This window comes from Paenibacillus sp. R-74696 (assembly GCF_055814915.1).
Genome location: NZ_JBPULM010000050.1, coordinates 461,370 through 517,112 on the forward strand (window position 1 = coordinate 461,370; position 55,743 = coordinate 517,112).

Genomic DNA, 55,743 nt, shown 5'->3' on the forward strand with positions numbered 1-55,743 from the left:
AGCCTGCAATTGCGCCTGCAAGCTCAGCTCTGCCGCTTTAAACGTATGCGCCTGCGTCATCGCAAGCTCCGTGCCATTCAAGCAATCAAGAATAAGCGCTCCAAAATAAGGGAATCCTACCTTGTCCTTCACATCAATTTTTTGCTCGCCGCCTCCATTCACGAGGAACAGATGGTCGCTGCCACCTCTCGTCAAATCGACATACTTGCGCAGCTCGATATAGCCTTCTGTGCCGAGAATAATCGTCCGCCCATCTCCCCAAGTAGACAAGCCATCCGGTGTAAACCAGTCCACGCGAGAATAATGCGTAGCCCCGTTGTCGCCAATCATTGTAACGTCACCAAAGTCCTCAAGCTCTGGGTATTGCTTGTTATTGTAATTAGCTATTTTGCTGGATTGCACCGTTGCATCCTTGCAGCCGGCGAAATACAGAAACTGCTCAATTTGATGGCTGGCAAGATCACAAATAATGCCGCCGTACTGCTCCTTATTGAAGAACCAGTCAGGCCTAGCCGCTGCATTCAAACGATGCGGTCCCAACCCCAATACATTCAGCACGCGGCCAACAGCTCCGTCCTTCACGAGCTGCCCAGCGAACTCTGCGGATTCCACATGTAGGCGCTCGCTGTAATAGACTGCATAAATTTTGCCTGTAGCTGCCGTTACTTTACGCGCCTCAGCCAGCTGCTCAAGCGTCGTAAACGGCGCTTTGTCGGTAAAATAATGCTTGCCATGCTTCATAACCTCGACGCCAAGCGGGCCGCGCAAATTCGTAATCGCCGCTGCTGCAACGAGCACCACTTCCGCATCCTGCAAAATTTGCTGCTTCGATTCCGCCGGGCGAACCTCAGGATAGGTACGTACAAACGCTTCTACCTTCTTCGGGTCTGGATCATAAACCCACTTGAGCGTGCCGCCCGCTTCCCGAAGACCATTACACATGCCATAAATATGTCCATGATCGAGCGACAAAGCAGCGAATACAAATTCTCCCTCTTTAACTACTGGCTTTGGCTTGCCTTTCGGGGCATAATTCATTCCATTTGCTGTTGACATAAAATATTGCCTCCCTCTCGCTTGCTCGTTAGTATTTAGTGGGTACCTTTAACATCCAACGTCTCATAACTGTTCACATCTTTGTTCTTATCCGAGCTGCGTATTCTCTCCTGAAGCTTCTCATAAAATAAATCCTCGTTAATCGGAAGATCGACCCATCCATCCGTCCAAGTGGAGAGCAGCATCGCATTGGACAGCTCCAGTCCCTTAATTCCCTCTTCGCCAGGAGCAAGCAGTGGCGTGCCATGCAAGATCGCATTTACCCAATCCTGAGTAATGCCCATGTGATTGCCGCCATCGCTGACCGGAATTTCAAATTTCCAGCATTCCGGCTGGCCGAAGCCGCCTTTAAAGTTAGCATTAAATTCGGTTTCAGACACGCGCAGCCGCCAGAACGTCATTTTGTCATTTTCAATGACAATTTTGCCGCGTTCACCGGAAATTTCAAAACGATTTGTGCCCGGTGATTCAAAGGTCGAGGTGACAAACACACCCGTTGCTCCATTTTCATATTCCACGTAAGCCGTCACATCGTTCTCTACTTCAATGTTCCGATGTTTTCCAAAGGAGCAAAAAGCACGTACGCGCTTCGGCATCATTCCTGTCGTCCACTGCCACAAATCAAGCTGATGCGGGTCCTGGTTCAGCAGTACGCCGCCACCTTCGCCAGCCCAAGTTGCACGCCAGCCGCCGGAATCATAATAGCTCTGCGAGCGGTACCAGTTCGTAATAATCCAGTTCGTGCGGCGAACTTCCCCAAGCTCCCCGGATGTAATCAAATCGCGAAGCTTCGCATACAGCGGATTCGTGCGTTGATTGTACATAATGCCGAATACTTTATTGCTGCGCGCTGCCGCTTCATTCATCTCGCGAACCTGCTTCGTATAAACGCCCGCAGGCTTCTCAATCAATACGTGCAGCCCCGACTCCAGCGCTGCCGCCGCCTGCTGCGGATGGTCATAATGCGGCGTGCAAATGAGCACCGCGTCCACCTCGCCAGAGCTGAACAATTCCTCTGCCGTCGAATACAGCTTTAGTTCTGTCCCCCACTCCTGCGCGGCCAGTTCCAAACGTTCCGAACGCACATCCGACACCGCAGCAAGCACGGCGCCCTCTACTCTTCCTTCAATCAAATAACGGGCATGTCCCGTTCCCATATTCCCAAGGCCTAATATGCCAATTCTGACTTTATCCAATGATTAACATCCTCTCTAAACCTGTTATAAGAAGGATCACTATAGATATATTGTAGCATAGATCGTTATGTAAGCGTTTGATTCAAAAGGCCGAATATCCGTTCATCATTTAACTGTCATTGTACAGTTTGATTCATATCCCTCGCGGCATCGACAAGTGCCCGCACCTAATCTCCTCTCTTACTGCATAATAAAAGCGGCGGTTATGTCCCTCAGGGACACACCGCCGCTTTTCCACCTATACCGAGAGCTGCCTCTGGCACGGGTTTGCCGCTTATTTAATATTTTTCTCTGTTACATAAGCTTGCCATTGTTTCGTGTATTCAGCTTGAATTTTCTCAAGTCCCGCTTGCTTCGCTTTGTCCATGAATGTTTTCAAGCCTTCTTCGATATTGTCTACGAGACCAGCTTGCAGCGGGAACAGATATTGCTTCTCCACTTGCTCAAGTGCTGCTCTCTCGGCTTGGTAAGTGCTGTAATCTTCAGCAAAGCCGTTAAATTTGTCTGGAACTTGGATTTTGTCCAGCTCGTCGAAGATCGCTTTTACGCCGTCATAGTTTTTGTCAAACAGCATGAATTCTGGATTTCTCCATGCCCAGCCGTTCATTCCTTCACGAGCAAAGCCGTTGGAGCTTGCATCGCCGATCATTTGGTAGTAACCATCTTTCACTTCATAGTTTTTGCCTTCAACACCGTATTGAGTCAACAGGTTGTAGCGCTTATCCGTAACCATTTTTTCATAGAATGCCAGTGCACGCTCTGCGTTTTTGCTGCTTGTTGGAATCGCATAGCCGTTGTGAATGGCATGTACTGGTGTTGCAATGCCTGTTGTAAGCGGGAATGGGTAGTATTTTAGCTCCCAATCCGGGTGAGCCGCTTGCACTTTAATAACCGAATCATTAAAACGAGTTGGGTTGTCCCCGAAAATCGTTGCTGCTTTGCCGCTTGTCAGCTGCTCCTGAATAACGTCGTTGATGTTGAGCACGTTTTTCGGGATGTAGCCGTTTTTCTGCCAGCGTTGAATCAGCTCCAAATCCGCTTTTTGCTCATCCGAGCCCCAGTACGTGTAAATGTTGCCTGGCTCAAAGTAGTTCACGCCAAGACCATAAGGCAGCGCGCCAATTGCTTTGTGCTCGATATCGCGAATTTGGTTCACAAGGCTGCCGCGAACGTCTGCGCCAAGTGCGATTGGACGCATGCTCGGCTCATTGGCTTTAATGCCAGCCAAATACTCTTCATACGTTTTCAAGTCTTTTGGCTCAGGAAGGTTGTATTTTTTACGAAGATCCTCCCGCCATACGAAGCCATTCGTTACATACTCTTTGTAAGTTGCCGGAACGGTAAAGATTTGGTTGTCGATTTTAACCGCTTCCCACATATCTTTCGACACAAATTCATTCAGCTTCGGCGCAGCTACAGGAAGCAGCTTGTCGAGCGGCTGGAACGCGCCTTTTTTCGCATAGGACTGGTATTGCGTCCATTCTGCTGTAAAGATCAGGTCGACCTGTTGGCCGGAGCCAAGCAGCAATTTATATTTTTGCTCCCAATCGGTCCATGACGTGTAGTTGAATTTGACGGTTGCATTCAAATCCTGAAGCGCCATTTCGTTGATTTTGTCTTGAATGGCAGCCAAATCCTTCGGCGCATCGCCTAGCATATAAAATTGCAATTCTACTTTTTTGGAAGTATCGATACCCGTTTTCTCGCCTGCTTGCGCATTGTCCGGAGATGCGGTAGCTCCTGCGCTATCTGCTGGACTGCTGGATGCTGCCGTATTTCCGCCACCATTGCCGCTGCAAGCTGCGATCATGCTCATAAGCAGCATTACGGTGAGAAGCATGACTAAACCTTTGCTCTTTTTCTTCATCATGTGAATCCTCCCTTTTATAAGTTGAACCTATATATGTTAGCTGACCCTAGTAGCAAGCTTGTCGCTATGCACTCTGGTACAGTTCTAACCTTTTACAGCCCCAATCGTCAAGCCTTTTACAAAATAACGCTGAACGAAAGGGTAGAGGAACAAAATCGGGCCGGTTACAATAATCGCCATTGCCATCTTGGTCGATTCCATCGGCATGTCGCCACCAAGCGAAACGCCTGTGCCCGCTCCCATCTGTGACAGGAAGCTCATCGCATTGATGATATTGTAGAGATAATATTGAAGCTGGTACATCGTCGTGTCATTAATGAACAGTGAGGATGTAAACCAGTCATTCCAGTAAGCCAGCGCCAGAAACAGGCCGACGGTTGCGATGCCTGGCATCGATAATTGCAGCACGATGCGAGCGTAGATCGTAAAATCATTCGCGCCATCGATTTTAGCCGATTCCGTTACCTCATCGGGAACAGCGGAGCGGATGAAATTTTTCATCAATATAATGAGAAACGGCGTCATAAGTCCTGGAAGAATGAGCACCGCATACGTATCGGTGAGCTGCAAATATTTCGTCAGCATAATGTACCACGGCACAAGGCCGCCCCCGAACAGCGTCGTGAAATAAATAAAGAAGGAGAAAAAATTCCGATATTTAAAATCTCTGCGCTGCAGAACGTAACCGGCCATCGTAATGAAAAACAGACCGAGAAATGTACCGACAACTGTCGTAATGATCGTTACGGTGTAGGCATTGATGACCTGCTGCGGGAATCGCAGTACCGTTTTGTAGCCTTCGAGTGAAAACACCTGCGGGATCAAATGATACCCGTCGCGGAGAATCGATTCGTTCTGGGTGAACGAAGCTGAGACAATGAGCAGAAACGGAAACAGGCAAGCGATTGACGTGAGCAAAATAACTGTGAAAGCAATAATGCGGAACAGCAGCATATAGCTGTCGTCTTTGATTTTCATAAAGTAACCTCCATGTTCTCTTTGTGTCGGTGATTAGAATAAGTGCGCTTGGTGAGGGTAGGTTCGTCGCTGCGCAAAAGGTTTGGCTTACGATCGCCATTGCCCATGGAAATTTTCAACTATACCGCCAGCGGTAAATTTCCACGGACAAAAGCGAACGCATTCGCTTCTCCAGCTCAAACCTTTTACTCCGCTCACCCCCCCTTCACCAACACCCTCCTTCTAAAACACGAACCACAAAGATCGAATTCATACAGCAGAAAACAATTGATTCGACCCTTATAACTGTCTACATCTTTGTGTTTAAGATCTCTTCGCTCCCAAGCTTATGCACTCGCTTAAGCGTAAAACAAATGCACTTGCTCTGGCTCTCGAACGTATAACGCAAACGCAAATACGGTAAAGGGTGAAGTATTTGTTACTGGTCTTACTCTTGGCTCTTGGCTCTTGGCTCTTGGCTCTTGGCTCTTGGCTCTTGGCTCTTGGCTCTTGGCTCTTGGCTCTTGGCTCTTGGCTCTTAAAGGTAAGGCGCAAGCGCAAATGTCTTGGTTCTTGGTTCTTGGTTCTTGGTTTTGAACTAAGGGTACGGCGCAAGCGCAAAGCGGCTAAGCTGCTTTTCCCTCCTCCTAGGAGGGCGATGAAAAAGGCGAAGTGGAATGAAAAGGTTGAGTTGGAGAAGCGTAGCGCTCGCTTTTACCCTTGAATTTCCCCCTTATGGGGACAATTGAAGAAATTCAAGGGTAATGGCGATCGGAAACCAAGCTTTTCATGCAACACAGCCTCTTTTTCATCACCCACCTAGAACAATGCGTATTCGTCGTTGATTTTGCGAATAATATAGTTGACCGTCATAATCAGAATGAAGCCGAACAACGATTGGTAAAGACCCGCAGCAGTCGACATCCCAATATCAAACGTAACTTTCAGCGAGCGGTACACATAAGTATCGAGAATGTCCGTCGCATCATACAGCACGCCGTTGTTGCCGATTAATTGGTAGAACAAGTCGAACTGTCCTTTCATTATGCTGCCGAGAGCGAACAGCAGCAGGACGACGAATGTCGTTTTCAGCATGGGAACCGTAATGTACCAGATCCGTTGAAAAATGTTCGCGCCGTCAATTTTGGCCGCTTCATAATATTCATCGCTGATGCCTGTAATAGCAGCTAGATAGATAACCATGCTGTAACCGAGGTTTTTCCATAGATAGAACAAAATAATGAGTGGCACCCACACCCAAGGTGTATTGTATACATCCACCGGCTCGATGCTGAGCTGCTTGAGCAGCGTGTTCAAGAATCCGCTTTCATAGTTGAACAAATTGTACACGATAACGCTCAGGATAACGAACGATACGAAATAAGGCAAAAACATAACCGATTGGGTCAGCTTCTTGAACCATTTTGTTTTTAGCTCGCTTAGCAGAATAGCCAGCGCGATGGCAAGCACATTGCCAAGCCCGATGAAGGCTATATTGTAGCCAATCGTATTTAAGGTCAGTTTAGTTAAAATGCCGGATTGCCATAAAAACTTGAAGTTCTCCAGCCCAACGAATTCACTATTGAATAAGCTCGTATTATAATCGAACCTCGTGAAAGCGTAATAGATGCCGACCATCGGTAAGTATGAATTGATGATGAAAAATAAAATCGTCGGCAGCAGCATGAGAAATAAAATGCGGTTGGTGATCAGCTCGTGAAAAAAACCTCTTCTGGTATTCATGCAGGCTATGTCTCCCCTTTCAGCTTTCAGCTTTGCTTTTTCTTATTTTCATTTGTACGGTGCTAGCTGCAATTGCCCTCATGCTCACTTGCTTAACTTCTTGGCAACTGCTGATGCTGCGTCGTTCGTTGTGCCCTAAGTGTATAGCAGGCTCGAAACGCTCAGCTAGAGCAACATCCGGCAATTAGTGAAAAAAGCTGCGAAAACACAGGTGAACGAATTGCACCTCTATGCATTTTTCAGCTTTTCACAGGCTGTCTACTACCGCTGCAAAGTGAAAAAAACATAGAGAAAAAGCCGCTTTTCCCGGTGTGAACAGGAAAACGGCTCATTTATAATAACCATGCCTATGTCGAGATTTGAAGAATCATGACGCCATATGGTTCGATCGTTACTGCTCCAGATAAGCGTTCACTGGTCAGCAAATCGGTGTATTCAGCTTTTCCCAGCTCAAGCTTGGATTCAAAAGGATTATGATTCAGTACGAAGGTGTAAGCTTCTTCCCCTTTATGACGCTGCGCAAGCTCGACTCCAGAGGCTGCGCGAAGCGGCGCTTTAATTCCCAGCTTCTCGCATAGCGTCTGCACCAGCCCGCTGAGCAGCTTCTGTTCAGGAACCGTCGCCACATAATAGGCTTCGCCTTTCCCATAGCGATTGACGGTTAGCGCTGGCATCCCCGCATAAAAATCAGAGCCATAGCTGCCTATCGCCTCGGCACCTTCTAAATGAAGCAAATCGCATAGCAGCTCACACTCATAGGAGCCCCCTGCTATATGTCCAAAACGCTCGCCCACTTCGATGGTATTGCGCATATCTGGCGTCAAGCTGTCAATTTCCTCGACCCAGACGCCAAGCAGCTTTCTTAAGGCGCCTGGATAGCCGCCCAGCGTGACCAGATCATTTTCATTGACGATACCGCTGAAAAAGGTCGTTATAAACGTGCCGCCGGCCTGCACGAACGCTTCGATTCGCTCGGCTACGCCTGGCTTCAGCATATACATGATGGGAGCGACTACGATCTTGTACTTGGAGAAGTCGCTGAGCGGGCTGATGACGTCCATTTGAATGTTTTGGTCGTAAAAGGCTTTATAATAGCGCTGCGCCTGATCCAAATAGTTCAAGTCCACGCTTGGACCGCTCGTGATCTCAACCGCATTCCAGTTGTCGATATCAAACAGCAGCGCGGCTTCCGCATGTACCGTGGCATCCAGCAGCTTGTCTCCCAGCGCCGCAAGCTCCTGCCCGAGCTGCGTGCATTCACGAAATACGCGCGTATGCTCATGTCCGACATGCTCGATTAGCGCGCCATGATATTTCTCGCAAGCGCCGATCGAGCGGCGCAGCTGGAAGAACATCACCGTGTCGGCGCCATGCGCCACCGCCTGATAGCTCCACAGCCGCATGACGCCCGGACGCTTAAGGCTGTTGTAGGGCTGCCAGTTTTGCTGGCTTGGCGTCTGCTCCATCAGCATGAACGGCTTGCCCTGCTTCAGGCCCCGCATATAATCATGGCGCATCGCCACATTGCCCATCGGCTCATTCATTTGCGGATAGCTGTCCCAGGACACGACATCCATCGCATCGCCCCATTTTTGCAAATCAAGGCCGTTAAACAGCCCCCAAATATTCGTCGTAATCGGCAAATCCGGGGTAATTCGCCTCAGTTCCTCATACTCCCCTTTGTAGCAGTCAAGCATGGAATCGGACATAAAACGTTTATAATCGAGCGCCATCGGCTGAAAATTGCGGTTGTCGCCGTTTAGATTGTTCGGCGGCACAATATCTTCCCAGTCATACACCGTATGGCCCCAGAAGCTCATGTTCCACTCTGCGTTCAAGCGTTCAATTGTCCCAAACTTCGCCTGCAGCCAGACACGGAAGGCTTCCGCGCAATGATTGCAATAGCAATGTGTACCATACTCATTGTTAATATGCCAAATGAGCAGCGCGGGATGCTCTTTATAGCGCTCGGCTAGCTTCGCCGCAAGAGCACGGGAGAAACGGCGGTACGTTTTGCTGTTCGGACAAAAATTAGTACGTGAGCCATGCGTCCGCTTCCGTCCATCTACATCAACAGGCAAAATATCCTCATACTTGCGCGACATCCAAGCAGGCTGAGCAGCCGTCGAGGTGGCAAGGCAGGCGTAAATCCCATTTTCAGCAATGAGATCCAGCAGCTTATCCAGCCATTCAAAGTGATATACGTCCTCGGAAGGCTGCAGCTTCGCCCAGCTAAATACCGGAAGCGTTACGACATTAATGCCCGCCTCCTTAAATAAACGCATATCCTCCTGCCAAATCTCCTCCGGCCATTGATCAGGATTATAGTCACCGCCATACCATATTTTTGGAAGCTTGGAATGAATCATTTTTTCACTTTCCCTTCGACTTATCGATATTGCACTGCGAATTCGAGGAAAAGTCTAAAGGAAAGCAATAGGTTTGTCATCTGAACGTATTGGTTTTGCCAAAAAGTTCACTCCAGTTCGGTTTGTTCACAGCGTTCAAAGCAAGAGCGTTCAATTTTATGCATAGAATACATTGTACGGTTGGCAGAGTGAAGTTTATAATATGAACATAAGATGTGCTAGAGCTCAGGTGAACAAACTGACATATACGGATATAAAAGCAAACGTTAGCCAAATCACGTAGAAACTAAAAAAACGTAAGCGCTTACTAAAAAGAGGGGGGACAGCTATGAAAGTCACCGCATGGAAAAATAACGGGAAGCTCTACAGCAGGTTTCTGCTCAGCATTACATTATGTATCGTATTGACGCTGCTCATCTCGTCCTTCTTCTATTATCTTGCTTATACACGGCTGGATCTGAAGCAAGCCTATTTATCTGATGTCAGCAGTCTGACCCAGACCAGCCAGGAAGTGAACAGCATGACGGAGAGCGCCCAGTCGCTCACCTTCCAGCTGTATCGGACGTTTACGATTTCTAAGCTGCTTTTTTATACGAAGCCTAATATTTATGATGTGACGGCAGCCATGAATGATTTGACCAACTACTTGAGCTCCATGCCGTTTATTGAGTCGATTTATGTATACAATTCAGCCAACAATCAATTTTACATTGCCAATCGTTCCGGGCAAAGCGGGATTTTTACCAAGGAGGAAATTTCCGATAAAGGCATTTTGCAGACGTTAGACGATTACCAGACGTATAAGCCATTTACTCCGATTCCCCGTTCCTATATTCCGGAGGATACGGACAGCCCATTATTGCCTGGCCAGCCTTCTCCCGTGCATCATGTATATACTTATTTAGGCTACGATGCAGTCGGCAAAAGCCAAACGATAAATTCGGCGGTCATCGTCAATATTTCATCGTCGTGGATCAATAAAGATATTGGAACCGTGGCAAGCGAGTCACTCGGTAAATCCTTTATTATCGATGATCGCCAGCGCATGCTTTCGCGTGATACGCTTGCCCCTAAATCGCTGAGCAAGCAGGATAATGACATGCTTTCATCACAAATTTACGGACAGCAGCAGCCGGGCTATGTTGTGGCGCGATTTGACGGTCAAAAATCGCTCATTTCCTATACATCCTCGGATGCGCTCGAATGGCAATATGTTCGTGTCACGCCTTATGGAGAAATCACTGGAAAAGTAAGTGCCATTCGCAATACGACGCTTGCCATTGCCGCCGCCATTCTCGCCATCGGTCTGCTTATTTCCTGGCTGCTGTCACGTTTGCTCTACCGTCCGATTCATCATATTATGGACAAAATGAATATGCTCGAGACCGAACGGCGCAACAGCTCCTATACGGTTAGACAAAATATTTTACGCAACCTGCTGGAAGGCGCGCAGCAATTGCAGACCAAGACCCAGCTCGACAAGCTGGAGCAAAGCGGCATTACGTTTGATTTTACGAACCATTACCGCGTTGTATTAATTAAAATTGATGATTTGGAAGCGCTCAAGGAAACGCGAGGCAATGATTTGCTCGCTTATAAATTCGCGATTATGAACATTAGCTGGGAAATTGGGCTAAAGCATTACCGCGTCGAAACGGTGGATATGAACGAAGACAGCGTTGTGCTGATGCTGGGCCGCCTCGAATCGACGGAACAGCCGGATGATGAGCTACTGCAGACGATGCTGCTGCAAATTCAGCAATCCAGCCTGGAATATTTGCGAATTGGCATTTCTATGACGTACAGCCCGGAGGCGCAACAGCCTCAGCAGCTTGCCTCTCTCTATAAACAGGTGAAGGAGGCTTCGCTTCACCGCTTATTTTATGGGCAGGGCTGCTTGATCTATTCGCAAAATATTATGGAGCTCAAGGCGAAGGAATATAAATTCCCCGTCGATAAGGAGAAGAAGCTGACCGATGCATTGATGGCTTCCAAAAATGTCGATGCGAAGCAGATTTTCGCCTCTATTGTAGAGGAAACGGCTGAATATCCGATTCACGTCGTGCAGCTCGCCATCTCGCATTTAACGATGACGGTCAATACGATTTTGTACACGATTCATAAAAATAACAGCCTCGAGGTCGAAACCGGGCTGAATACGAATACGCCTTCCCTCGATAAATTCGAGACGGTGGAGGAAATGAACGCCTTATTTTTCGCTTTATTTGATGATATTCAAGCAAGGCTGATGGAGAAGCGCACGCTCAAGCAAAGCGATCTCATTCGTAAAATCAATGAGCTGATTGAGCGCGACTTCGCGAGCTCCAATCTATGTTTGAATTGGATCGCCGAGGAGCTGGATATGTCCTCCATCTACATTAGCCGGGTTTACAAGCAGCAGACGCTGACCGCTGTCGTCGACGTCATTAATCAGGTGCGGCTCGAGCATGCTAAGGATTATTTGGAAAATACAGATTGGTCCGTCGTCGATATTGCAGACAAGAGCGGCTATACGAGCAGCTCCTATTTCCATCGCATGTTCAAGAAGAGCTTCGGCGTCACCCCCGCCGACTATCGCAAATCAAGACTCGCCCAGCATGGCTGATCAACATAGGTGAAAACTATAACCTTTATCTCCATTATATATTAGACCAATAAACAGAATTGTCCTATGATGGGTTGTATAGCGCCGAAGGGAGCGAGCAACTTGTCCATCTATGACTTTCAAGTAAAAACGATGACCGGCGAATGGCTGGATTGGTCAGCCTATCAGGGGAAGGTTGTGCTAATTGTTAATACGGCTAGTCAATGCGGTTATTCCAGCCAATTTGCCGCGCTGCAGCAGCTTTACGAAACTCATCACCACCAGGGATTTGAGATATTGGCTTTCCCCTGCAATCAATTTAACGACAAAGAACCAGGCAGCGACGCTGAAGTAAAAGCCTATTGCGAACAAAGCTTTGGCGTCACTTTCCCTCTGCTCAGCAAGTTGGATGTTCGCGGAGAAACCGCTCATCCTTTGTTTCACTATTTGGTGAGCGAAGCTCCATTTCGCGGTTTCGATACGCTAACCCCAAACGGCAAGTGGCTGGATCAATTTTTAAGTGAAAAATACCCTGAGCTCCACGCTGGAGACGGAATCAAGTGGAATTTTTCCAAGTTTCTCCTTGATCGCAGCGGCCAAGTGTCTGGCCGTTTTGAACCGACTGTGCAGCCACTGGAGCTTGAAGCAGCGATACGAGCACTGCTTTAAAAAATAAAAAGCAAGGCGCCTAGCTCGTCCACCCGAGCTAAACGCCTTGCTTTTTCTTAACCCTTTCAGGCCTATCCGTCTATGTACCTTCGTTTTATTACTTTGGAATAAACTGATTAATCCAGCCGCCAAAGCTTTTCGGATTTCTCGTTTGAATCAAGACGACACCTTCGCCGCGGAATCGGCAGACAACGCCTTCGCCACTTGTAATGCTGGACAACCAGCCATTAGCAGCCTTCTCGATCCGGTAATCCATGTAATCAGGCCATGCAACCAGATGTCCGTTATCGATGATAACTTCCTCGCCCGCGGCCAGCTGCACCGCATGAATCGTTCCGTAGGAGGAAAGAAATACCGTTCCTTTACCGCTAATTTCAACAATAAAGAAGCCTTCGCCCGACAAGAAGCCTTTCGCCAGGTTTTGCATCTTCGTGTTAACCTCAATGCCAGGCGTTCCAGCCAAAAAACCGTCCTTCTGCACATACAGCTTGTACGATCCATCAAGCTCAATCGATTCAATATCGCCAATCGCTGCGGAAGCAAGCAGCGCTTCACCTGGACCACGCGTTGCAGACAGCTCTTGAAAGAAAAATTTCTCGCCGCTCAGCATTCGGCCAAGGCCACGCATAATGCCGCCATCTAGCGTACCCTTCAGCTCAAGGTTTGGCGACATCGATACCATTGCACCTGACTCTGCTTTAATCGTCTCGCCGCGCTCCAACTGCACCTTCAATAATGGAAAAGCGCCGCGGTATAAAATTTCATGTCTCATTTCAATTTACTCCTCCGATCATTCGTACTGCCTCTGGGCGTAGGCGGCGTTGCCACCACGCTTTTAGAAAAGCGGCCCGCCCATCATCATGCTGCTAAGAAAATTCAAGGAAGCACCGCGTAAGTTTAGTATGCTCCATTTTTTCTTCAATAGCTGACGCACGCGAAATAACCGTGATTTTATGGTGCCAACAGGAACCTGTGTTTCCTGGCTAATTTCGTCCAGCGACATATCGTAAAAATATCGCTTCACGACCAGCTCGCGATCCTTATCGGACAAGCCCTTCATCACCTCGGACAGCTCTTCAGACAGCTCCTGCTCTAAATACACATGCTCCGGCCCTTTATCCAGGCTCGGCAGCGTTTCCTTGAGCGGCCATTGCGACATAAAATAATCCGGCTCCGCATCCAAAGAAACGCTGCGGCGCGTTTTGCGTTTTCTAAGCGTATCAATGCATAAATTAATCGTAATTTGAAAAATCCAGGTCGTGAAGTTTTTGGAAGGGTCAAACTTATCGATATTCGTCAGCAGGCGAATAAACGTCTCTTGCAGGACATCTTCGCTTTCCTGACGGCTGCCAAGCATCCTATAAGCAGTTGAAAACAGCCTATCATAATAGACCTTTGTAATTTCCGCGAAAACCAACGGGTCCTTCTCTTTGATCCGAACCGCTAACTGGGAAGCATCCATAATTTCTCTCCAAACTTAAATAGGATAATAGACTTTAATATTGGCATTACCGAATTTTGGCGATGTCCTCGCTCGCCCTCTTATACGCCTTCACAAGCTCCTGAATTTGATTAAATTCACTGTCGCCTGGCCCAAGGCCATCCATAAACATTTTCTGAAGCACCGATTTGAAAAGGGTTGTCCGCTCCTCAATGAAGCTGCGCTCCAGCTCCAAAATTTCATCCAGTGTGTGGCTATTGATGAAATCATCCAGCTCGCTCCGCTCGGCGCGGCCGCCGCCCCCATCACCGCCATAACGCTCGCCCCGCAGCCTCTCCGGCTCCGGCATGGGCTCCTCTTCCTCGTAAGAATTCAGATTAACGGAGGAACGTATCGATGATAAAATAATATTTTCTTTCGCCAGCATAATTTGGAACGATTTGTTTTGAAACAAATCACTCATGACGCTGCGACATAAATCACGATTTTTTAGTAAGATGCCATCGAAGGGATGAATGGTCCAATTATCATTCGAATAAAATAAATTAAATATAAATTTCTCGCTGCCAAAAACGTATTCTACGTTTATTGTATGTTCATCCAGCATCTCAAATGAAAAATCCAACATTATCGTTCCCTCCATACGAGCAGCAGGCCCTAAATCTTCCGATAAGTCAATTTTACCAAATGATCCGCCATTACGCTAATATTATATAAAATTCGACTCTATTCTCTTAGCCAAGGTTAAACGGCTGTCGCCGTCCTTTGGCGGCGCGGCACGTTTCAGTCCGAGAAATATAAAGAAAGGATGGCGAAATCATATGCTTTCCTATATTTTAAACATAACCATCCTTATATTTCGCAAATATAACAATGGCCGCATCTTCTTAAATTACAGAAAATACGGCCCTGCCCACGCTTATAATTGGTTATGCTGCTCAATAATTGCCTCTACCCGTTCGCTGCTAGCAACGATAATCAACGTTACAATCAATAAGCCGAGCGTGCCTACTGCAATCAAAGACAACCATCCTCTCATTCCATCGCTTTTGTTAAGCCTATGAATGAGTGGCGCCATCTATGAGTATTGTTGCCTATGCTTTCCTATATTTTAAAATAGAACGAGCCTCCTGCTATTATTAGCTGAGCAGCCTGTCTATTTCGTTTCCACCAGCAGCTCCACTGGTAATGGCCGATTGCAGTTGTCCGCCAGTCTCCAAGCCTAAACGCTTCGACATATTCTGGTTAATTTGCGCCAGCTTCTCCGTATGCGTTTTGCAGGTCGCGATAATGTCGCGGTTGGATTTCTCCGATGTATCGAGCGCTGTAATCAGATCGGCAATCGCCGTATTGACAGCCTCGAGCGACATCGCTGGCTTTTTGAGCAGCTCCGCTGACTTTTCCGTTGACGTTTTGAGCAGCTCTGCATTGCGCTTGAACTGGTCTTCAATCGTGCTGTTTACACTCTCTACTGCATTGGCGATTTTTAACTGATCCTCGATAGCGAGCGTAATCATCGCCGACACCGTAATTAGATTAGACGCTTTATAAATGCTGTTGTTGACCGCATCAATGAGCTTGTCGCTGTTGTCATTGACGATATCCGTCGCGGCAACCGCCTGATTGAACAGCAATATATCCTCTGTCATCGACTGGATGCGGGTGACGACTTTACGCAATCCGCGCTCCAGATACGTTTTGCGCTGCTCATTTTCCGGCTTGGCAATTTCTGTTTCGAATAACTCCTTGAGCTTGTTGCCCATGGCGATCTTCTCTTGCAGCGAATAAATTTCCTCAAGAGAGCTGCGCTTGAGCGTGCGCATATTTACAATGCTCTCTTCAAGGCCATCCTTGCCGTCACGCAGCCCTTGCACAATTGCATCAATATTCGTCCTTACGGACTGATATTTATAAACGTAATTTTTCACAGGCGACTTGCGTATCAGCTTGCCAATGAAGCCAACGTTTTTACTTTGCTGCAAAGATTCGCATTCATTACGCAGCGACAAAATCAGATTCGATACTTGGCTTGACCCGCCCGACATAAGGGTGGCAACCGGACGCTCCAGCTGCTTCAGCGTCGCACCTGCGCGCTCCTGCGTCTTGGCGCCCAGCTTGCCCATCTCGTCCATCAAGCCATCTAGCGACAGCGTATCGGCCTGTGCTACCTTCTGAATAATAACGGCCGCTTCCTGGACGGCCTTCTGCTCGTCTTCTTTTTTCAATTGAATCGTTTGTATGGACACTTAAGTTCCCTCCCCACGGATTTTCAATCTGACACGCCATTAAAACTCCGAGTAGTTATAGCGTTTGTGAATGACCTCCGCCTTGGTTTGCAGCTCCATCAAATCCTTGTGTTCAATCGTTGCAACAATTTCCGAAATTTTAGTATTAATATCCCGCAAACCATTTAACAAAATTCTGCGGTTCTTCGTCTTGGCGTCGCCGCTCAGCCTTAAGAAAGGATTAATGACGCTGTTCAGCTCCTTGAGCACAAGCCGTCTGACCGTATGATTAATTTCATCATTATTCAGTTCAGACAGGAGCGGCAATACCCGATGCAAACGCAGAAAAAGCGAGCAGGATTTCTCTACAATTTCATTGTCCAGCGTATTTTTCTGCCCTTCGGAGATCACCATATCCTCCAGCACTTCCAAATACTCCAGCACCGGCTCAAATATGGGACTAATCGCTGGTGAAGCTGTCCCGCCTCCGCTAGAGGCAGAGGGCTGCACGGCTGCTTCTGGCAGCTGCACAGGCTCAGAAGGACCACGGCCCGGAGACGGAATCGCATCGATAATATTGGTTTTGCGCAGCAGCCGCTTCTCATCGAGCACCACACCAGCGAGCGTAGCTGCGACTGGGATAAGCACCGTTATAAATTCTGGCAGCAGCCAGCTTGTTGCAGCGGCAATGATAAGTCCGATTGCCGCTCCGATAATCGAGCGTTTTTGAATCACTCTCTCACCCTCCAACCTGCTGTGCCACTCGCTTCTATTCGAATGCTGTCATTCGCATCGGCTGCTCAACATGGCTGGCAAGCACGCCATACTCAGGCGTCAGCTTGCCCACCGTTCCACCTAGCGCCAGCTTGACCGCCAAATAAGGAAAGTTGATGCCGCTCAGACAGGAAACATGGAGACCGCCAGACATCCGCGGATTAATCTCCAGAAGCTTGGGCACTCCATTTTTGTATTTCATCTGTATATTATAATTGTAAGGGATTTTGTACGTTTCTGAAACCCTCTGGGCAATTTCCATTAATTCCGGCACATGATCCAGCAGGCGCAGACGTCCGCCCGCTTTACGGCGCGGAACTGCAGCAAGCAGCTCGCCATTTGGCGCAGCTAGGCAATCAATACTGTATTCAAACCCGTCAAGCAGCTCCATTACCATTAAATCGCCAAACTGCGGAACAGTCGATAAGGTGTGGTACACCTCTTCAAACGACAGCGCGCGTGAAACCGAGCCGAACAAATCCGCCAGCTTGTCGCGCTCATTGTCAATGATGCGAAAGCCTTGTCCGCCTTCGCCATCCGTTGGCTTAAAGCAAACGCGGTGCCCTTTTGAAGCCAAATCGTCGTAGGCTGTCTTAAACTGCTCTGCCGTTGAAACGACATGATAATCGGGAATGACCATAATGCCGCTTTCGCTCACCGATTCATAAAACTGATCCTTGACCATCAGCTTGCCGAGCAGCTCCTCATCTTGACAAACGACGACTTTAACGCCTATTTCATCAAAACGCTTGATGCTCTTCACAATATCCAGCATATTCAGCCTTGGAACGAACACATCTATTTTGTGCCTCAAACAGAAATCAATGCAAAAATCAACGTAAGCCTCGCCTTTGACAGAAGGCTCAACCTCCGCCACATCGCAAGCTTGCAGCGACATATGCTTCGGATCGGCATGCGTGCCGTACAGCTCAAAGGCTGCACCATCACTATTATTGCGAATCGCATTCATATAATGATAAGCGACTGAAAACCAGCGATTGAACCATACTTTTGTTACGTTGCTCATACGTTTGCCTTCCTTTCGAATGCCGCTGCTGTCTTAAACTCAGCCATGACGGTCGATACAAAGTCCAAAATTTGCTGCGAAGCCATAATGCCCGAATTCGTTGTAAAGGTGTAAGCCATGTTTCCCGGCTCACGCTGCTCTTGGCGAAACAGCTCGCCGTGTCTTGGAGCAATGGCATGACTTGCCGCATCAAGCAGACACTGGTCGAGCAAGGAATCACCGGAGGCAGCAACGACCGTCGCGCCAAGCTGCTGCTTCAAATGCAAGAGCGCCGCGCTTTTGCTCACCTCATTTGGCACGAGATAAATTTTGCGTCCTTGAACCGATACTTTCCAGCCTAGCGCCGTAATTCGTTCCACAGCACGGCTAACCTGCTCTACTGGCATCCGCTCCCGATCAATGACGTAGGCGTAAAAAAGCTCGTCGCAATAACGCGCGCCGTGAATCCAGTCGCTACTGGCCACCTCATCGAAAATCGCTTGAATTTCCGCGGCTGGAGCCGCGCTAGCCGCAATAAGCTTCTGGATATGCATGCTCCATGCTTCGTCACGCACCCCATTTACCAGAATATTGCCGCCATTGCTTGTGACCGCATACGTTGGTGCTATATGCTCGCGGAACAGCTCAATCCGGTTGTACTGCTCCATCGTCCGGGTCGTCACCGGTATAAAATGAACCTCCCTCGCAATAGCTTGCAGCAGCGGAAGCATTTCAGTCAAAAAATACGACAGCACTTGACCATCTTTCGTTTCTGCGGGCATCACAAGCCCTGAGCCCTCCGCACCATCCAGCCCCATCGATCTCGTGGAATAAATGAGCGTCTGATCAAGATCACTGGCGAAAATCATACAGCTTCCTCCTCGGCGGAAGCAGCAATATCCGCCTTTTTATTTTTCGGTTTAATAATGCCGCAGCAGGAATAAGTCAATTCGGGAAATACTTCTACCGTAACACCGCGATCGCTTGCCAGCAGCAAAATATGCTGGAGCCCCGGGTTGTCCAGACGATCAACGAGAATTTTCCAAGGCACCCGGCGCAGCAGCACCCGTGTCGTCTCCCCCACGCCCGGCTTCACTAAATTAATATCCTCGATGCCGTAAAACTTCTGAATGGCCTTAATATCTTTCAGTCCTTGCCAAGTTGCTACTGCTTTCTCATCCATCAGCTTTACAGCTTCCTGCTTTGCCTGCTGCGATATTTGGCTGAAATAGGCGGATACCGTATCGATAAAATGATTCGATAGGTCATCCTTCATCCATTCCTTATAAAACTTCGCTCCGTGAAAATCATCCGGCCCAATAATATCGCCCCGTAATACCGTGCGGCTCATCAGCCCGGACACAGTGGAATTAAGGCAAGCACTCGGAATGAGGAAATCCTCGCGGGTACCGAATATACTTGAGCTGCAGGCAGGATCGGCAAGTACTGCCAGCTCCGCATCCAGCTCGATCCCATACTTCTGCTTAAAGGTTCGGCAGGCTTCAATCAGCACCTGTGTAATCGCTCCTTTACCCGTCCAGCCGTCGACGAATTGAAGCTTCGCTTCGGGCCCATGCTGCTGCAAAATGTAGAGCAGCGCATTTTCATCAATGCCCTTGCCGCGGATAATAGAGATGCTGTAATGCGGCACATCGAGCCCGCACGTCTCTGCTATGTAGCGCTTCATAAGAATGCCAATTGGCGTGCCCGCTCTCGCTAAAGAAACAAGTACCGTGTGCTTGCCGCTGCGCGCTACTACCTGTTCGGCAACGATGCCAGCAGCAAGTGCTACCCGCTGCGCAGACTCCGTCAATGTCTGGTGAAACAACCGAATGTATTCCGGTGTTGGCTGATATTCGACGGGCAGCATTTCCGAATAATGCACGCCGGATTGGATCGCTTCCTCACGATCCTCCGTACCCCGCTCCAGCTGCACATCACTCAAATCCTTCAATAGAAAAACGACGTCAGAAGGCTTATAACTGCCAAGTGGCTTCGGAGCTCCGATCGGTTTTTGCAACCGTTGTTCAAGCAAGCTTCTGCTCATGCCATTTCCTCCTTATGACTGCCCTTTGATGGACCGCAAATAATGACGTTGATTTGCCCAAATCCGCATGTATGCAGCGCCGACAGTAAAGGAGCAAATCGTTCCTCTGACCAATCGCGCTCTGCAAAAATAAAACAATCATCGTATTGCGAGACACCGACATTATAAAAAAAGTTCCGCACCTGCTCATCTTCCGGTGATGGAAACGCTTGTCCCGACTTAATCGCATAATCTGGCTTGTCAATCGGATGAACCGGGCTTCTCGTCGTTGAATGGAAAAATACACCTTGCCCCAGCTCCGCCGCTATTCGCATCGGTATATACATAAACTCGCCCGTACCCAGACATAATGTGCGCTCGCCCACCCGCATGCTTCTCAGCTGAGCCCCAGTCTCTGCAATGCTTGCATCAAGCGTTCCATTATCGCTAGAGTGAACGCCGAAGCGTCCCGTTCCTGCCACATAAGGCGAAGCATTCACCCCTCCCGCTGAATCAACCGAGCTGTAGGACGCAAGCTCGAACAGCTCGTCCAAATACACTTTATTCAGGCGAGCGCTTGCTGGCGTCTCAGCCTGCGTCTGCACATTGGCCGCTACCTGCTCGGGCGAGCTTCCTTTCGCCTCTATAGCGCCCTTCATTAGCGACAATACTTCAATCGATACGCCAAGCTCCTGTGCGGCTTCCACAAAACGCTGCTCATCCGCTTCTGTTCTCCAATCGAGCAGTGACGCTACTATATATTGTTGACGGGGAAATTGCCTTTGGATATCCCGTATTATATTCAAGGCTGTTTTACCAGTCGTGAGCTCATCATCGACGAGAACGATCGGCTCGTTACCGTTAAAAAAGGCAGCATCCAAGGCGTAGCAGCGATGTGCCACCGCGTGGGAATGCTCCTCTTCAAAGCTAATGAGCGATTCCATCGCCGGAATCTGCTCCCTGGTCGTGTGAAGATAAGTACAACCCGCACCGAACACGCGAAACATGCTGTGACCAAGCGCAGTTGCTGTTTCAGCAAAACCGATGAACAGCGCCTGTTCAGGCAGCTTAAGCTTTGCGTCAATCACTTGATGATAAACCTGCTCAGACCGCTCCGGTTTAGTCAAACCTTCGATGGCAGCATCAAGCAGTTCATTAGCCAAAACATGCTGCTGCTCATCCTGGGCGTACCTTTTATAAAGCAGCAGAGACAAAGCCGCGCCGCTTAGCAGCGAAGTATAAGGATTGACAGGCAGATGCTTGCCCAGCACTTTGCTGACAAACAGAAAGGCCCGCTTCTTGTTCATCCGCGCTGCCATAGCAAACAGCGTATCAGGCGATAATCCGAATGGGTTTGCTGTCACCGTTACCGTAACCTTAAGATCATCTACAATGTTATACGTATGCTTGCTCCTGGCTTGCGAGTAAGGCGATAAAATGTTGTTCTTCATGCAGCACCCCGTATATTTTTGATCTTGCAATGACTCGATTAGCCCAATTCATATGGGGTTTCACTTCATTCATTTTATTGGCATAATCGCTCTTGAGTACGCCGATATAGCCATTATGGCTAGCAATAATGCTTTGCGCATCAATATATTCCTCATACGTAACTGCATAGAGGGATTGCACCGGCCGAATATGCGACGGGTGAATAATGGTTTTGCCAATAATACCGTTTTCCTTGTCCATCATGACCTCGCGCAGCAAACCATCCGTTTCCGGTGCTGCCGAATGCCGCAAAGGCCAGCGCTCTCCTCTTCCAGACAGCTGCTCTGGCTGCAAAGGAAACAGTGAAGGAACTGGCGCCTGCTTGCTGCTTGAGAAATATTCCCATACCGGTCCCGAGATAACATAAGAGGAATCCATTCGTCCAAATATATTGATAATATCCGCCATACAATCGCGAACAGGCAAAATATCGTATATCGTCATCGTTTTGCTGCGACGCAGCCCAAACAAGCTGGAGAAGTCTGTCGCTCCAATACGGACGTTGAGTACATAACGCTGATAACGATCCAGAAGCTGCTTAATCGCCAGCAATTCCTCCATGCGAGACTCTCGATAAATAATAGCAGGCGTCTCGAGTATAGGCAGCCCATAAAGCACGGGTGTCCCCTCGCTCTGCTGAGAGTTAAAAGCCGCAATTTGACTAAAATAGGCTTCACCGTTTGCTGCCGTAAATTTAGGGAAAATAAAGCCGGTAATCAGGCTGATCTTTTCTTCCAGCCGCTCGATAATGCGGGCAAGCTGCTGCGCGCTGCGAATGCGAATGAACAGGAGAGGAAGATGATCACGCGATAACGAGCCTATTTTCAAAAATGAGGATAACCGAAAAATCTGCTGCAGCAGAGATTCCTCTGCCATTTCCACCAAATGGTCGCCAACCGCATCCTCCAGATCAATGACCATCGTCGTCAAACCTTCATGCTTTCGGTTTAAAATATCTTCGGAAATCGTTTGGCGGGTAGCCGGACAATACAAAGCAGCTCCGACGGCATAAGCGAGAAGCTCTCGCTCCGTCGTATGATCGAATGGGGTAGGTGCCGAGAAGAAAACCGCTTCTTCTTCCTCCCAGGTAAAATAATCAAAGTATCGCATTCCGGTTTCCTCCTGATTCATTCCAGTAATCGACACTGTTCCAATTACTCGGCCCCGATCGCCAAATACGCGATCTACTCATAAAAAAAATAATCCCCCCTTTAACCAGGAGGGATTAAGGGATCATTACCCGCATAAACCGCTATTTAAACATGGTCTAGTTGCTGTTTGAAGTACCCTTCTTTTGTCTCATCAGGCTTAGTACGATTGTACCGCCAAACAGAATACCAATTAGGGCGAAGAAGTAGAGGTGAGGGATTTCGATATGGAAGGCCCCTAAAATCATCTTAACTGCGATTAACGCAATGAGGAAAAATGCCGTTTTTTCCAGCTCAGGAATTTTCTCAATCAGCTTGAGGAATACTTGGGCCACGCCGCGCATCATCAGAACGCCAAGAATACCGCCAAGGAACAATACCCATACTTCCTTGCTGACGCCAAATGCCGCGATAACGCTATCGATACTGAATGCAATATCCATTAATTCTACAGCGATAACCGTTCTCCAGAACGATTGCCCTTTGTTTTCAACACTGTCTTCGCCGCCGCCCTTGAACAATCCTTTATAAGCGATGTACAAGAGATAAGCTGCGCCTAGGAATTTGACGGCTGTGAACGTAACCAAATACGTACCAAAGCCAATCGCCAGAAACCTGAAAATATAAGCGCCCAAAATACCGTAAAACAAAGCTCTCTTCTGCTGTTCCTTCGGTAAATGCTTAACCATAACCGCAAGCACGAGCGCATTATCGGCGGACAAAAGTCCTTCCAATATAATCAGTGTTCCAATAATTCCCCAGCTGACAGGGTCGGAGAGGGTAGTTACTACTGCATTCCAATCAAAGAAATGCCCGTAGTTCTCCACTATGCTTTTGAAAAAATTCGATAGCCAGTCCACTTCATTCTAACCTCCATTTTATTTGCTTCCTGCAACCCAGCTGAGACCCCAATCGAAAGCACTATCAAGCTTCCGATGTCCTTCAAAATACCGAACAATCCGCTCAATGCTGAACGTTTCATTGTTCACATTCGTAATCATCGCAATGGCACACATCGCCTGTCCATTATCGTATTCATCCAGCTTAACGATAATATCCGGGCCGCCTTGCTGGCTAAGCGTGACGACTCCGTCTGCCTCAGACCAGCGCGTCACCCCTTTGTAAATAAAGGTGAAAATGAGCAAGCGTTTGATTTCCTTAATTTTCTCTCCGTTAATCCGGATATTTTCGCCCGTCGTTACTGAGCCTGTCCGATCATCGCCATCCAGCATGACGTATGGCGCTCTGTTCAGGGAACCGAAGCTGTTGCCAAGCGCCTGAATCACGCCCTTGCTGCCATCTTTCAACTCATACATGCAAGCGAGGTCAAGATCAATGCCCGTACGTTTGAACAATCCGCCGCCGGCTTTTTGGTTCCAATTGAGGTTTACCAAAATTTCACCCAAACCGCCGCTTTGCTTCGTCAGATTAATGACGTCGCCCTTCTTTTTCAGCTCAATTTTAGAAAAATTGATTTTCGTCGCTTCAGAAGTCGGCTGCTGCGAAGCAGCAGGAGCAGATGGTGCAGGGGCAGGCGTAGAGCCAGGCCTTGGTGGAATAACGATACGCGAGCCTTGCGTCTCCTGTGGCTTAGGAGGCGCTGGCGGAATAAGCGGATTTCGTGGTGCAGAAGACGTCTGCGGTGCAGGTGGTACTGGCGGCGCAGGAGGAGGAGTTGGCGCAGCAGGAGCTTTGGGCTCGTCCTTTACCTCAATGCCATAGCTTCCGCATAAGTCTTTCAGCCCGCCGGAATATCCGGCCCCTATCGCATTAAATTTCCACTCCTGATTGTACCTGTATAGCTCACCGATGACAATTGCATTTTCCACCGAAAACGGCTCACGCAGGTCATAACGAATAATCTCCTGGCCCGTACTTTCATTCAGGAAGCGTATGTATAGGCCGGCTACTCCGCTAAACTGCTGATTCCGTTTATCGCCATCGTAAATCGTCAACGTAATTGCAATCTTCTCAATCGCAGCATCGGTACGGGAAAGATCGATCTTGAACTGCTTGCGGTCATTGCCGCCCGGCGATTCGACATACGATAAAAAAGCATTCGATGGATTGCCGTAAAACAGCAAATCATTGTCGCTTCGCACCTTTCCGCCTGCAGCTAGCAAAAACGCGGAAGTATCGATTTCGAAGGAGGAAGGGGCTGACCATCCCAGGGCAGCCGTAATCCGGGTCAAACCCGGATTAGACTTGGTTACATCAGCTTTCTGCCCCTTTACGAGCGCTACCGTCATACCTCTAGGCCGTAATTACGGCAAAGATCGGCTAGACCGCCAGCGAAGCCACTTCCAATCGCCTGGAATTTCCAATCGTTCTCATGGCGGTAAAATTCGCAGAATACAACTGCCGTTTCCGTCGAAAATTCTTCACCAAGGTCAAAACGAAGCACTTCATTGTTATTCGCCTCATTAACTACTCGTACGAAAGCGCTGCTCACTTGACCGAAGTTTTGTTGGCGCACAGGAGCATCATGAATCGTAACTGTAATGCCGATACGCACGATATGTGCTGGAACTTTGCTGAAGTCGATAACGACTTGCTCATCGTCCCCTTCACCTTCGCCAGTACGGTTGTCGCCAGTATGCAGCACAGCCCCGCCGTATGTTTCTCTATTATTGTAGAAAATAAAATCTTCGGCTCCCTTGGCCTTTCCATCAGCATGGAGCAAAAATGCAGAAGCGTCAAGGTCAAATTCGCTGCCTCCTGCATATTTATTCGTATCCCAGCCCAGACCGACAACTACTTTGGTCAATCCTGGATTTGTTTTTGTGAGATCAATACGTTGGCCTTTAGACAAGTTAATAGACATATGATTTCCCCGCTTTCTAGAAGAGTTAAGTGATAGAGGTTGGAACGATAGAAAAAAGCTGTAAAGGGGCTTGCCCTCCCCTCCCGCCACATCGCACGCGAGAAAAGAGGACCTGCCCCTGCTTGTATGCTCTTAAAGGTTAGTTCAAGCCGAAGTCGCGAGCCAGACCGCCCAAGCCGTCTTTATAGCCGCTGCCGACTGCGCTGAATTTCCATTCGCCGCTGTGACGATACAGTTCGCCTACAACAACGCCCGTTTCGATGGAGAAATCTTCGCCCAAATCGAATTTGATCAGTTCTTCACTGCTTGCTTCGTTCACAATGCGGATGTACGCATTGGAAACTTGACCAAAGTTCTGGTTGCGCGTCTCTGCATCGTAGATCGTAATAGCGAAAGCTATTTTTTCTACATTTGCAGGCACAGCTGCCAGTTCGACTTTGATTTGCTCATCGTCTCCGTCGCCTTCGCCGGTACGATTGTCGCCTGTATGTACGACGGAACCGTTCTCATTGGATGTATTGTTGTAGAATACGAAGTTTTTCTCGCCTTCTACTTTACCCGAAGCTGCCAAGAGGAATACCGATACGTCGAGGTCAAATTGGCCTCCACCGTCATATTTGTTTGTATCCCAGCCTAGGCCTACCAAAATTTTGGAAAGTCCTGGGTTTGTTTTCGTCAAGTCTACTTTTTGACCTTTGGATAAGTTAATTGCCATTGTCAAAGACCTCTTTTCATTTATATGGGATGGGTATTACTTGTATCGCGCCGCCAAAATATCAATATGTGGCGCTTGAGCTCCTTCACCGATGGCGTTGAATTTCCATTCGCCATTGTGACGGTAAAGCTCACCTGTAATCAGAGCGGTCATTCCGGAATAATTATCCGTCAAATTAAACTTTACCAGCTCTTGCATATTATTTGCATTTAAGACCCGGATATAAGCCGAGCGGATCATGCCGAAATCCTGCTTTCTTGCTTCAGCTTCATAAATGTTGACAACGACTAGAATTTTCTCCACATCGGCTGGCACTTTCGCCAAATCGATGCCGATTTGCTCGTCATCACCATCACCTTCACCCGTGATATTATCACCCGAGTGAATGACCGAGTTGCAGGCACTTTGCTTATTATAGAAGCAGATGAGGCTTTCGCGGCTTGCCAGCTTTCCATTAGCATTCAGCATCAGTGCCGAAGCATCACAGTCAATGTTAGCCGCCTGCTTCCGTCCCATTCCGAAAAAGCTTTTCTTCTCTTCCACCGCTGGGTCCCAGCCAAGACCAACCATAAGCTTGGTAAGACCGGAGGTTCCTTTGGTCAAATCGATCTTCTGTCCCTTAACCAGATTAATACTCATGTTCGAGGTCACCTCCTTCCCACATCAGGCGAAGCAGCTTCGTCATCTGTGGCTTTCGTTTTCATTCTACCTTTTCTACGGATGTAGTGCCCAACAAGTTTCAGAGAATTTTAGCGAATCGTATAAAGATTTTATTAAGGGAAGAATAGGCTGGATTAACCTGTCATTTATTTAGAATAATTGTTTGGCTTTGGCTTCCTTAAGCCATGTTGGGAATTCAACAAGCAGGCTGTCATACAAATCGTCGTCGGAAATTTTATCGAGGTTTTTCACCTTTAGGAAATTCGCATTGTCGATATAACGGCCATCCAGGTTGTCCAGCTCGTCTAGGAAATAGAAGCGCTCATTGCCAATGCCGACAAACTGGAAGAAAATCCCAAGGCGTGACAAGCCGCGAATCAGCTCGCGCGTCTCCTCTTTGTCGGAGTTGTCCCCATCTGTGAAAAACAGGACATACACGGGCGGATCATTTTTAACTTTGGATGCATCTATTTCATATTCCGTCCGGCCGCCCAAGCCGAGAAAACCGCCCTTGCGAGTAAGCTTCAGCGCCCCTGGATAATAAAAGTCCGCGATCTGCTTCATGACGCCCGCATATTGCGTGCCCATCTCAAGCTTGTGCTTGCTCGTAATTTCCCGCTCCACAAATTGATAAAAATTCGCTTGATATATTTCCCCAATTTCATGGTTGCTCAGTCCGAATGCGAATACATCCGCCGCACCGTTATCATCAAAATTCATCGCAAGCGCAAGCGCGCGCTCCGCCGTTTTTTGAATAATGCCGCTTCTGTACAAATTAGTCATTGAGCCGGAAATATCGAACACGGCTGCTACTCGGGCAACCTGCCCATTCAGCCCCCGCTTAGTTAAGGAAATCGTTGCTTTCTTCTTCAAATCAATTAAATGGTCTTCCGCTTGCTTCCTTAGATCAATACTCAAAGAGATCCCTCCTTAGCTTGATACTATTAACTATATCAAATCTAATATAAAATGACAAAAATCCCAAAGTCCATTGCTAGTTTTTTACTTTTTTCGCACAAAACACATACCTGCTATTCATACCCATTTTCCGAACGATTTAATCAGCTCAAGCGAATACTTTTCCCCGCGAATGGCGATACAGCTCTTCATAATAGCCATGCCGTCTCACCAGCTCTGCATGCGTGCCCTGCTCGGCAATTTCGCCCTTGCGCATGACAATAATGCGATCGGCCTTCATTACTGTAGAAAGGCGGTGGGCGATAATAATCGTCGTCCGCCCCTTCGATACGATCGCAAGCGCCTGCTCCAGCAGCTGCTCGCTGTACGAATCAAGATTCGCCGTCGCTTCGTCGAGAATGAGAATTTTGGGCTGAAATACGATAATTCGGGCAAAAGAAATCAACTGCCGCTCACCGGCGGACAAGCCGCTTCCCCGCTCGGACAGCCGCGTATTATAGCCATCGCTCATGCGCTGAATAATTGCATCCGCTCCAACCAGGCGGCATGCTTCGATAACCGTATCCTCATCAATATCTGTATCGAACAGCCGCACATTATCCAGCACACTGCCCGAATAAAGATACGGCTCCTGCTGCACGAGGCCAACGATGCGGTGCAGCTGCGCTTGCTCCATATCGCGTACGTCCGTGCCGTCGATTCGCACGCCGCCAGAGCGAACATCATAGAAACGGCAGAGCAGGCTGATCAGCGAGCTTTTACCTGCACCAGTCGTGCCGACGATGCCAATTCGCTCCCCTGCCCGGATACGCAGCGATAAGCCTTGAATGACAGGAGGCCGCTGCCCATAACCAAATACAACATGGTCAAATTCGATATCGCCACGCACGTGTGCTTTCGCAAGCGCATGCGGCTTCTCCTTGTTCTCCACCTCCGGCTTAAGCGCAAATATACCCCAGATGCGGGTAACCGCAACCGTCGCCGATTGCAGCGTATTCCACTGCTGCGTAATCGTGTTAAGCGGCTGGAAAAACAGACGGATATACGTAATAAACGCGTAAAGCACGCCGAAATCCATTTGCTTGTTCAGCACCGCCATGCCGCCAAGCCACGTAACGAAAGCAATTGACAGATTGCTTAATATATCAAAGGAGCAGCGAAACCATACCTGCGTCTTCACTTCCTTCATATTAGCCCGGAAATAGCCTTCATTGCGCGCCGTAAACTCCCGCTGCTGCTCCTTCTCCTGATGAAAAACCTGAATCAGATTCATGCCTGCTAAATTTTCAGCAGTAAAAGCTATGAGCCGGGAGAGCTGCGTGCGCGCACGCTGATAGGTCCGGCGCATATAAGAACGAAAGCCAATGGCGATGCCCGCGATAATCGGCAGCAGAAGCAAGCAGTAAAGCGCAAGCTGTGCATCCAGCTGGAACATCAAAAATATAATGAACACCAACGTCATGCCATCGCGCAGCACACTCATCAGTACTTGGCTGAACAGCTGATTCAGCGATTCTGTATCGCTGGATACGTGGGTAATCAAGCTCCCGCTTGAGGTGCGGTCAAAATACGACATCGACAGCTTGGAAATATGCTCGAACAGCTGCTTGCGGACTTTCGCCACAATGCTTTGCCCTGTGTATTGCAGCATATTGTTCTGCAAATAAGTGAACAGCAGGCTCATTGCTGCTAAGCCCAGATACAAAGCTCCTATGCCGATAATGGCACGATACTCCCCCTTGCCCGCCATCAAATGATCATCAATTATCACCTTCACCAGATAAGGTTGGAGCAATTCCGCAGCTATAGCCAGCAGCGTACAGAAGAAGATTAGCGCAAAGCTCCATTTATGGGGTTTAGCAAAGGAAGATAGCGCCCGGAATGCCGACACATATTTTATATCCGGCTTCGGCTGGTTTTCGCCCGTTTGCCGCTCAGCCCTCTGGTCAGCCTCCCAATTGCGAATGGAATTAGCCATCTGCTTCTCCCTCCTCCTGAATCGCACACAGCGATGCGTATAAGCCCGGCTTCGCCGACAGCTCGGCATGGGTTCCCTGCTGCGCTATCGTCCCGCCCTTCATGACGATTATTTGATCGGCATGCTTGATCGCACTAATGCGATGGGCCACAATAATCGTCGTTTTTCCTTTGCGCATCCTGCGTACCGTATTCATAATTTCCGTCTCGGTTACAGCATCGACTGCGCTTACACTGTCATCCAAAATCATAAGCGGAGCCTGCTTAATGAAGCCTCTCGCAAGACTCGTTCGCTGGCGCTGTCCGCCTGACAGCGTCACGCCCCGTTCTCCGAGCTTCGTCTCGAACTGCTCGGGAAACGCCATAATATTTTCAAAAATTTGAGCCTGCTTTGCTGATTCCTCAACAGCGTCCATTTCTCGCCTCCGATCCGAAAAAGCAATATTATCGCGAATAGAGGTGCTGAATAGAAAACCATCCTGCGGCACATAGCCAATTTGGCTGCGCAGGCTCTCCAGCGTAATGTCGCGAATATCCGTCTCAGCAAAACGAATGGTGCCTCTCGGCGCCTCATAGGTGCGCAGGAGCAGCTTCATCAGCGTTGTCTTGCCGCTGCCTGTCGCCCCTACGATGCCAATCGTCATACCCGGATGAATATCCAGCCTAATATCCCGCAGCGCAGCTCCGCGAGCCCCCGGATAAGTAAAAGACAGTCCCTCAACATGAATGCTCTTGCCCTGCAAATCAAGCGAAGCGGCAGCCTTGCTTTCCTGAATGTCCGGCGTCTCTGACAGCAGCTCGTTCAGCCTCTCCAGTGAAGCGCGGGAACGCTGCATCGTATTAATAACGGTGCCAATCTGCTGAAGCGGGTTCATGAGCATCCGTATGTAAAGCGTCAATGCCACAAAATGCCCCAGCGACAGCTCGCCGTTCACCGTTAAGTAGCCGCCTAACGAAATCGCTATAATTAAAGATAACGCGCCGAGAAATGGGATGATTGCCTGAAAAATCGATGATACCCGGACCAGACGAAGCTGGTTGTCCTTGATTTGATCCACCGTTGTGAAAAAACGCTCATTCATGACCGATTCAACAGCAAACTTCTTGGTGACACGTATGCCCCCGAACTGCTCCTCAGCTGATTCCGTCATCGTGGCGAGCGAGGCCTGCACTTTTTTGGAGCGCTGCATAATAACAGGACCGAATCTCGTTACGATGAACGGGATCAGCAGCAGCGGCACAATGGACGAGGCTAGCAAAAACAGCGGGATGCCGCTGTAAAGCATCATCGTCACGACGGCGAAAAATAGCGTCACCGCACTCGCCGTCTGATTGACGCCCATCGAGATCGACTCCCTCACTCCAGTGACGTCATTGACGACATAGCTCAGCAGCTTGCCGACGCCATTTTTCGAATAAAAACGTTCGCTGAGTCCTGTAAAATGCATAAACAGCTTGCTGCGCGTCAATCGCTCAAAGCGTCTGCCAATATACATGATGAGAAATTGCGCCACACAAGCCAGCACAACGTAGCTCGCGCCAATGGCGAGCAGCAGCAGGCTGTATTTTTGAATAAGCCCGCTTGATAAACCGTTATTTTGCAGCGCATCCGTAAACCTACCCAGCACCTGCGGGAAGAACACCTGAATGATGCTGGATGCGACATGCAGCAGAACGGCAACGGCATATAAAGGCCAGCTTTGCTTTAGAAAATCGACTAAAATCCGCCCTTTTTTCATTCTGCACATCACTCCTTTGCCGACTAACTATTTACCACTATAGTATTCATTGTAACAGTTTATTCGCTGTTTGGGTCGAAAATGACGAAAGACGGCTCGCTTGAGCCGCCTCCGCCCTGCGTTTGGCCTTTGCCTGCTTTGTGTGCTGTCTACAGCAGTCCTTTGCGATAAAGCACCGTCAGCAAACGATAAAAGTCCAGCGATCCACCTTCCGGCGTGTCGATGATGCCAGCAGCTACCGCAGCCGCAACTGCTGTTTTCGCCCATGCTGGCACCGCCATACTGTGCTTGGCTTCTAACTCCGTTATCCGCTTCACCAGCGCATCAAACTGCAGGCGCTCCGCTTCTGTCATTGGCTCCCCCTCCTCTTCCGGCTTTTCCGGTTCCGGTTCCGGCTCCGGCTCTGGTTCCACGAGATTGCCCAGCAGCGCTTTGATTTGCTGCAAAAAGCTTTCCCAGCCGCCCGGCCGGCTCCGAAACGTATGAGGACAGTTTTTGCCGCTCCAGCGGTTATGCTGGACGACTGCTGTAATCGGCAGCCCAAGCTTGCGCAGCAGCTCGGCAATGAGCGCCGCTGCATTCGCCTCCGCCTTGCTGCGGATGCCATCGCCATTTTCACAAATTTCGATTCCAATTGAGCTGCGGTTACCCGGCCCATTGCCATCGCCTGCATGCCAGCCATGCTCGTTCACAGGCAAATGCTGCACCACCCTCGTATCATCCACGGTAAAATGCCAGGAGACGGGCAGTGCTGCGGCGGCACCTCCTTTTAAATATTTGGCATGGGAAAGCGCATCCGCCCCCTTCGAGCTGTTCGCTGTATCATGTACCGTCACATATTTCGGCCCTTGAATGGCAATGCCAGGACGATTGCTCCTGCCTGCCGGAATAAAATCCTGTATCCTATCAGCCATCGTTCACCCTCCCTTCCAGCGCGAGCATGCTTCGCTCGCTTCTATTAGGAAGTGCGCCAGCGGCACAATTGGTTTGTACACCTGCCTGAGGGCGACAAAAAAGGCGGGGAAAAGAGTGCTGCTCCACTCTTTTCCCCGCCCTGTCCTTCAACCAAAAGCTGGCCCTTTATTTTCCAAGCAATATTTTCGCATATGGCGAGTCGATTGGCAGCATGATGACCGGCTCATTTTTGAGCGTCGTCACATAGCTGTCCAGCGTCCGATAGAAGTTATAGAACGCCGGGTCCTGCCCGTATGCTTTATTGTAGATTTTCGCTGCCTGCTGCTCGCCCTCGGCTACGATTTTTTTCGCGTCAGCCTGTGCCTGCGACATCAGCTCGCTTGCAGTACGGTCAGCCTTCGACGTAATTTTGCGCGACTCCTCATCACCCTCGGACAAGTAACGCGCCGCGATGGATTGACGGTCGGAAATCATCCGATTGTACACGCTTTGCTTATTGCCTTCAGGCAAATCCGTCCGCTTAATGCGCACATCGATCACCTCAACACCATAATCATCACGCTTTAGCGCCTCGGCTACATCGCGCGTAATTTCATCATTTATATTGCCGCGCTCCGTCTGCTCGCTAATAATATTATCGTAATTCACTTCAGACAGCTTGCGCCTGACCGAATTGTATACCGCTTCATCAATACGCTGGACACCCGCGCTTACCGTCTGTGCCGTTTTCAAAAATTGCTCCGGCTTCGTAATGCGCCAAACGGTGTAATTGTCCACGATAATCGGCTTCTTATCCTTCGTCAAAATCGACGTTGGATTGCTCTCATACGTCATTTGGTATTTCGGCAATGGCGATACACTTTCGATAAATGGAATTTTCAGCTTGAGACCCGGCGTTTCGGCAACCCGCACCGCTTCACCAAACTTCAGCACGACCTTGTATTCGCCTTCCTTTACGATGTACATCGAGCCTGCGCCAAGGATGACGACGACCACAAGGCTGACTAGCAAAATCAATTGGTTTTTCTTCATGGTGTTGCTCCCCCTTCCGCCTGCGGAGCAGGGGTTTGTGAATTGCTCGAGCTGCTCGAACCACTTTTGCTGCGCAGCAGCTCATTCAGCGGCAAGTAATTCACCGTATCACCATTGCTATTTGTAATGAAAATTTGCGCATTCGGCATTATTTTTTCCAGCGTCTCGAGGATAAGACGGCTTTGCGTAACGTCCGGATTATTTTTATATTCGGCAAAAATCGCATTAAACTTCGCGACGTCGCCCTCGGCGTTCAATATCCGTGACTTTTTCTCCGCTTCGGCATTTTCAAGCAGCGCCTGTGCTTCACCGCGCGCCTTCGGAATGCGATCATTTTCATATTTTGCCGCGTTGTTGATCTTTGTGTTTTTCTCCTCGCGGGCATTCGTGACTTCGCGGAACGCTTCCTCTACCTGGCCGCTTGGCGGCTCAATATCCTGGAACTTAATGTCCATAATTTGAATGCCGGTTTTGTATTTTGTTTGCAGCTCCAGCAGCTTCTCCCGCACCTTATCCTGAATAACGGTTTTTCCGTCCGTAATCGCATAATCGAGCTTCTCTGAACCAATAACCGAACGGATGGAGGAGCTCGCCGCATTGCGCAGGAAGCGCTCCGGATCATCAATGTTGTACAAGTAATCATGCAAATTGCTTATTTTCCACTGGACGACGGCGTCAGCCGATACAATATTTTCATCCCCGGTAATCATGAGCGCTTCGTCGTCAACGGGTGTGACGCTGTCCCCATTCTGGCGGTACCCGATATGAATGCGCTGCACAAGCTCAGCCGGCACCGTAACCACCTGCTGAATCGGATATGGAAACTTAAAATGCAGCCCAGCCGTCGCTTCCCCCGTATACTTTCCAAATGTCAAAATCGCCGCGCGCTCCTGCTCCTGTACCGTATAAAAAGATGAAAATCCGAGCGTAACGGCTACGATGCCGATGGCTGCCCCGATGATCGCCTTTTTTACCGTTTTTGGATTAAGCGGCTGCTGGCTTCCTTGCGGTCTGTTTATTTCCGTGTTCAATTAAACCTCTCCCTTCTATTTATATGAACAAAATGAGAACAAACCTAATCTGTTCATACGTAAAGGGAGCCTATTAGGTGACAGTTTTTTCCCAGCGATTATAAATCCGCACCATTATGATCTTCAAAAGCAGATAAACCGGGATCGCAACCATGATGCCAACAATGCCGCCCAGCGCCCCTGAAACGAGAATAAGCAGCAGCGTTGTAATGGGATGAACGTCCAGCTTTCGCCCATAAATATACGGGGACAAAATATTTCCTTCAATCTGCTGAGCCAGCATAATGATGACCACCACCCAGATGACAGACGTAGGCTCATCGATAAACGCCACGATCACACAAGGAATGAGCCCCAAAATTTGCCCAATATACGGGATCATATTCATGAAAGCAATGACGAGAGCCAGCACCAGCGGATACGGCAAGCCGATGAGAAGAAAGCCGATGAGCACCATCCCGCCCAGCAGCAGGCAAAGGGTAACCCGTCCGACAATAAAGCCGCTTAGCGCTTTGTCCATCTCCTGCAGCGTTTCTTTCAAACCGCTTTTGTAACGACCGGGAACCCGCTCCAGCAGCTTGCGGACCGCAGCTCGGTCATCCATCAGCATGTAATAAAGCAGCAGCGGCGCCGTAGAAACGACGATTATAAAATTGGAGAGCACAGAAAAGGCATTTTTCACATAGTCGGTTGCCGATGCAATGCTTTTCGTCAAATAGGGCTCCGCTTTATCCATTAAATTAAAGCCTGCAAAATCGAATTTCGACAGATCGACACCAAACAAAATTTTATTTTTCTGCAGCTGCTCCAGCTGCCTTCGAAAGTCATCCGCAAGCTTCGGAAGCTGCTCCAGCAAACCCGTCAGCTGGCGCTGCAATATCGGCCATACGACGATGCCGAGCAGCGTAATGAGCGCAGCCGCAAGCACATAAATGAGCAGAATGCAGAGCGGCTTCGGCAGCTTCAAGCGATGCAGGCGTGCGACCAATGGGCGGAGCAAATAATACAAAAATACCGACAGTACAATCGGTACAAAGATGATTTTCAGCGCGAGCATAATCGGGTCAAAAAACGCGGAGTTTCGCGCAAACAAATACAAGATAAGCAGCACCAATACGATGCTTACAAAAATTTGATTCAATCGGGTTAAACGCATACTGAAGCTTCCCCTCTGTTCCTTAGTCATGCCTATCATCTATGCTTACCCATTGCCCAGCTCCTGAAACCAAAGCCCGGATACTCAACATTTCGGATGAACGTTTCTTGTCAAAGCGTTAGCTTGGCATTATTTATGGTATCCTATCGTTATATAACGATAAGGGGACAGGGAAAAAGATGTTTTATCCAACAGTGCGCTTCAATCATTTAAATATCAAGCTGGCGTTAGGCCATAAAATGCTTAGCGTCCAATACGTCAATTGCGGCTATTTCTACGAATCGATCATTGAGCATCGCCATAGCAACCGCAGCTATGAGCTTCATTATATTCCTACGGGCAAAGGCACATTGATTGCCGAAGGACAGCAATACGAGATTAAGCCTGGCTGTCTGTTTATGACCGGCCCGGATATCGCCCATGAGCAAATTACCGATCTGCTTGACCCGATGGCTGAATTTTGCATCTGCTTTGAGGAACAGCCGCCAGCTGCGGGCAAAAACACCGCTCCCGCAAGCGGCCGCGAGGAGGATTTGACCGGTATTGCGGAAGCTTTTTTGGAAAAATCGTTCTGGTTCGGCGAGGACACGCAGCAAATGCTGCCCCTGTTCCAGCAATTGTTCGAAGAGGCTGAGCAGCAGGCGGTTGGCTACTACGCAGCTATTCACAGCATTATGGAGCAAATACTGATTAGGCTGATCCGCAACTATAAGCAGGGCGAGCCCTCGCGCCTAAGCGCCCCGACCAAAACGCTCGATGACAGCCGTATCGCCATTATAGAGCAGCAATTTCTATCCAGCCCCATCGATCTAACGATTCAGGAGCTCGCTGGGAAGCTCGGCTTAAGCGTCCGTCAAACGGAGCGCTCGATTCGGCAGCTGTACGGCATGTCGTTCACGAATAAAAAAAATCAGGCGCGCATGAGTGTCGCAGCACGCTTGCTCAAATCTACGACGCTGCCGATCGCAGCCATTGCCGAACAGACCGGGTTTGCTACGCTGGAGTATTTCTGTACGATTTTCAAAAAACAATATGGCCTGACAGCAACAGCCTATCGAAAAAGCCCCATTTTTCGCGGGTAAATGAACATGTGAGGTAATGATTATTGCTGGAATCGCTTTCATTCCTTACGATGTGTCCAAGGAGGTTAACTGGAATAAAATACAATTAAAGCGATTACAAAGGAGGAAATAAACGTAATGTCCACCATGTTATTTAAGAAAAAGGGGATTAAACCGCTCGCCTTCCTGCTCTGCTTTTGTCTAGCCCTTCCTTTTACATCTATGCTCGGAAAAGTTCAGGCGGCTACACTCTACAGCGCCGATTTTGAAAGTGGCGGCGCCTCGGGCTGGACCGCCACAAGCGGCACCTGGTCAGTCGTACAGGATAGCGGCTCAAATGTATATACCCAGACTAGCTCCTCAGAAGGCCGCACCTCCGCAGGCAATCAGGCTTGGACGAATTACAGCGTTGAAGCCAAGGTGAAAATTGATAATTTCAATGGAACGAACCGGACTTATGTAGCCGGACGCTACCAGGATGGCAATAATTTTTATGCAGCGTCGCTTTATAACAGTGGCAGCGGCAAGCTTGAATTACGCAAAAAAGTAAGCGGTTCCACTACTACTCTGGCAACCGTTGACTACCCTGTTGCTGCCGGTACTTGGTACACGGTAAAGCTCACGATGTCTGGCTCTGCAATTTCTATGCATTTGAATGGCACGCAGGTGCTGACGGCTACGGACTCCAGCCTCACTTCAGGCGCAGTTGGTCTCGTAAGCTTTAAGACGGCCGCTAAATATGACAATGTGATCGTGTCGGATTCGGCATCGACTCCAACGCCAACGCCTTCGGCAACAGCAACTCCAGCACCGACAGCGACAGCAACTCCGGCTCCTACAGCTACACCAGCACCCACCGCTACACCAACACCAGCTACAGGCGATCTGTTCGTAGCGGCCAATGGTTCTGCCAGCAACAGCGGCACTATCAGCAGCCCGCTTACACTTGCAGCAGCACTGACGCAAATTCAACCGGGCAAAACGATCTATTTGCGCGGCGGCACCTATGCTTTTTCTGAAACGGTAACGATTGAACGGACGAACAGCGGAAGCTCGGTTAGTGCACGCAAAGGACTTGTCGCCTATGGCAGCGAGAAGCCTGTGCTGGATTTCTCCGCACAAGCTTTTGCCTCCACGAACCGAGGTCTGCAAATTAACGGCCACTACTGGTTTGTGAAAGGTCTTGAAGTAAAGGGTGCTGGAGATAACGGCATCTTCATCGGCGGAAATTACAACCGGATTGAAAATGTTGAAACGCATCATAACCGCGACACCGGCCTGCAGCTTGGACGTTATGTATCCACTGCCGGCTACAGCGAGTGGCCAGCTTACAATGAAATTATTAATTCTTATTCCCACGACAACTACGATCCGGATAATGGGGAGGATGCAGACGGCTTTGCGGCGAAGCTGACGGTTGGCCCGGGCAATGTTTTCGACGGCTGTATTGCGGCGTATAACGTAGATGACGGCTGGGACCTGTATTCAAAAACCGATACGGGAGCTATTGGAATTGTAACGATTCGCAACAGCATCGCCTATCAAAATGGCCATACGTCCGACGGTACAACGACAACCGATAGCGATGGCAATGGCTTCAAGCTGGGCGGCGAAAAAATTGCCGTAAATCATATTGTCGAGAACAGCATCGCTTTCCAAAACAAAAAGCATGGCTTCACTTATAACAGCAACCCAGGCTCCATTTCCATGAAAAACAATACCTCGTGGAGCAATGGACAAAGCAACTTCGCTTTTGATTTAGGCACACATATATTCACCAACAACCTGAGCCTCGGTGGTGGCTCCAGTGACAAAACAAGCGGCACCGATGTTTCCAATACCAATGTTTGGTGGAAAAGCAGTGCCAGCGTAAACGGCAAAGGCTTGCTTGCAAGCTCGGCTGACTTCGTGAGCTTGACCCCTTCCGTTACCCGCAATGCAGACGGATCGCCGAATCTTGGCAACTTCCTTAAGCTGGCAACTGGCAGCGATTTAATAGGCTCCGGCACGCCAGCTGGCACAAATGTTGGCGCACGCTAGCATGAAATAAGAATAGGAATTTGCGGCCGCCCCTTGCCTGAATGCGTCAAAACCGCTACCATGGTAAGGGTGCATAAAGGAAATCTGCTTAGCGGCTCCTTATGTGCGATTAACTTTTTTGCCTAAGGAGACTTAACATGTTAAAGCTAGGAAGAAATGATGTATGCCACTGCGGCAGCGGCCGTAAATATAAAAAATGCTGTATCGAGCTGGACCGTGAGGAAGAGCGCCGTTTGGCCGCGGCCCAAGCTTCCGGCGGACTGCAGTCTTACGCGGATATCGAACGCCTGCTGGATCAAGAGCTTGTATGGGAGGCTCCATCCTATGGTGAGCTGGCCCGTGAACTGGCCATGCAAATGAAGGAGGGCTACACGCCTGCCCAAATTAGCCTTGCCCTGTTTATGTGGAAGGAATATACGGATGCGAATAAACCTTCTTTCCGTAAATCCGGCGTCTACTGCGCGGCTTTGGAATATTTGATCTGCGAAATTCAGAGCATTCCAAGCTCGAAAGCCGAGCTTGCCGAGAAGTACAGCGTATCCGTATCTACTCTATCGAAAAAATGCACCGAGCTGACCAGCTTCTTTATGGAGCAATATGCAGAGCTTCAAGCGGAGCAGCCCGAGGCCGTAGCCACTGGCGATGCTGAGAATGCGGAGCAGCTCCAGCAAGAGGAGCTTGTGAAGGTGTAAGCTAGAGCTGGTCTTCGGGCTGAAGCAGCAAGCTTTTTCACTTCAATCTATTACAATTACATGGTTGCCAATAGCAGCAAAAGAGCCCGGCGCCTTCACATGAACGTGAAAGCAGCGGGCTCTTTTCGGTTGTTTTTATGGAAAGCTCTAGTTAACCGCTAGTGCTACTGGGTGGTTATTGCAGCCACACCTTGGTTTCTCCACCGTCGCTGGAATATTCAATATACTCCGGTACCGCTTCTATAATAATGTATTCCGGATCATGAGGTCCTTCAAACCACTGCTTGAAATTTTCATTCCACAGCTTCTCACGCAGCTTGTCGTCCGCGCACAATTCCGCACGTGCCTGAATTTGGACAATATCGGAAGACGGCTTGCCATCGTAACCAACGAGAATATGAACATTCGGGTTAGCCCTCAGCTCATCAACCTTGCTCGTATCGCGATTTGTCGCTAAATATAAGTTAAGCCCATCATGGAAGAGCGCCATATAACGCACCATCGGCTTATCGCCATTTACGGTAGCAAACGAGCATACATGGTTTGCTTGCAGCACATCAATAATTTCCTGCTCCAATTGTTTTGTTGTATTCGGCATCGGTATCTCTCCTTAAAGGTTCATCTTTTTGCCAGTCTTCCCAGCATCGCGCCTGCCATAGATTACCCCTTTTGCCGTTTTTTTAATCGGAGCATGGTTTTGATGTTTGTTTCTATTATGTAATAGACAGCCAGGCACCGTTAGAAAAGCAGGACCAGCTGTATAGCAAACGTATAACAAGATCTATTATTATTTATTGTTCTACGACATCATTTGCCGTGAAGCGGTAAGGCTTCTTGGAATGCCGATTCGCATAAGAAGAAGCGACAATTGCTTCCGGTTTCAGACGAGCTTTCATCCCCATAGCTTCCACACGCAATACCATTTCCGCCACATAGGCAGCCGTCTTGCTGACAGCCGGATCGGTTCCGGCATCGACGTCAATATACGCTTCGAAGGACGCGCCTTTGTATACAAAAGGGAGCACGATATCCTCCATTTGCACCCTGCGTTCGCCACCGAAAAACAGCGCGACCTCCTCGCTGTATGACGTCTCCAGCGACAGCTTCTCCTTGATGGATTTCAGTTCCCGCGGGATGACGACCTGCCGATAGCAGGCCCATGCTCCTTTGCCCTCACGCTGGATAACGACGCCGGTAATCATCGTCGTATGTCCCGCATGCACCTGGCAGTCGGTACCGATCATGAAATTGTAATTTGCATGTGGATCAAGCGACATAAAACGGACAATGCGATCATGAACCTGCTCCAGATTGAGGCGTCTTTCCGATACATTGTGAAACTCCATGTCGTGAATCAATTGAAGATGTTTTCTTATTTTCATCATCGTCACCTGTAAAGCAATTAGGCTTCTTCCCTTCTTTAGTTGGAGTAGTGTGCTTCAAGGGACTTGAACCCTTAGTTGTCTTAATGACAGCGGATTTTAAGTCCGCCGCGTCTGCCATTTCCGCCAGAAGCACAAGGCGATCGTGACGCATGGGGGATTCGAACCCACCGCATCCACTAGTGAAAGTCGTGTGGCTTAGCCGCTTGCCGAATGCGCCTTATTTAACTGCTGCTTTTAAAACAAGGGGCGCGGGTATCGAACCCGCCTCATTCGGATTTGGACTCCGAATCGCCTGCCTTGGACATGTCCCCCTTTATTTAATTGGCTGCCCCCCTTGGAATCGAACCAAGACGCACGGTGTCAAAGACCGTTGCCCTACCGTTAGGCGAAGGGGCATTACTTGGGGAGATTAACCGGACTCGAACCGGTACTTATCAGGACCACAACCTGACGTGTTTGCCTTTTCACCATAATCTCCATAGTGACGCATGGGGGATTCGAACCCGCCGCATCCACGAGTGAAAGTCGTGTGGCTTAGCCGCTTGCCGAATGCGCCTTAATATAAGGACTGCTTATACTTACTTAACTCACAAACATGCGTTCTAATTTTTGCAATAAAAAAACTACTTTCCCCCTCACGGTTCCGCCATGCCACCCCGTCTTCAGCCGATATCAGCCAAATTTCGAGAATGCACAAACGGACCACTCACCTAGGGTGCAAGTAGTCTTCACGTATACAGATAATGATTCATCGGAATAAATTCTACCCCGCGCTTCAAGATCAGGCTGCCGCTGCTCCCCCTTTATTCAGGATGGAGCAGTCCAACTGCGATACGCAAAAACGACGAATATTCGGTTCGATGCAGGCAACATGTAAGTTTTCATTCAACTCTTCTAACGCCGGATGCTGATGTTCATCCGCCTGCTGCTTCGTTATTTCACTCTGCACTTGCTCATACTGATGTAAATCAAGCTCCGCTGGCCAATTCATAAGCTGTTCTGCTGTGTTTTTCATTTCCTGCACCTTCCTTTCGTCTTCGTTATTGGTCTCGCAACGCTATCGGCTTACCGATCACGCATTTCGCTTCAATGCTTTAACGCTTTAATTGATGATCGACTTGATGCTTCTCATACTAGCATATCGACTTTTAATAAGTCAATCCTTTTTATTTAAAAAAATGAAAATAGTTAATTTTATTGATTTTATTACCTTATATTCATGGATATCAAATAGAAAATTGATTCATTTTTCGCTAATTATTAATTTTCACTAGCTGAAGTATTCCTTTAGCAAATAAAAAAGACTACTGCTCAGCGGCAGTAGTCCTTCATCTCCCCATCAACAACCAGCCCATTCATGATTCTCAGGCGGATACCTGATTACCGCCGGCTTGGCGTCGAAAGCATATAGGAGAAAGGCTGCTGCACGGGCTGTACGCATTACCGGCCTGCACAAAAAGATGGCTGCTCTGCTCAGAGCACCACGGTTGTTCAAGCTTGTTATCATGGTTTGATAATAAAATGGTTAACATGCGCCGTGCACTTCCTTTCCTTGGTTGATTAAAATGATACACATTCATAACATAATAAATATTGTTCATTTGAAGCTTATTAATTTTTTCCCATCTTATAGCAAATAATCCTGTCTTGTCAACAACAAATCTGCTGCTGATCGGCTATGCTCGCAAAATCCACACATCATAAGGCCCAATCACTACCTCGCCAACAAGCGTTTGACCTGAAATCAGCTCCGTCAGCTCGCGTTTCAAATGGATGGGCACAGGCTGTGAAGAATAGTTCAAGAGCATATAATAATGCCCTGCCGCTCCGCTGCGCGGCACCACTTCAATCGCAGCTGGAATATCCGCCCATTGCTCCAGCGGATCGGCGATTTGCAGCAAATCAAGCAGCTGGCTCGTACTCTCGCGCGTAAAGAAAGTACCGAAATAAACAACCTTGCCTTTACCTAGCTTTCTGACCGTAACCGCTGGCTGTCCCGCGTAATAATCGTCCGTATATGTCGCCGCAATTTCCACTTCGCTAGCCGCCTCAGCAGCAGGCTCCAGCATTTCGTTAAATACATGGGCTGCGCTCTGACCTCCGCCATTTGTGAAGGATAATGCATTCGTCTCGCCCGGGTTCAGCATCGTAAAATCGCTCACGCTCACGCCAGCAAGCCCGCGCAGCACGCCAGGAAACGGCTCCATATAAGCCTGATTATGCTGGTCCTTATAGCCGCTTCTCGGTCCAAGCACGAGCGTGCCGCCCTGCTCCACATAAACACGCAATTTCTCGGCATCCTCTGAGGTCAGCAGCTGGGCATTAACATAAAACAGCAAATCATATTGGCTCAGCGCCTGGGCCTCCGCCAAATTTTGCTTGGAAAGCATGTCCGCAGCCAAATGGCGCTCCGACAGCGCCAAATAAACCTGCTCTTCGCTATTCCAATAATCATAGCCAATATAACGCTCTATTTTCACATTGCTATCGTTCGCATAGTCATACATAATGGCTGCTTTCGCCATCACATCGGTACCGATAATAACGTCCTCCAGCATCCGCGTTTCCTTCGCCACCCGCTTCGCTTCCTCCAGCCGCCAATGCGGCTGATCGCCATACAAATTCAGCCCATGCCAGAGCGATTCCGCCCCGTAAGGGCATGTCCGCCAGCGGAAATAAAGCACGCCGTCTGCCCCATGGGCAATCGACTGCCACGTCCACAGCCGCATTTGCCCCGGCTTGGGTGTCGCCTGCAAATAATCACCGCGGTCGTTGTTCAGCACATTCCCGACCTGCCCGCCCGGTCCCGCCTGCTGCTCCAGTACCGTAAACTTGGAAGACAACCCCCGCACCCGGCTGAGCTGCTTGCCGCTAAGCCGATCCTTATGCGGATATTGCAGATCAGTACGCATTAGTTGGAATGCCGGATACGAATCATAAGACATAAAATCAACGGTGCGAGCCGTTAGCACATAATTATCAATATTGCCGAATAGTCCATTATGGGTAATGAATTGCTCCTCAGGCAGCAGACGAGTCAAAATCTCATATTGCAGCTCTGCAAATCGAATCGTCGAGTCCGATGTAAATAAATAAAAATCGAGCAGCTGGCTTGGGCTATGGTACGTCACCGTTGGCCTTGGCAAATAAATTTGCTCCCATGCATTGTAGGTCTGGGCCCAGAATGCCGTTCCCCATGCAGCGTTGAGCTCATCCAAGCTATCGTTATATTTCTCCCTGCACCACTGGCGGAAAGCCGTATGATCGCTCTCAGCAAAGCTTACATCTGAATGGCAGTTCAGCTCGTTGTCAATTTGCCAGCCAATGACCGCAGCATGCCCTTTGTAACGCTCCGCCATCATCGTGACGATGCCGGCGCAAAGACGCAAATAGATCGGCGCCGTGTAGTTGTAGTGCCTTCTGGAGCCATGCTCCATCCGCACACCGCGAAAATCTACGCGCAGCACCTCGGGATATTTTGTCGTCAGCCATGCCGGGGGCGCATACGTTGGCGTACCGAGAATAACCTTTAGCCCTTCGGCTGCCGCAAGCTCAATCGCCTCGTCGAACATAGCGAACTGATAGCGCCCTTCTTCCGGTTCCATCACATTCCAAGCGGTTTCGCCCATACGTACAACATTAAAGCCCATTTCCACCATCCGGCGAAAATCCTTCTGCCACATTACGCGGTCCCAATGCTCTGGGTAATAGCAAACGCCGAGCAGAAACTGTCCGCCTTCGTATTTTTTCCGATCCTTCAACAAAACTTCCATCTCCCCTCACCCTATAGACACACTTAGGCGGCAGCCAGATTATGCTGGCTGCCGCTCCTCACTACCCTTTGACCGCACCACCGGTCAAGCCTTTAACCAGCGTCTTTGAACCAAACATAAAAATAATAATGAGCGGCAGCGTGCCAAGCGTCAGCCCCAATATGCTAGCCGAATAATCGGTTCGAAACACCGTAGATAAATTCGCGATGCCCAGCGGCAGCGTGTACAACGATGGCTCGTTCAGCGTAACGAGCGGCAGCAAATAGTTGTTCCATGAGCCGAGAAAAGCAAGCAGCCCCAGCGTGCTGAGCGCAGGCATCAGAAACGGTGTTACAATCCGGAAAAATATCGTCAGCTCGCCACAGCCGTCAATTCGCGCGCTTTCGATGACCTCGGTCGGTACGCTGGATTCACTGAACTGCGTCATGAAGAACACGCCGAACGCATTGTTTAGCGCCGCAATGAGCAGCGGAATATGCGTATTGTTCAGATGGAAAAACTTCATTTCCATAACGAACGCAATGAGACCGAGCTGGCCAGGGACCATCATTGTACAAAGAATGACGAGGTACAGCACTCTTTTTCCTGGAAACCTGAATTTGCCGAAGGCATAACCCGTAATCGACGACATAACTACCGAAATAGCAGTAAAAAGGACGGCAACATAGAAGCTGTTCCAGTAATTAAGCAGAAAATCACCGGACAGCACGGTTTTTAAATTTTCGAGTAAATATCTGCCGGGCAGCAGCGGAAGCTGCTTAAACAGATCCTCAGAGAAATACGTCCCCATGACGACCATAATGTAGAACGGAAGCAGGAACAGGATCGTAATCAGAGACAATATGATGATGACGGACCATTTGGATACTCTCATATTAGCTCTCCTTCCGATTTAGCCATTTGATGCCGACTAGTGAGAACAAAGCGATAAACAGGAAGGTCGAATACGCGATTGCTGCTCCCTTGCCATATTTAAAGGACGAGCCGTTGAACGCAGCATCGAACATGTACCAGATTGGCGTAAACGCCGAGCCTTCCGGTCCACCTACGAGCGACGAGCCCGAAGCCCAACCGCTGAACATCAGCATCGGCTCCTCAACAAGCTGCAAGCCCCCAATGATCGAAGTAATAATCAAAAAGAGATTGATTGGTTTAAGCAGTGGAATCGTAATGTGCAAAAACACATCCTTTGGCGAAGCGCCATCTACAACAGCCGCCTCATAAACGGAAGGCTCCACACTCGCCATGCCCGCGCAGTAGAACATAATGAAATAACCGAGGTTTTTCCAAAAAAGCATCAAAATAATAATCCATCTCGCTGTATCCGGTTCACCCATCCAGTTGATTTTTTCACTGATGAGGCCGATTTGGACGAGGAAATTGTTCAGCATTCCGCCCTGCCAATCGAATACCATTGCAAAAATAATGCCAATCGCGACTGGAGTCGTCATATAGGGGGTGAAAATACCCAAGCGAAAAAAAGCTTTGCGGCGGATGAATTTGCTCTCAATCAGGCTTGCACACAGCATGCCCACAATAATAAGCGCAGGCAAATACGCGACTAAATAAATGAGTACGTTCCCCAATGATTTCCAAAAGTATTTGTCATGCAAAAATAATTGCTTATAGTTGTCCAGTCCAACAAAATCATGATTGCCGAACAAATCCCAATTCGTAAAGCTGATATACAGCGTAAACAATAGCGGGAACAAGCCGAATACGGCATAGCTTAAAAAATACGGAGCCACAAACAGATACGGCCATTTATGTTTCGTTAATGCTTTCATTCTCTCCCACTTCCTCTCTCTGCTGTCCTAAATGAACGATAACCGGCGAGCCTGTCCGCCGGTTATCCATGTCCATACTGCTGCTTAAACGATGAACCTATTTAAAATTGATTTCCGGATGATTTTTCTGCAGCTCCTGCTTCCAGTTCTCAAGCGCCTGCGCTGCGGTATAGGAAGGGTCCTTCGTAAACGTCTGCATCGCCAAGGAAGAAGCGTTATAAATATCTTGGTCGAATCTCGTGTATGGCTTCGTCTTCATAGCCGGCAGCACTTTTTCCGTCCAGAACAGTCCCAGATCTTGACCGCCATAATAGGAGTTTGCTCCAGAAGAGAACAAGGCTTTATCTTCAAACAACGACTTGAGCGGCACTAATGATTCATCAATCTTCATGTTAAGCTCGCCGCCCTCTTTGCTAGCCACAAACCATTCCAAGAACTTCCATGAAATTTCTTTATTTTTCGAGCCTTTCCAAATGCCGAGCGATGTTCCGCCGTAGCTGTAAGCGCCGCCTGGCGGAACCATCAGTCCCCATCTGCCATCGCTGCTTTTGTCATTTGGCTCGATAACGAATTTCGGCGTCCAGTTTGCAGCTGGGTAGAACAATATATTGTCTTGTGCATACGATGCATTCCATGTTGGCGACCACATATCCAGCTTTGCTGTAATATCGGCATTGCGAATGTTTTCAAGTGTGGAGAAAACCGCCGTTACGCCGTTCGTATCCACTTCATCGCCTTTAATAAACTGCTCCGGATATTGCGGATACACAATCGTGTAAGCATCCATCATGCCAGCAAGCATCGCTGTTTTACCGCCGCTCTTCTCTTTAAGCTCTTTGCCTTTGGCAATGAATGAGTCCCAATCCGGGAACATCGCTGCCAGCTCATCCGGATCATCGGTGCCAAAATATTGCTTCGCCAGATCGCGCTTGTAAGCCATCGCTCCCGGTGACACCGACCACTCCATCGATACGAGCTGTCCTTTGTCATTTTGCAAATGAGGCACTACCGCATCAAGCAGCAATGATTTATCGAAATTGTACGGTGCTCCGCCCAAATCATCGAGAATGTCCAAAGCGAACAATGCGCCGCGGAAGCCCGCCTCGCCCCAAATAATATCAGGCAGATCGCCGCCGGCTGCAACGGACGTTTGAATCTTTTTCAAATAGTCCTTGGCCGAAACCTCTACGAAATTGATTTTAATGTTTGGATATTTTTTGCTGAAGGCTTCAACTGTCGGCGCTTGAAACTCTTTGCTCCAGCCCCACATCGTAATGGTGCCGGAATCCGCTGCCCCGCCTTCTTGCGCTCCCTTATCCGAGCCGCCGCTGTTTGAGCCGCAGCCTGCCAGCAAGGCCAACACGATAACGAGTGACAGCATCATTGCCCAAGGTTTTTTTCTCATTTTGCTTTGCATGATTGTACTCCCCCATTTGTAATTTCGTAATCTGCTACTCTCATTGCTTGTTCTAGGGCTCGCGATGAACTTCGTCCCGATGCCTTAGCACTTCTTCAGTGTATAGGGCGTACAATAGCCACACAACGCAACAAATCGATGGTTTTGTATAAAATCCGATGGTGCACCGTCTAGCTTTGGCTACAGTGCCGGCTGCTCGCTAGTGAAAGGAAGACGAAGCAGCAGCTCCGTTCCCGAACCTTTCGTATGCCCCATTTCCAGTCCATAGGCCTCTCCGCATAAATAACGAATGCGTTGATCAATGTTGCGGATACCGATGTTTTTTGTTCCTCTGCCGCTTGCTGCTTGTACAAGCTCCGTATCCTGGTCACGCAGTAGCCCTTCTAAAATCGCCGCATCCATCCCAATGCCATTATCCGTTACAGCAAGCTGCAGCGTTTCCGCCACCCGCCTTGCCCTAATCCGAATCAACCCGCCGCTCTCCATTTCCGACAAGCCATGAAAAATCGCATTTTCCACCAAGGGCTGCAGCAGGCTCCGTGGAAGCCACACCTCAAGCAGCTCTTCCGGCACATCCCACTCCAGCTCGAAGCGCTCCGCATAACGATATTGCTGAATCGTAGCATAATGCTCGATTAAGCCTTTTTCTTTTGCAAGTGTCGTATACAAATCTTGCCCGCCAACATGGACGGCATCCTGCATAATGCCAATAAAAGCCTCGACCATGCTTTCGATTGCTTCAAAGCGTCGCTTGCGCGACAAATAAACGACCGTATTCAGCGTATTGTATATAAAATGGGGATTAATCTGGGCAAAAAGCAGCTCGGCGGACATGCGCCGCTTCCATTTTTCCTGCTCCCGCTGCTCCTCCATTTGCCGTTTAATGCTGTGCGTCATCGATTCAAAGCCATTTTTCAAAACCATCAGCTCATCCCCGCTGTTGAAATCAAGCTGAACGTTGTAATTGCCGAGCGATACCTGCTTCATCGCCCGCGACATCGACGAGATCGGACGTGTCATGCTCGATATAATCGGCGTAAACATCAGGAAGCAAAGGACGATACATATCGCAATGAACACGAAAAAATAAATGCTCGCCGTCTGAATCGAATCATAAAAGCGATCACGCGAAATGAAGGTGATGATGGACCAATCCGCATCTGGCAGGCTTTTGCTCAAATAAAATCCCTTCTGCTCCACCTTCTCGGGAAGCGCCTGGCTAGCTTGTTCAAAAATAATGGCATGCTCCTCATCGCCGAAGCCATGATTTTGCAAAAAGCTCGTTCCCCCGCTCACCCAGGCATAGCGGTCAAAGCTCAGCTCCAAATAATCCAAAATGCTCGTAAAGGCCTCCTGTTTAATATTGAGCAGCAAAATGCCCCCGCCCGCCGATTCATTTACGCGGATAAAAAAGCTGATGACCTGCTTGTTATCAGAATCCAAGGAATTATGGGGCGCGGTGAAGCCGCTTTTGACAGGCTGCTTGATCGCATCCTGGAACCACGGCTTATTCAGCTCTTCCTGGTAATAGGAATCGAAGGAAAGAGAGGACATGAATACCTTGCCATCCGAGCGGACAATGGCGGAGGAATCCAAATAATCTCTTAGCACATTAAACTTTCGGAGCTGCTGTACGACATCCGAATAGGCGGAAAGCTCGCTGTATATCGAATCATATTTCGTCTTGGCTATAAAACGCTGAATGATCTCGTCATTCGTCATATTCGCGGAATATTTGCGAATGTCGTCAATAAGCTGATTCATCCGCACCTCCGTCTGCTGCAAATGAATTTCGCCGTCGTGGACCGTCTGCCGTTCCAGCAGTGAATAAAAATACCCGAATGCCAGCAGCCCGCACGCCGTCAAGGATAAAGTAACGATAATAATAACGCTGCCTAAAATTTTATATTTAATTCTGCGCTTCACCTTTGGCTCACCGTTCCCCTACATGTAATCTTTTGGATGCTTGGACGTCGCCTTCTTGAACACTTGGGAAAAATATTGGCTTGATTTGTAGCCGACCATCTCCGACACCTCGTAAATTTTATATTGTCCTTGCTGGAGCAGCTCCTTCGCCTTCTCTATCCGGTATTCGGTCATGTAATCAGAAAGGGTCTGTCCCGTCTCCTTCTTGAATACAGCGCGCAAATGGGCGCTGCTAATTTGCAAATGCTGGGAGAGCAGCTCCAGCGACAGCTCAGAATGGCTATAATGCTTGCGTACATACTCCATAGCCTTTAGCACCCAGCGGGAGTAAGCCTGCCTGGCAGCTACAGAGGCTTGAATGAGCTTCAGCAACGCGGCTTTAACCTCTCCGCTGCTGCGTCCTAAAGCATAGCTCGTTTCTACTTGGTACCGCTCGCCGAGCTCACGTCCAAGCTCTCGCAAAACATGGCGAAGCGCCTTCTCATCTTGATTTTTGTCAAGCTGCTCGTTCCAAAGCTTGTCCAGCTGGCGCGCAGCCTCCTCCGCCTCTCCCTCTGCAAGCGACTGAAGCACCCGCCTTAACGCCGATTGCAGCAGGCCGAATGCAGCCCCCTCGACTGTGCGCTGCGGAGCTGATGGAAGCTGGGCATTCGGTTGTATTTGAGTCGCCACAACGGCACCTGGCATTTGAAAAATACCGCTCATTGACATTTGGCTCAGCCTGCGGAAGCTGCTGTGCAATGCGTTTCGCTCGGATTGCAGCACCACATACAGATTCGGCCTTGCGGCCTCCTTTTTAAGCGCTTGAAGCTGATTTTGCAGCCAACGAGAAAAGATCTGCACCTCATTCCAGCAATATAAATAGCTTAGATGGACAGGAAGCTTAAGGATAAATACTAGCCCTTCCTCATCGGCCGCAAAAGCAGACAGCCACTGCAGCTCCATATGCTGATCCGCATACAGATTTTCTATAGCTTTTAGCTGATCATCATCAAGCGGCGGCCGTTCAGGCAGCGTCTCTCCTCCTAGCGTGTAAACAGGGGGAGTTTTCATATACAGCATGACAAGGGAACCGCTCAGCTCCTCCAGAAAAGGATGCAGTTCCTCGATTGCATCGATATCGTTCAGCTGCTCTTTGCCCAGCACGACATCCGAAATGACACTGCGCTTCGATCGACTTAGCCGCGTGCGCTCTGAGCGCAGCTCCTCTTTGATGCGCAGCAGCTCACCGAGCAGACGGTTCTGGCTTATTTCATGCTTCAGCACATAATTGGCTGCTTTCATCTCCAACGCCTGCCGCACATAATCAAAATCACGATATGCTGTCAGAAAAAGCAGCCGAGTCCCCGGCTCAGCCTCCTGTATTTTCCGTCCCAATGACAGTCCATCCATATGGGGCATCGAAATATCGGTAATCACAATTTTCGGGCGGTGCTTCAAAAATAGTTCAAGCGCTTTCAAGCTGCTTGTCGTCTTCGCCACAACACGAAAGCCATGCTGCTCCCATGGCACCAATTCATATACATTTTCCAAAGCCAACGGCTCATCATCCACGAGTAATATATCCATCATGCTCACCCTTCTTCGCCAGCTCGCGCATGTGCGGAGCCCTCCTCATACTTTGCTTACATTCAAACATACTAACGGGATATATTCAAACCGCAAAAATGTTTTTTTGCAACCTTTTTTTATTAGTCTCGTCTGATACGATGTAAGCAGCATGCAAAATTTCACATTGAGGTGATGTACAATGAGAATCAAACATAAATTTGTCATGTTATCCGCTACCGCTCTGTTAGCGATGTCTTTTTCCAGCCAAAGCTTCGCGGCTTCCACACCTTTCAACGATGTTAATCAGTCTTCTGTTAAAGATAAAATTGCTTCACTACAGGAGAGGGGAGTTGTTAAAGGCGTGAGTTCTGACGAGTTTAAACCAGATGCTGCCATTACAGCAGCCCAAGGCATTCAATTGATTGTGAATGCACTGAATTTGAACATCGATAACATCAGATTTTTCAAAGCACCGCTAGCGACGGACTACTTCGCCAAAGCCAGCAATGACGCCTGGTATGCAGACGCCCTAATCATCGCGGCGCATAATGGACTTGAGCTGCCAGCCGATCTTGACCCCGCCAAGCCATGGACCAAAGAGGAGTTTATCCAATATTTGATGAAAGCTGCCGAGGTTACAAACAACCTGCCGCTCATCAACATTAAGCCGCTCGAATTCGCCGATGAAGCCGATCTGGACATACAGTATCAAGGGGCCGTTCAACGTGCGCTTGTGCTAAAAATTGCGGAGCTGGATGCGGACGGCAAGCTTCATCCGAAAGAGGAGATTTCCCGCGCCGATGCCGCAGTTCTGACCTATAATGTGCTGGAGTATATCGCTGCGCACCCAGCTCCGACTCCTGCCCCTGTAGAGCCGGAAACAGGTGCTGCTGAGTAGGTTCAAACTTGCCCTCCTCCAAACCTGTTATATCATGAATAATAACTAGCAAAACGAATCATTTAAGCAGCCCATTCTTTCAGGAGAAGCGGGCTGCTTTTGCATTTTCTTTTTCAAATAGAAGCGGACTATTATAAAAGTGGAATATTTTTCCGATATACATATAGGGTTTAGACAGCTTTAGGAGGAATAAGGGATGCAGGAGCCCACTTATAAAATGCCAACGGACGAAGCCGTCCAACAAATGAGCAAAGCGGAAAAAAAGCAATTTTATAAAGATTATTATAATGGACGTTATGCAGCGGTTGGCTTTAAACCAACATTCAAACAGCAAATCGCTTATCGGATTGGCGGCAAAAAAGGGCTTTTTATCGGCATTGGTGCCATGATTATATGGTTTTGCATCAGTCAGGCAATCATCGATCGCTTCTCAAAGGAATCCATGATACAAGAGCGAATGCTTGAGCTTGAAAAGTCCATTAATTGGTCACAACAGCAGCTTAGCCAATACGAGATCCGCGTACAAAACGGGGAGCTGACCAAGCTGGAGCAAAAAAATTACAACGAGCTAATAACTAAATATAATCAGCAGGTCGAGCAATACAATTCGTGGGCTGACGGAGTAACGAAACATTTCTATTTCGATGATTAATCAGCTAGTTAATTCTTTTTCATGCACCAAACAAATAAAAGCCTTGATGTTTCCGCCCCTTATGACAAGGAGCAGATACCATCAAGGCTTCTTTTACATGTAAATTAAATTAGCTATAAGCCTGCATTCTTCGCAAGGACACAACTGGCTCCACCGTAATTTCAAAAGCGCGGTCCCAAATAAATTTAGGATTTTCCCGTTTCAAAACGACACGGGTATATGGCGCAAGCGACCATCTTCCATCACGGATTTGACGAATCGCGCAGGCCGGAGCTGCTGAGCCAATGCCGAAAGCCTTTTGCTGGGCAAGGGTTGTCGTATTCGTCTGCATCCGGCCCTGCAAAAGCGTGGTCAACAGCTCGTAATCGCTAGCGGTATTAAACAGCCGCATGTTTTGGTCAGCCGTAACATTCGTATATGGCGAGCGCCCTCGCGACTCGGTGCGCACCTCGGCAATTGTGATGACCTTGTAATAATAGTCTTTCAGAAAACGCTTGAACAGCAGCGAGCCGTGTGCATTCATTGCCTCGTCGAGAGCAGCAGCACGCGTCTCCATCGTCAGGCAGGCATAGCGTGACTGCGCCATGCCTAATGCCATCCCCATTTTATTGCCTGCTGTATTCCAGCCGCTATAGCCAAGCAGACTGCCTGTGTACTTACAATCCAGCAGCTTAGTCGTAACGGCCTCATTCGCCGCACCGCCGCCGGTAAAATCAATGACAATCGTCGGCAGCATACTCGAAGCATTTGCCGCTACACGGCTCACCGCATTCTCCGCCTGATCAACCGCCGTAATCGCGATAATTTCCATATCGCTTTCGACGCCTTCCCCGCAGTCCACCGCTTCCCCACCCACGATATCGATATGGCGCAGCAGGTTTTGGTGTACATCCATATATTCATAGGGGTTCACGATCGTTGATCCATCCGGGCCAAAATATCGAATCGCAAAGCGCGGCTTGCCGTTCACGCAATAGAGCTTCTTCGCCATTCGCGCCAGCAAGGAATGTCCTAAACCATCGGCATCTGGCAAAATAATAGCCCGCTCCGGATTTTGCCCATCCGTGCCGCCCAGCCACTCATTAATCCGGTTTTCCACAAAAGCGATCTCATTCGCCTGAATCCCGTCAATATAAGCATCGTCAACACCAATAGCGAGAAAGTCGATATACCCTTGACGCGCAAGCTGATCCAGCATGTAATACGTCGTCGTCAATTTGTGGCGTTTCGCATTATAATACTGCTCCTTATCCACGTAGACGGTGTCAGGAAAGTTTGTGCCATCCGGCTGAATATCATAGCCATTCAAAATATCCAGCAGCTCACTCTCCGGCTTGCGCGGCTTCTGCATGAGCGTACGCGTCTCCGTGTAAGCCGGCATCGCCAGCCCTTCTACAAAGACGGTAGATGCCAGCCTCATGATCGTGTCGAGCACATAGATTGGCTTATACGGATAAGCCTGCTTTACCTCGCGAATGACATCCAGCAGCTCAGTCGACTGGGCATCGTAGGCTGGATACGTTCCGTCAGCAGTAGCGCGCATGCGCCTGCTCCCAATAAGTCCGCCATACACGAGTATATCCAGAGAGATAATAAAACCGTCCACCTTGGAGGCATGGTGTAAAATAAATCGGCGAATATGCTCCGGCTTGCCAAATGTCGGGTCAGATGTACCGATCACCAGTGTTCCGTCTGTCGTCATTTGCGAATCGAGCCGATTGCGAACATCTCCTGCAGGTGGCACAACCACTTGAATGCCAGCAGCTTTGCCTTGCAAAATAATATCGTCCAAATTCGCTGGACGGTCGTCGAGCGGAATGTATAATACCTTTTTCATTTCAATCACTCCAACAAATAAGGGTAGGCACATCTCATTTCAATGTCTTGTACCTTCACTTATGTAGGTAACCATCTCGGTAGAATAACAACCAGAAAAATAATTTAATTGTACAGCACAGCTATCAATCGCCTCAGAAAAACTACCACTTTTCGCTATCCATCAGAGCACCGCGAAGACGCTACATATCCCGAATTGGAGGCATTCCGAACATTCGCGCATACTCCCGCTTGAACTGATTAGGTTGATCGTAAGGCCAACGGCACAAATTTGGCTTAATCAAGATTATTTTATAAATTTTCTTAGGGCGTTTATACAAACATGAGCCAGCCAGATCCTGATAGAAGCCCACGTCAAACATAATCCTTCTATTACCGGGAATATCACACCTTATGAATGTGAACACACGTGCAGAAAAGCTGCTTTATGCTCTTCGTTTCAGGGGCATCCCTGCACAAAGATAGACTTGGCGGACACAGCAGCCGCTATTTCAACAGAACTACGGGTTATGGCACAAGCTGAGGACCCAGGAGCCGCTAATGTGCTGCAAATAGCCATTTTGAAGGAATGATGAGGGGGATAACGAATTTCCTGTCCGCTTACCGCCTGAAATCGGATCAAAAGCGATAATAGCGGAACCTCAGTCCTTCCAAAAAGGAGTGAGCGTCCCAAGCTGCTTGGTCTCAGCAACAATCGTAGGCTGCGGGTCTCCAGCCTTAAATCATAAAGGAATTTCCCTCGAATAAGTGCTAAGCAAGGAGCAGCAGGCCGACTCCGGTTTGCATAAACACCCTAGAAAAAATTCGAAAAATTAAAGAAGCTATTTTCGTTTTAAGTTACCGCCTACAACAATTTTATTGCGACCTGCGGCCTGTTCCAATCGTTGATGTTCCCTTAATTCACTTGAAATTCAAGTTCATTTGAAAACCTTTGGAGCCCCAAAGAATAAGCAGATTATAAAAGAGCAACTTAACATCTGCTCCTTTATGCAGCGGTAAGCTGTGGATACCTCTGAACCCAGATCTTGTGTTCCCTGTCTTCTTGTTGATGCCAAAAATATTCACCAATCCTCTAATCCCTAATACTAGGACCTCTGCGATCAGAATGAAAAAGAGAAACAAACCAATAACACTTATCCCTCTAGGGCATTTCGGAAAAATAAGTTAATCAAAATAAAAAAGAAGCCTTGATTATCAAGGCTT

At 48.7% G+C, this 55,743-nt stretch carries 45 protein-coding genes, 6 tRNA genes and 1 pseudogene (1 of these 52 cut by a window edge); 8 read left to right on the plus strand and 44 right to left on the minus strand.

Annotated elements, in window-relative coordinates:
- The 6 genes from ACSR9A_RS30595 to ACSR9A_RS30620 form a co-directional block, all read right to left on the minus strand.
- A protein-coding gene (locus ACSR9A_RS30595) for a Gfo/Idh/MocA family protein (RefSeq protein WP_473762322.1) crosses the window boundary here: on the minus strand, positions 1-1,056 show its 5' portion. 15 nt of this gene lie to the left of the window's left edge; only the first 1,056 of its 1,071 coding nucleotides appear in the window; the start codon lies at positions 1,054-1,056; the stop codon falls past the left edge of the window.
- A gap of 35 nt (positions 1,057-1,091) precedes the next feature.
- Entirely contained in the window at positions 1,092-2,252 is a 1,161-nt protein-coding gene (locus tag ACSR9A_RS30600; RefSeq protein ID WP_473762323.1) for a Gfo/Idh/MocA family protein, read from the minus strand.
- 274 nt (positions 2,253-2,526) lie between these two features.
- Positions 2,527-4,122, minus strand: a complete 1,596-nt coding sequence (locus tag ACSR9A_RS30605; protein ID WP_473762325.1) for an extracellular solute-binding protein — start codon at positions 4,120-4,122, stop codon at positions 2,527-2,529.
- An 84-nt stretch (positions 4,123-4,206) separates the two neighbouring features.
- Complete coding sequence (locus tag ACSR9A_RS30610; protein WP_341281477.1) at positions 4,207-5,100, minus strand: carbohydrate ABC transporter permease; 894 nt, start codon at positions 5,098-5,100, stop codon at positions 4,207-4,209.
- Between the two features lie 798 nt (positions 5,101-5,898).
- Complete coding sequence (locus ACSR9A_RS30615; protein ID WP_338554937.1) at positions 5,899-6,822, minus strand: ABC transporter permease; 924 nt, start codon at positions 6,820-6,822, stop codon at positions 5,899-5,901.
- 347 nt (positions 6,823-7,169) lie between these two features.
- Positions 7,170-9,191: a beta-galactosidase gene (locus tag ACSR9A_RS30620; RefSeq protein ID WP_473762326.1), complete on the minus strand. Its 2,022-nt coding sequence runs from the start codon at positions 9,189-9,191 to the stop codon at positions 7,170-7,172.
- A 328-nt stretch (positions 9,192-9,519) separates the two neighbouring features.
- Between ACSR9A_RS30620 and ACSR9A_RS30625 the strand changes: the two genes are divergently transcribed.
- Together ACSR9A_RS30625 and ACSR9A_RS30630 are read left to right on the plus strand one after the other, a co-directional pair.
- Entirely contained in the window at positions 9,520-11,796 is a 2,277-nt protein-coding gene (locus ACSR9A_RS30625; RefSeq protein ID WP_473762327.1) for a helix-turn-helix domain-containing protein, read from the plus strand.
- A 102-nt stretch (positions 11,797-11,898) separates the two neighbouring features.
- On the plus strand, positions 11,899-12,444 hold the full coding sequence (locus ACSR9A_RS30630; RefSeq protein WP_473762329.1) for a glutathione peroxidase: 546 nt from the start codon (positions 11,899-11,901) through the stop codon (positions 12,442-12,444).
- Between the two features lie 97 nt (positions 12,445-12,541).
- On the opposite strand, the gene ACSR9A_RS30635 is transcribed toward ACSR9A_RS30630, so the two are convergent.
- The 22 genes from ACSR9A_RS30635 to ACSR9A_RS30740 form a co-directional block, all read right to left on the minus strand.
- Positions 12,542-13,216 (minus strand): TIGR00266 family protein, encoded by a 675-nt coding sequence (locus ACSR9A_RS30635; RefSeq protein ID WP_099516712.1) that lies wholly within the window; start codon positions 13,214-13,216, stop codon positions 12,542-12,544.
- 63 nt (positions 13,217-13,279) lie between these two features.
- Positions 13,280-13,906, minus strand: a complete 627-nt coding sequence (locus ACSR9A_RS30640) for an RNA polymerase sigma factor (protein WP_473762330.1) — start codon at positions 13,904-13,906, stop codon at positions 13,280-13,282.
- Positions 13,907-13,952: 46 nt separating this feature from the next.
- Complete coding sequence (locus tag ACSR9A_RS30645) at positions 13,953-14,513, minus strand: hypothetical protein (protein WP_341281472.1); 561 nt, start codon at positions 14,511-14,513, stop codon at positions 13,953-13,955.
- Positions 14,514-15,024: 511 nt separating this feature from the next.
- Entirely contained in the window at positions 15,025-16,131 is a 1,107-nt protein-coding gene (locus tag ACSR9A_RS30650) for a toxic anion resistance protein (protein WP_473762332.1), read from the minus strand.
- Between the two features lie 39 nt (positions 16,132-16,170).
- Entirely contained in the window at positions 16,171-16,842 is a 672-nt protein-coding gene (locus tag ACSR9A_RS30655) for a hypothetical protein (protein WP_473762390.1), read from the minus strand.
- A 37-nt stretch (positions 16,843-16,879) separates the two neighbouring features.
- Positions 16,880-17,911: an ATP-grasp domain-containing protein gene (locus ACSR9A_RS30660; RefSeq protein ID WP_473762333.1), complete on the minus strand. Its 1,032-nt coding sequence runs from the start codon at positions 17,909-17,911 to the stop codon at positions 16,880-16,882.
- Positions 17,908-18,759 (minus strand): HAD family hydrolase, encoded by an 852-nt coding sequence (locus ACSR9A_RS30665; RefSeq protein WP_473762334.1) that lies wholly within the window; start codon positions 18,757-18,759, stop codon positions 17,908-17,910. The genes ACSR9A_RS30660 and ACSR9A_RS30665 overlap by 4 nt, the downstream gene beginning before the upstream one ends.
- Positions 18,756-19,937, minus strand: coding sequence for a cysteine protease StiP family protein (locus ACSR9A_RS30670; protein ID WP_473762336.1), 1,182 nt, complete (start codon positions 19,935-19,937; stop codon positions 18,756-18,758). The genes ACSR9A_RS30665 and ACSR9A_RS30670 overlap by 4 nt, the downstream gene beginning before the upstream one ends.
- On the minus strand, positions 19,934-21,367 hold the full coding sequence (locus ACSR9A_RS30675; RefSeq protein ID WP_473762337.1) for a phosphoribosyltransferase family protein: 1,434 nt from the start codon (positions 21,365-21,367) through the stop codon (positions 19,934-19,936). The genes ACSR9A_RS30670 and ACSR9A_RS30675 overlap by 4 nt, the downstream gene beginning before the upstream one ends.
- Entirely contained in the window at positions 21,312-22,517 is a 1,206-nt protein-coding gene (locus ACSR9A_RS30680; RefSeq protein ID WP_473762338.1) for an HpcH/HpaI aldolase/citrate lyase family protein, read from the minus strand. Before ACSR9A_RS30680 ends, ACSR9A_RS30675 begins: the two co-directional genes overlap by 56 nt.
- Positions 22,518-22,674: 157 nt before the next feature.
- Positions 22,675-23,415 (minus strand): TerC family protein, encoded by a 741-nt coding sequence (locus tag ACSR9A_RS30685; RefSeq protein ID WP_473762339.1) that lies wholly within the window; start codon positions 23,413-23,415, stop codon positions 22,675-22,677.
- 18 nt (positions 23,416-23,433) lie between these two features.
- Positions 23,434-24,804 carry a TerD family protein gene (locus ACSR9A_RS30690; RefSeq protein WP_473762340.1) on the minus strand — a complete coding sequence of 457 codons (1,371 nt, stop codon included), beginning with the start codon at positions 24,802-24,804 and terminating at the stop codon, positions 23,434-23,436.
- Positions 24,801-25,379, minus strand: a complete 579-nt coding sequence (locus ACSR9A_RS30695; RefSeq protein WP_046228830.1) for a TerD family protein — start codon at positions 25,377-25,379, stop codon at positions 24,801-24,803. Before ACSR9A_RS30695 ends, ACSR9A_RS30690 begins: the two co-directional genes overlap by 4 nt.
- Positions 25,380-25,518: 139 nt before the next feature.
- Complete coding sequence (locus ACSR9A_RS30700; RefSeq protein ID WP_341281461.1) at positions 25,519-26,094, minus strand: TerD family protein; 576 nt, start codon at positions 26,092-26,094, stop codon at positions 25,519-25,521.
- A gap of 36 nt (positions 26,095-26,130) precedes the next feature.
- On the minus strand, positions 26,131-26,733 hold the full coding sequence (locus ACSR9A_RS30705) for a TerD family protein (protein ID WP_341281460.1): 603 nt from the start codon (positions 26,731-26,733) through the stop codon (positions 26,131-26,133).
- A gap of 171 nt (positions 26,734-26,904) precedes the next feature.
- Positions 26,905-27,672: a VWA domain-containing protein gene (locus ACSR9A_RS30710; RefSeq protein WP_473762341.1), complete on the minus strand. Its 768-nt coding sequence runs from the start codon at positions 27,670-27,672 to the stop codon at positions 26,905-26,907.
- A gap of 148 nt (positions 27,673-27,820) precedes the next feature.
- Positions 27,821-29,650: an ABC transporter ATP-binding protein gene (locus ACSR9A_RS30715; RefSeq protein WP_473762342.1), complete on the minus strand. Its 1,830-nt coding sequence runs from the start codon at positions 29,648-29,650 to the stop codon at positions 27,821-27,823.
- Complete coding sequence (locus ACSR9A_RS30720; RefSeq protein WP_473762344.1) at positions 29,643-31,388, minus strand: ABC transporter ATP-binding protein; 1,746 nt, start codon at positions 31,386-31,388, stop codon at positions 29,643-29,645. Before ACSR9A_RS30720 ends, ACSR9A_RS30715 begins: the two co-directional genes overlap by 8 nt.
- Before the next feature lie 149 nt (positions 31,389-31,537).
- Positions 31,538-32,302 carry a peptidoglycan recognition protein family protein gene (locus ACSR9A_RS30725; RefSeq protein ID WP_473762345.1) on the minus strand — a complete coding sequence of 255 codons (765 nt, stop codon included), beginning with the start codon at positions 32,300-32,302 and terminating at the stop codon, positions 31,538-31,540.
- A gap of 166 nt (positions 32,303-32,468) precedes the next feature.
- Positions 32,469-33,335, minus strand: a complete 867-nt coding sequence (hflC, locus tag ACSR9A_RS30730; RefSeq protein WP_473762346.1) for a protease modulator HflC — start codon at positions 33,333-33,335, stop codon at positions 32,469-32,471.
- Positions 33,332-34,366, minus strand: coding sequence for an FtsH protease activity modulator HflK (gene hflK / locus ACSR9A_RS30735; RefSeq protein WP_473762348.1), 1,035 nt, complete (start codon positions 34,364-34,366; stop codon positions 33,332-33,334). The genes hflC and hflK overlap by 4 nt, the downstream gene beginning before the upstream one ends.
- Before the next feature lie 73 nt (positions 34,367-34,439).
- A complete protein-coding gene (locus ACSR9A_RS30740; protein WP_473762349.1) occupies positions 34,440-35,522 on the minus strand; it encodes an AI-2E family transporter in 1,083 nt (360 codons plus the stop codon).
- Between the two features lie 179 nt (positions 35,523-35,701).
- Between ACSR9A_RS30740 and ACSR9A_RS30745 the strand changes: the two genes are divergently transcribed.
- From ACSR9A_RS30745 to ACSR9A_RS30760, 4 genes and pseudogenes are all read left to right on the plus strand, one after another.
- Positions 35,702-36,604 carry an AraC family transcriptional regulator gene (locus tag ACSR9A_RS30745; RefSeq protein WP_473762351.1) on the plus strand — a complete coding sequence of 301 codons (903 nt, stop codon included), beginning with the start codon at positions 35,702-35,704 and terminating at the stop codon, positions 36,602-36,604.
- Positions 36,605-36,805: 201 nt separating this feature from the next.
- Positions 36,806-37,330: pseudogene (locus tag ACSR9A_RS30750) on the plus strand (LamG-like jellyroll fold domain-containing protein); the annotation flags it as partial.
- Positions 37,331-38,623, plus strand: coding sequence for a right-handed parallel beta-helix repeat-containing protein (locus tag ACSR9A_RS30755; protein ID WP_473762391.1), 1,293 nt, complete (start codon positions 37,331-37,333; stop codon positions 38,621-38,623).
- 137 nt (positions 38,624-38,760) lie between these two features.
- Positions 38,761-39,315 (plus strand): SEC-C metal-binding domain-containing protein, encoded by a 555-nt coding sequence (locus tag ACSR9A_RS30760; protein WP_473762352.1) that lies wholly within the window; start codon positions 38,761-38,763, stop codon positions 39,313-39,315.
- 175 nt (positions 39,316-39,490) lie between these two features.
- Here ACSR9A_RS30760 and ACSR9A_RS30765 read toward each other — a convergent pair whose 3' ends face one another.
- From ACSR9A_RS30765 to ACSR9A_RS30835, 15 genes are all read right to left on the minus strand, one after another.
- Positions 39,491-39,913 carry a pyridoxamine 5'-phosphate oxidase family protein gene (locus ACSR9A_RS30765; protein ID WP_046228838.1) on the minus strand — a complete coding sequence of 141 codons (423 nt, stop codon included), beginning with the start codon at positions 39,911-39,913 and terminating at the stop codon, positions 39,491-39,493.
- Between the two features lie 193 nt (positions 39,914-40,106).
- A complete protein-coding gene (locus ACSR9A_RS30770) occupies positions 40,107-40,697 on the minus strand; it encodes a ribonuclease H-like YkuK family protein (protein WP_473762354.1) in 591 nt (196 codons plus the stop codon).
- Positions 40,698-40,748: 51 nt separating this feature from the next.
- Positions 40,749-40,833 (minus strand) — tRNA-Leu (locus ACSR9A_RS30775).
- A 10-nt stretch (positions 40,834-40,843) separates the two neighbouring features.
- A tRNA-Glu gene (locus ACSR9A_RS30780) sits at positions 40,844-40,917 on the minus strand.
- A 25-nt stretch (positions 40,918-40,942) separates the two neighbouring features.
- Positions 40,943-41,015: transfer RNA gene (locus ACSR9A_RS30785), tRNA-Trp, on the minus strand.
- A 7-nt stretch (positions 41,016-41,022) separates the two neighbouring features.
- Positions 41,023-41,096: transfer RNA gene (locus ACSR9A_RS30790), tRNA-Gln, on the minus strand.
- A gap of 5 nt (positions 41,097-41,101) precedes the next feature.
- Positions 41,102-41,177, minus strand: a tRNA-His gene (locus ACSR9A_RS30795).
- A gap of 5 nt (positions 41,178-41,182) precedes the next feature.
- Positions 41,183-41,256: transfer RNA gene (locus ACSR9A_RS30800), tRNA-Glu, on the minus strand.
- Positions 41,257-41,481: 225 nt separating this feature from the next.
- Positions 41,482-41,715 (minus strand): hypothetical protein, encoded by a 234-nt coding sequence (locus tag ACSR9A_RS30805; protein WP_473762355.1) that lies wholly within the window; start codon positions 41,713-41,715, stop codon positions 41,482-41,484.
- A gap of 661 nt (positions 41,716-42,376) precedes the next feature.
- Positions 42,377-44,473, minus strand: coding sequence for a beta-galactosidase (locus ACSR9A_RS30810; RefSeq protein ID WP_473762356.1), 2,097 nt, complete (start codon positions 44,471-44,473; stop codon positions 42,377-42,379).
- Between the two features lie 61 nt (positions 44,474-44,534).
- Positions 44,535-45,347 (minus strand): carbohydrate ABC transporter permease, encoded by an 813-nt coding sequence (locus ACSR9A_RS30815; protein WP_473762357.1) that lies wholly within the window; start codon positions 45,345-45,347, stop codon positions 44,535-44,537.
- 1 nt (position 45,348) lies between these two features.
- Complete coding sequence (locus ACSR9A_RS30820; RefSeq protein ID WP_473762358.1) at positions 45,349-46,260, minus strand: carbohydrate ABC transporter permease; 912 nt, start codon at positions 46,258-46,260, stop codon at positions 45,349-45,351.
- 97 nt (positions 46,261-46,357) lie between these two features.
- Complete coding sequence (locus ACSR9A_RS30825) at positions 46,358-47,677, minus strand: ABC transporter substrate-binding protein (protein WP_473762360.1); 1,320 nt, start codon at positions 47,675-47,677, stop codon at positions 46,358-46,360.
- Positions 47,678-47,857: 180 nt separating this feature from the next.
- Positions 47,858-49,603, minus strand: a complete 1,746-nt coding sequence (locus ACSR9A_RS30830; protein WP_473762361.1) for a cache domain-containing sensor histidine kinase — start codon at positions 49,601-49,603, stop codon at positions 47,858-47,860.
- A gap of 18 nt (positions 49,604-49,621) precedes the next feature.
- Positions 49,622-51,175: a response regulator transcription factor gene (locus ACSR9A_RS30835; protein ID WP_473762363.1), complete on the minus strand. Its 1,554-nt coding sequence runs from the start codon at positions 51,173-51,175 to the stop codon at positions 49,622-49,624.
- A gap of 178 nt (positions 51,176-51,353) precedes the next feature.
- Between ACSR9A_RS30835 and ACSR9A_RS30840 the strand changes: the two genes are divergently transcribed.
- Together ACSR9A_RS30840 and ACSR9A_RS30845 are read left to right on the plus strand one after the other, a co-directional pair.
- On the plus strand, positions 51,354-52,052 hold the full coding sequence (locus ACSR9A_RS30840) for an S-layer homology domain-containing protein (RefSeq protein WP_473762364.1): 699 nt from the start codon (positions 51,354-51,356) through the stop codon (positions 52,050-52,052).
- A gap of 196 nt (positions 52,053-52,248) precedes the next feature.
- Positions 52,249-52,704, plus strand: a complete 456-nt coding sequence (locus ACSR9A_RS30845) for a hypothetical protein (RefSeq protein WP_473762365.1) — start codon at positions 52,249-52,251, stop codon at positions 52,702-52,704.
- Between the two features lie 109 nt (positions 52,705-52,813).
- On the opposite strand, the gene ACSR9A_RS30850 is transcribed toward ACSR9A_RS30845, so the two are convergent.
- Positions 52,814-54,541, minus strand: a complete 1,728-nt coding sequence (locus ACSR9A_RS30850) for a DUF4127 family protein (RefSeq protein WP_473762367.1) — start codon at positions 54,539-54,541, stop codon at positions 52,814-52,816.
- Positions 54,542-55,743 lie beyond the last annotated feature (1,202 nt).

Coding starts and splice junctions, on each gene's coding strand:
- ACSR9A_RS30605 (WP_473762325.1), bottom strand. CDS start 4,122: ATGATGAAGAAAAAGAGCAAAGGTTTAGTCATGCTTCTCACCGTAATG.
- ACSR9A_RS30610 (WP_341281477.1), bottom strand. CDS start 5,100: ATGAAAATCAAAGACGACAGCTATATGCTGCTGTTCCGCATTATTGCT.
- ACSR9A_RS30615 (WP_338554937.1), bottom strand. CDS start 6,822: ATGAATACCAGAAGAGGTTTTTTTCACGAGCTGATCACCAACCGCATT.
- ACSR9A_RS30620 (WP_473762326.1), bottom strand. CDS start 9,191: ATGATTCATTCCAAGCTTCCAAAAATATGGTATGGCGGTGACTATAAT.
- ACSR9A_RS30625 (WP_473762327.1), top strand. CDS start 9,520: ATGAAAGTCACCGCATGGAAAAATAACGGGAAGCTCTACAGCAGGTTT.
- ACSR9A_RS30635 (WP_099516712.1), bottom strand. CDS start 13,216: ATGAGACATGAAATTTTATACCGCGGCGCTTTTCCATTATTGAAGGTG.
- ACSR9A_RS30640 (WP_473762330.1), bottom strand. CDS start 13,906: ATGGATGCTTCCCAGTTAGCGGTTCGGATCAAAGAGAAGGACCCGTTG.
- ACSR9A_RS30645 (WP_341281472.1), bottom strand. CDS start 14,513: ATGTTGGATTTTTCATTTGAGATGCTGGATGAACATACAATAAACGTA.
- ACSR9A_RS30660 (WP_473762333.1), bottom strand. CDS start 17,911: ATGAGCAACGTAACAAAAGTATGGTTCAATCGCTGGTTTTCAGTCGCT.
- ACSR9A_RS30665 (WP_473762334.1), bottom strand. CDS start 18,759: ATGATTTTCGCCAGTGATCTTGATCAGACGCTCATTTATTCCACGAGA.
- ACSR9A_RS30670 (WP_473762336.1), bottom strand. CDS start 19,937: ATGAGCAGAAGCTTGCTTGAACAACGGTTGCAAAAACCGATCGGAGCT.
- ACSR9A_RS30675 (WP_473762337.1), bottom strand. CDS start 21,367: ATGAAGAACAACATTTTATCGCCTTACTCGCAAGCCAGGAGCAAGCAT.
- ACSR9A_RS30680 (WP_473762338.1), bottom strand. CDS start 22,517: ATGCGATACTTTGATTATTTTACCTGGGAGGAAGAAGAAGCGGTTTTC.
- ACSR9A_RS30690 (WP_473762340.1), bottom strand. CDS start 24,804: ATGACGGTAGCGCTCGTAAAGGGGCAGAAAGCTGATGTAACCAAGTCT.
- ACSR9A_RS30695 (WP_046228830.1), bottom strand. CDS start 25,379: ATGTCTATTAACTTGTCTAAAGGCCAACGTATTGATCTCACAAAAACA.
- ACSR9A_RS30700 (WP_341281461.1), bottom strand. CDS start 26,094: ATGGCAATTAACTTATCCAAAGGTCAAAAAGTAGACTTGACGAAAACA.
- ACSR9A_RS30705 (WP_341281460.1), bottom strand. CDS start 26,733: ATGAGTATTAATCTGGTTAAGGGACAGAAGATCGATTTGACCAAAGGA.
- ACSR9A_RS30715 (WP_473762342.1), bottom strand. CDS start 29,650: ATGGCTAATTCCATTCGCAATTGGGAGGCTGACCAGAGGGCTGAGCGG.
- ACSR9A_RS30720 (WP_473762344.1), bottom strand. CDS start 31,388: ATGAAAAAAGGGCGGATTTTAGTCGATTTTCTAAAGCAAAGCTGGCCT.
- ACSR9A_RS30725 (WP_473762345.1), bottom strand. CDS start 32,302: ATGGCTGATAGGATACAGGATTTTATTCCGGCAGGCAGGAGCAATCGT.
- hflC (WP_473762346.1), bottom strand. CDS start 33,335: ATGAAGAAAAACCAATTGATTTTGCTAGTCAGCCTTGTGGTCGTCGTC.
- ACSR9A_RS30740 (WP_473762349.1), bottom strand. CDS start 35,522: ATGCGTTTAACCCGATTGAATCAAATTTTTGTAAGCATCGTATTGGTG.
- ACSR9A_RS30745 (WP_473762351.1), top strand. CDS start 35,702: ATGTTTTATCCAACAGTGCGCTTCAATCATTTAAATATCAAGCTGGCG.
- ACSR9A_RS30760 (WP_473762352.1), top strand. CDS start 38,761: ATGTTAAAGCTAGGAAGAAATGATGTATGCCACTGCGGCAGCGGCCGT.
- ACSR9A_RS30765 (WP_046228838.1), bottom strand. CDS start 39,913: ATGCCGAATACAACAAAACAATTGGAGCAGGAAATTATTGATGTGCTG.
- ACSR9A_RS30770 (WP_473762354.1), bottom strand. CDS start 40,697: ATGAAAATAAGAAAACATCTTCAATTGATTCACGACATGGAGTTTCAC.
- ACSR9A_RS30805 (WP_473762355.1), bottom strand. CDS start 41,715: ATGAAAAACACAGCAGAACAGCTTATGAATTGGCCAGCGGAGCTTGAT.
- ACSR9A_RS30810 (WP_473762356.1), bottom strand. CDS start 44,473: ATGGAAGTTTTGTTGAAGGATCGGAAAAAATACGAAGGCGGACAGTTT.
- ACSR9A_RS30815 (WP_473762357.1), bottom strand. CDS start 45,347: ATGAGAGTATCCAAATGGTCCGTCATCATCATATTGTCTCTGATTACG.
- ACSR9A_RS30820 (WP_473762358.1), bottom strand. CDS start 46,260: ATGAAAGCATTAACGAAACATAAATGGCCGTATCTGTTTGTGGCTCCG.
- ACSR9A_RS30825 (WP_473762360.1), bottom strand. CDS start 47,677: ATGCAAAGCAAAATGAGAAAAAAACCTTGGGCAATGATGCTGTCACTC.
- ACSR9A_RS30835 (WP_473762363.1), bottom strand. CDS start 51,175: ATGATGGATATATTACTCGTGGATGATGAGCCGTTGGCTTTGGAAAAT.
- ACSR9A_RS30840 (WP_473762364.1), top strand. CDS start 51,354: ATGAGAATCAAACATAAATTTGTCATGTTATCCGCTACCGCTCTGTTA.
- ACSR9A_RS30845 (WP_473762365.1), top strand. CDS start 52,249: ATGCAGGAGCCCACTTATAAAATGCCAACGGACGAAGCCGTCCAACAA.
- ACSR9A_RS30850 (WP_473762367.1), bottom strand. CDS start 54,541: ATGAAAAAGGTATTATACATTCCGCTCGACGACCGTCCAGCGAATTTG.